The organism is Mediterraneibacter massiliensis (assembly GCF_001487105.1).
In the GTDB taxonomy this organism is placed as follows: domain Bacteria; phylum Bacillota; class Clostridia; order Lachnospirales; family Lachnospiraceae; genus Mediterraneibacter; species Mediterraneibacter massiliensis.
In genome coordinates this window covers 228638-286308 of the sequence record NZ_LN913001.1, presented here as the reverse complement: position 1 = coordinate 286308, position 57671 = coordinate 228638, and the positions used below count along the sequence as shown (strand labels likewise).

At 44.1% G+C, this 57671-nt stretch carries 50 protein-coding genes, 1 tRNA gene, 1 pseudogene and 1 other annotated feature (1 of these 53 cut by a window edge); of the genes and pseudogenes, 6 read left to right on the top strand and 46 right to left on the bottom strand.

Annotated elements, in window-relative coordinates:
- Positions 1-165 precede the first annotated feature (165 nt).
- From BN3282_RS05575 to BN3282_RS05520, 12 genes are all read right to left on the bottom strand, one after another.
- Complete coding sequence (locus BN3282_RS05575) at positions 166-1653, bottom strand: tagaturonate reductase (RefSeq protein WP_059067327.1); 1488 nt, start codon at positions 1651-1653, stop codon at positions 166-168.
- A 21-nt stretch (positions 1654-1674) separates the two neighbouring features.
- Positions 1675-2733 carry a zinc-binding alcohol dehydrogenase family protein gene (locus tag BN3282_RS05570; RefSeq protein WP_059067325.1) on the bottom strand — a complete coding sequence of 353 codons (1059 nt, stop codon included), beginning with the start codon at positions 2731-2733 and terminating at the stop codon, positions 1675-1677.
- 37 nt (positions 2734-2770) lie between these two features.
- On the bottom strand, positions 2771-4054 hold the full coding sequence (locus BN3282_RS05565) for a nickel pincer cofactor-dependent isomerase, group 22 (RefSeq protein ID WP_059067323.1): 1284 nt from the start codon (positions 4052-4054) through the stop codon (positions 2771-2773).
- A 300-nt stretch (positions 4055-4354) separates the two neighbouring features.
- Complete coding sequence (locus tag BN3282_RS05560) at positions 4355-5023, bottom strand: GntR family transcriptional regulator (RefSeq protein ID WP_059067321.1); 669 nt, start codon at positions 5021-5023, stop codon at positions 4355-4357.
- A gap of 211 nt (positions 5024-5234) precedes the next feature.
- Entirely contained in the window at positions 5235-6026 is a 792-nt protein-coding gene (locus tag BN3282_RS05555) for an MBL fold metallo-hydrolase (RefSeq protein WP_059067319.1), read from the bottom strand.
- Entirely contained in the window at positions 6027-7181 is a 1155-nt protein-coding gene (locus BN3282_RS05550; protein ID WP_059067317.1) for an MFS transporter, read from the bottom strand.
- A complete protein-coding gene (locus BN3282_RS05545) occupies positions 7181-8092 on the bottom strand; it encodes an amidohydrolase family protein (RefSeq protein WP_059067315.1) in 912 nt (303 codons plus the stop codon). The genes BN3282_RS05550 and BN3282_RS05545 overlap by 1 nt, the downstream gene beginning before the upstream one ends.
- Before the next feature lie 16 nt (positions 8093-8108).
- On the bottom strand, positions 8109-9119 hold the full coding sequence (locus BN3282_RS05540) for an ABC transporter permease (RefSeq protein ID WP_059067313.1): 1011 nt from the start codon (positions 9117-9119) through the stop codon (positions 8109-8111).
- Positions 9112-10623: a sugar ABC transporter ATP-binding protein gene (locus BN3282_RS05535; protein WP_059067311.1), complete on the bottom strand. Its 1512-nt coding sequence runs from the start codon at positions 10621-10623 to the stop codon at positions 9112-9114. Before BN3282_RS05535 ends, BN3282_RS05540 begins: the two co-directional genes overlap by 8 nt.
- Positions 10623-11636 (bottom strand): ABC transporter permease, encoded by a 1014-nt coding sequence (locus tag BN3282_RS05530; protein ID WP_059067309.1) that lies wholly within the window; start codon positions 11634-11636, stop codon positions 10623-10625. The genes BN3282_RS05535 and BN3282_RS05530 overlap by 1 nt, the downstream gene beginning before the upstream one ends.
- Before the next feature lie 66 nt (positions 11637-11702).
- Positions 11703-12719 carry a sugar ABC transporter substrate-binding protein gene (locus BN3282_RS05525; protein ID WP_059067307.1) on the bottom strand — a complete coding sequence of 339 codons (1017 nt, stop codon included), beginning with the start codon at positions 12717-12719 and terminating at the stop codon, positions 11703-11705.
- A gap of 319 nt (positions 12720-13038) precedes the next feature.
- Positions 13039-13728, bottom strand: coding sequence for a FadR/GntR family transcriptional regulator (locus tag BN3282_RS05520; RefSeq protein ID WP_059067305.1), 690 nt, complete (start codon positions 13726-13728; stop codon positions 13039-13041).
- 190 nt (positions 13729-13918) lie between these two features.
- On the opposite strand from BN3282_RS05520, the gene BN3282_RS05515 reads away from it, so the two are divergent.
- Together BN3282_RS05515 and BN3282_RS05510 are read left to right on the top strand one after the other, a co-directional pair.
- Positions 13919-14941 (top strand): zinc-binding alcohol dehydrogenase family protein, encoded by a 1023-nt coding sequence (locus BN3282_RS05515; protein WP_059067303.1) that lies wholly within the window; start codon positions 13919-13921, stop codon positions 14939-14941.
- A gap of 27 nt (positions 14942-14968) precedes the next feature.
- On the top strand, positions 14969-16234 hold the full coding sequence (locus BN3282_RS05510; RefSeq protein WP_059067301.1) for a nickel-dependent putative hexonate epimerase: 1266 nt from the start codon (positions 14969-14971) through the stop codon (positions 16232-16234).
- A gap of 32 nt (positions 16235-16266) precedes the next feature.
- Here BN3282_RS05510 and BN3282_RS05505 read toward each other — a convergent pair whose 3' ends face one another.
- The 16 genes from BN3282_RS05505 to BN3282_RS05430 all read right to left on the bottom strand — a co-directional run bounded on the left by BN3282_RS05505 (position 16267) and on the right by BN3282_RS05430 (position 34609).
- Entirely contained in the window at positions 16267-17622 is a 1356-nt protein-coding gene (locus tag BN3282_RS05505; protein WP_059067299.1) for an MATE family efflux transporter, read from the bottom strand.
- Positions 17623-17637: 15 nt separating this feature from the next.
- Entirely contained in the window at positions 17638-19074 is a 1437-nt protein-coding gene (locus BN3282_RS05500; RefSeq protein WP_059067298.1) for a M20/M25/M40 family metallo-hydrolase, read from the bottom strand.
- 39 nt (positions 19075-19113) lie between these two features.
- A complete protein-coding gene (locus BN3282_RS05495; RefSeq protein ID WP_059067296.1) occupies positions 19114-19782 on the bottom strand; it encodes a hypothetical protein in 669 nt (222 codons plus the stop codon).
- Position 19783: 1 nt separating this feature from the next.
- The gene (locus tag BN3282_RS05490; protein ID WP_059067294.1) at positions 19784-20509 is read right to left on the bottom strand and encodes a DUF5058 family protein; all 726 of its coding nucleotides are present in this window, start codon (positions 20507-20509) and stop codon (positions 19784-19786) included.
- 11 nt (positions 20510-20520) lie between these two features.
- Positions 20521-21297 (bottom strand): prolipoprotein diacylglyceryl transferase, encoded by a 777-nt coding sequence (locus BN3282_RS05485; protein ID WP_059067292.1) that lies wholly within the window; start codon positions 21295-21297, stop codon positions 20521-20523.
- Positions 21298-21373: 76 nt separating this feature from the next.
- Positions 21374-21622: a hypothetical protein gene (locus tag BN3282_RS05480; RefSeq protein WP_059067290.1), complete on the bottom strand. Its 249-nt coding sequence runs from the start codon at positions 21620-21622 to the stop codon at positions 21374-21376.
- Between the two features lie 53 nt (positions 21623-21675).
- A complete protein-coding gene (locus BN3282_RS05475) occupies positions 21676-22623 on the bottom strand; it encodes an alpha/beta fold hydrolase (RefSeq protein ID WP_059067288.1) in 948 nt (315 codons plus the stop codon).
- A 9-nt stretch (positions 22624-22632) separates the two neighbouring features.
- Positions 22633-24003, bottom strand: coding sequence for a citrate/2-methylcitrate synthase (locus tag BN3282_RS05470; protein WP_059067286.1), 1371 nt, complete (start codon positions 24001-24003; stop codon positions 22633-22635).
- A 113-nt stretch (positions 24004-24116) separates the two neighbouring features.
- The gene (gene rsmA / locus BN3282_RS05465; protein WP_059067284.1) at positions 24117-25013 is read right to left on the bottom strand and encodes a 16S rRNA (adenine(1518)-N(6)/adenine(1519)-N(6))-dimethyltransferase RsmA; all 897 of its coding nucleotides are present in this window, start codon (positions 25011-25013) and stop codon (positions 24117-24119) included.
- Between the two features lie 93 nt (positions 25014-25106).
- Positions 25107-25868 carry a TatD family hydrolase gene (locus BN3282_RS05460; protein WP_059067281.1) on the bottom strand — a complete coding sequence of 254 codons (762 nt, stop codon included), beginning with the start codon at positions 25866-25868 and terminating at the stop codon, positions 25107-25109.
- Positions 25869-25933: 65 nt separating this feature from the next.
- Complete coding sequence (locus tag BN3282_RS05455; protein ID WP_059067279.1) at positions 25934-28015, bottom strand: beta-propeller domain-containing protein; 2082 nt, start codon at positions 28013-28015, stop codon at positions 25934-25936.
- Positions 28016-28017: 2 nt separating this feature from the next.
- Complete coding sequence (locus BN3282_RS05450; protein ID WP_059067278.1) at positions 28018-28542, bottom strand: RNA polymerase sigma factor; 525 nt, start codon at positions 28540-28542, stop codon at positions 28018-28020.
- Positions 28543-29075: 533 nt separating this feature from the next.
- Positions 29076-29984: an Rpn family recombination-promoting nuclease/putative transposase gene (locus BN3282_RS05445; protein ID WP_059070297.1), complete on the bottom strand. Its 909-nt coding sequence runs from the start codon at positions 29982-29984 to the stop codon at positions 29076-29078.
- 1016 nt (positions 29985-31000) lie between these two features.
- Positions 31001-31993, bottom strand: a complete 993-nt coding sequence (locus tag BN3282_RS05440) for an ABC transporter permease (RefSeq protein WP_059067276.1) — start codon at positions 31991-31993, stop codon at positions 31001-31003.
- On the bottom strand, positions 31986-33083 hold the full coding sequence (locus BN3282_RS05435; protein WP_059067275.1) for an ABC transporter permease: 1098 nt from the start codon (positions 33081-33083) through the stop codon (positions 31986-31988). Before BN3282_RS05435 ends, BN3282_RS05440 begins: the two co-directional genes overlap by 8 nt.
- Entirely contained in the window at positions 33080-34609 is a 1530-nt protein-coding gene (locus BN3282_RS05430) for an ABC transporter ATP-binding protein (RefSeq protein WP_205408554.1), read from the bottom strand. Before BN3282_RS05430 ends, BN3282_RS05435 begins: the two co-directional genes overlap by 4 nt.
- Before the next feature lie 137 nt (positions 34610-34746).
- Between BN3282_RS05430 and BN3282_RS15605 the strand changes: the two genes are divergently transcribed.
- Positions 34747-34911 carry a cbb3-type cytochrome c oxidase N-terminal domain-containing protein gene (locus tag BN3282_RS15605; RefSeq protein WP_408606317.1) on the top strand — a complete coding sequence of 55 codons (165 nt, stop codon included), beginning with the start codon at positions 34747-34749 and terminating at the stop codon, positions 34909-34911.
- Between the two features lie 21 nt (positions 34912-34932).
- Here the strand turns inward: BN3282_RS15605 and BN3282_RS05425 are convergent.
- From BN3282_RS05425 to BN3282_RS05370, 14 genes and pseudogenes are all read right to left on the bottom strand, one after another.
- Positions 34933-35874 (bottom strand): annotated as a pseudogene (locus BN3282_RS05425) (BMP family ABC transporter substrate-binding protein); the annotation flags it as partial.
- Between the two features lie 310 nt (positions 35875-36184).
- The gene (locus BN3282_RS05420; protein WP_059067271.1) at positions 36185-36601 is read right to left on the bottom strand and encodes a stage V sporulation protein AB; all 417 of its coding nucleotides are present in this window, start codon (positions 36599-36601) and stop codon (positions 36185-36187) included.
- On the bottom strand, positions 36561-37223 hold the full coding sequence (locus tag BN3282_RS05415) for a stage V sporulation protein AA (protein ID WP_059067270.1): 663 nt from the start codon (positions 37221-37223) through the stop codon (positions 36561-36563). Before BN3282_RS05415 ends, BN3282_RS05420 begins: the two co-directional genes overlap by 41 nt.
- A complete protein-coding gene (locus BN3282_RS14995) occupies positions 37213-37371 on the bottom strand; it encodes a hypothetical protein (RefSeq protein WP_162858218.1) in 159 nt (52 codons plus the stop codon). The genes BN3282_RS05415 and BN3282_RS14995 overlap by 11 nt, the downstream gene beginning before the upstream one ends.
- 150 nt (positions 37372-37521) lie before the next feature.
- Complete coding sequence (gene sigF / locus BN3282_RS05410) at positions 37522-38241, bottom strand: RNA polymerase sporulation sigma factor SigF (protein WP_059067268.1); 720 nt, start codon at positions 38239-38241, stop codon at positions 37522-37524.
- The gene (gene spoIIAB, locus BN3282_RS05405) at positions 38220-38675 is read right to left on the bottom strand and encodes an anti-sigma F factor (RefSeq protein WP_059067266.1); all 456 of its coding nucleotides are present in this window, start codon (positions 38673-38675) and stop codon (positions 38220-38222) included. The genes sigF and spoIIAB overlap by 22 nt, the downstream gene beginning before the upstream one ends.
- Entirely contained in the window at positions 38672-38986 is a 315-nt protein-coding gene (locus BN3282_RS05400; protein WP_059067264.1) for an STAS domain-containing protein, read from the bottom strand. The genes spoIIAB and BN3282_RS05400 overlap by 4 nt, the downstream gene beginning before the upstream one ends.
- 86 nt (positions 38987-39072) lie before the next feature.
- Positions 39073-40425 carry a tetratricopeptide repeat protein gene (locus BN3282_RS05395; protein WP_059067262.1) on the bottom strand — a complete coding sequence of 451 codons (1353 nt, stop codon included), beginning with the start codon at positions 40423-40425 and terminating at the stop codon, positions 39073-39075.
- Positions 40426-40447: 22 nt separating this feature from the next.
- The gene (locus BN3282_RS15405) at positions 40448-40582 is read right to left on the bottom strand and encodes a hypothetical protein (RefSeq protein WP_267303972.1); all 135 of its coding nucleotides are present in this window, start codon (positions 40580-40582) and stop codon (positions 40448-40450) included.
- Between the two features lie 4 nt (positions 40583-40586).
- On the bottom strand, positions 40587-41864 hold the full coding sequence (locus BN3282_RS05390; RefSeq protein ID WP_059067260.1) for a bifunctional folylpolyglutamate synthase/dihydrofolate synthase: 1278 nt from the start codon (positions 41862-41864) through the stop codon (positions 40587-40589).
- A gap of 5 nt (positions 41865-41869) precedes the next feature.
- The gene (locus tag BN3282_RS05385; protein ID WP_059067258.1) at positions 41870-44080 is read right to left on the bottom strand and encodes an LTA synthase family protein; all 2211 of its coding nucleotides are present in this window, start codon (positions 44078-44080) and stop codon (positions 41870-41872) included.
- Positions 44081-44096: 16 nt separating this feature from the next.
- Positions 44097-46745 carry a valine--tRNA ligase gene (locus tag BN3282_RS05380; protein WP_059067256.1) on the bottom strand — a complete coding sequence of 883 codons (2649 nt, stop codon included), beginning with the start codon at positions 46743-46745 and terminating at the stop codon, positions 44097-44099.
- 75 nt (positions 46746-46820) lie between these two features.
- Positions 46821-47102: a binding site (T-box leader), on the bottom strand.
- Positions 47103-47218: 116 nt separating this feature from the next.
- The gene (locus BN3282_RS05375) at positions 47219-47992 is read right to left on the bottom strand and encodes a glucosaminidase domain-containing protein (protein ID WP_059067254.1); all 774 of its coding nucleotides are present in this window, start codon (positions 47990-47992) and stop codon (positions 47219-47221) included.
- A 413-nt stretch (positions 47993-48405) separates the two neighbouring features.
- Positions 48406-48477, bottom strand: a tRNA-Cys gene (locus BN3282_RS05370).
- Positions 48478-48815: 338 nt separating this feature from the next.
- Here BN3282_RS05370 and BN3282_RS05365 point away from each other — a divergent pair.
- Positions 48816-50552: an IS1634 family transposase gene (locus tag BN3282_RS05365; protein WP_059067253.1), complete on the top strand. Its 1737-nt coding sequence runs from the start codon at positions 48816-48818 to the stop codon at positions 50550-50552.
- A 229-nt stretch (positions 50553-50781) separates the two neighbouring features.
- On the opposite strand, the gene BN3282_RS05360 is transcribed toward BN3282_RS05365, so the two are convergent.
- From BN3282_RS05360 to BN3282_RS05350, 3 genes are all read right to left on the bottom strand, one after another.
- A complete protein-coding gene (locus BN3282_RS05360) occupies positions 50782-51441 on the bottom strand; it encodes a PepSY domain-containing protein (RefSeq protein WP_059070293.1) in 660 nt (219 codons plus the stop codon).
- 219 nt (positions 51442-51660) lie between these two features.
- Complete coding sequence (locus BN3282_RS05355) at positions 51661-53028, bottom strand: sensor histidine kinase (protein WP_059067251.1); 1368 nt, start codon at positions 53026-53028, stop codon at positions 51661-51663.
- Complete coding sequence (locus BN3282_RS05350; RefSeq protein WP_059067249.1) at positions 53025-53699, bottom strand: response regulator transcription factor; 675 nt, start codon at positions 53697-53699, stop codon at positions 53025-53027. The genes BN3282_RS05355 and BN3282_RS05350 overlap by 4 nt, the downstream gene beginning before the upstream one ends.
- 245 nt (positions 53700-53944) lie before the next feature.
- Here BN3282_RS05350 and BN3282_RS05345 point away from each other — a divergent pair, with 245 nt between their 5' ends.
- Together BN3282_RS05345 and BN3282_RS05340 are read left to right on the top strand one after the other, a co-directional pair.
- Positions 53945-55270 carry an MATE family efflux transporter gene (locus BN3282_RS05345; RefSeq protein ID WP_059067247.1) on the top strand — a complete coding sequence of 442 codons (1326 nt, stop codon included), beginning with the start codon at positions 53945-53947 and terminating at the stop codon, positions 55268-55270.
- Positions 55271-55347: 77 nt separating this feature from the next.
- The gene (locus tag BN3282_RS05340) at positions 55348-56616 is read left to right on the top strand and encodes a M18 family aminopeptidase (RefSeq protein ID WP_059067244.1); all 1269 of its coding nucleotides are present in this window, start codon (positions 55348-55350) and stop codon (positions 56614-56616) included.
- 27 nt (positions 56617-56643) lie between these two features.
- On the opposite strand, the gene BN3282_RS05335 is transcribed toward BN3282_RS05340, so the two are convergent.
- Positions 56644-57671, bottom strand: partial view of a [FeFe] hydrogenase, group A gene (locus BN3282_RS05335; RefSeq protein ID WP_059067242.1) — the 3' portion only. The gene runs 664 nt beyond the window's last position; the window shows 1028 of its 1692 coding nt (coding positions 665-1692); the start codon falls outside the window, past its right edge; its stop codon occupies positions 56644-56646.

The window sequence follows — 57671 nt, the reverse complement described above, 5'->3', positions numbered from 1 at the left end:
ACTATATGCAAAGCCTTTTCATCTTAGTATACAGCAGCGCAGATCCAACCTCTCTGATTGCATATATAAATCAATAAAAAAGTAACCGTCCCCAGTGTGGTGTTCTACCACAGCAAAGGATCACGGTTACTTTTTTGTCGTTGATCAGCTTTTCTTTTTTTCCTCTTACAGGCAAGAAGCGTATGCTGCTTCTGCGCCCTCTTCACGGATCTTCATGAGATTCTCTGTCACTTTTGCCTCCAGACCTTCGATCTTACTTAAGTCTTCTCCCCACATTTTTTCATTGGTGAGCACCGCATGTACCAGGTCTTCAGCGCTGTCTGCTCTGTGTTCATAGTAGAAGTCCAAAGCCCAGGCGTCATCCTGTACTTTATATGTGTTGCCCTTTGGACGTTTACAGATCAGCCCATCCTCTGTTCTCTCCTGGATGTCATTGCTGTAAAATGCGATATACGCTGCCAGACTCATAGTCAGGCATACCGGAAGGCTCTTTTTCTCTTTGATATATTCTGTAAAGGAAGGCATATTTCTTGCTCTCCACTTAGAAGTAGAGTTTAAGGATATGCTCATCAATTCATGATCTACAAAAGGATTGTTGAAACGATCTTCCACAGCGGAAGCAAATTCCATCAAATCTTTTTTATCTAACGGCAGTGTCGGGATGATCTCATCATACAGCATTTTATTCATGAAGCCTTTGATAGTTTCATTATGCATACAGTCTCTTACGATATCCTGGCCGGCAAGATAAGCGCCCAGCACAAATCCTGTATGCGCGCCATTCAAAATACGTACTTTTCTTTTCTTGTATGGAGTTACATCCGGAACAACATGGACATTTAATCCGGCCTTTTTAAATGGAAGGCGGTCTTCTAATTCTGCCGGTCCTTCAATGATCCATACGCCAAAGCATTCTCCGACATCTGTCAGTACGTCTGCATACCCATTTTCTTCTTCCATTTTCTTAACTTCTTCTGCGTCTTTGATTCTGCCCGGTACGATACGGTCAACTAACGTAGAACAGAAAATATTCTCTTCCTCGATCCACTTCTTAAACGCATTGCCCAGCTTCCAGTCATCAATATGACGCAGCACGCATTTTTCCAATTCTTTTCCATTATTATCGATCAATTCACAGCTCAGGATCACAAGACCTTTCTTGCCTGCTTTAAATCTTTCATACAAGAGCTTCGTCAATTTAGCCGGGAAGCTGTTCGGAGGACACTGCTCAAATGTGCTCTCCGGATCGTATACGATCCCTGCCTCTGTTGTATTCGATACGATATACTCCATCTCATCACTGCATGCCGCTTTGATGACAGCGTCAAAGTCTTCATATGGATTGATGCATCTGTTTACAAAGGAGATCACACGTTTCTGGTCTACCTTCTGTCCCTTTTCGCTTCCGCGCAGATATAAAGTATACAATCCTTCCTGCTCATTGATCAGATCTGTCAGTCCCTGGGGGATAGGCTGTACAAGTACACCTTTTCCTTTCCAGTCTGTCTTTTCATTTGCGCAGTCAAAGAAATAATCCACAAATGCTCTTAAAAAGTTTCCTTCTCCAAACTGCAGTACTTTCTCCGGCGCCTCTTTTTGTATATACCCCTGGTAACCGGATTTTTCCAATACTTGATAATTTAATTTTTCCATTTTCACAACTCCTCTTTTTATTTATTTTATATTTGTAAAATCAATGACAACTTTCAGCATATCGCCGCCGCTCTTATCGAAATCTGCAAACGCTTTTGCCGCCTCCTCAAAAGGATATACATTGGTGATCACTTTTTCCAGATCTGCCTTTCCTTCTTTTACTAGATCGATCAGTTCGATAAAATCTTTCTTCAAGGCGTTTCTGCTGCCAAAAACATTCAGTTCTTTTTTCTGTAAGAGTGTAAAGTTAAAGTCCAGATTCTTCTTGCCTACGCCGATCAGTACAACTTTTCCGCCAAATGCCGCCGCATCTACCGTATTCTGGAAAGTAGAAGGCAGACCTACGGCTTCGATACATACGTCAAAACCGTTCGGCTGTACGTTTCCATTCACTTCATATGTACCTGTGATCTCAGACACTGCCTCGGTAAAATGTTCAGGAGAATCATTTAAAATCGTCCCGGCGAAACCAAACTGTTCCTGCACATATGCCAGTTTCGGCGCCTGTACGTCGCTGATATATACCTCACCGCCTAATGCTTTGGCTGCAACTGCTGCCAACACACCTATTGTTCCGGAACCGACAACCAGTACCTTATCCCCTTTGTTGATACCTGCTCTCTGCACGCCGTGATAACTGATACAGAATGGCTCGATCGCCGCTAATACTTTTGGGGAAAGACCTTTTCCATCATAGACACGTTCGATCGGCATTGTGATGTATTCCTGAAAAGCGCCGTCTCTCTGACATCCCATTGTCTCATTGTTCATACATGCATTGACGATTCCTCGTTTGCAGCTATAGCATGTTGTACAGTTAAAATATGGATTGCAGGTTACGATCATCCCCGGCTTCAACCCTCTGTCATTGTCATCAATTTCAACGATCTCTGCGCTGAATTCGTGTCCCGGTATACGCGGGTAATCAAAGTATGCAAAAGTTCCTCTGTAAGAGCCCAGATCACTTCCACAGATTCCTCCGTATAATAATTTCAGCAAAACCTCTCCCGGTTTTCTGACCGGCTTTTCCACCTCGCAAATTTCTACTTCTCCTGGTGCGTTGATTCTGATTGCTTTCATTTTGGTTTTCCTCCTGACCTTTTATGCTTCTTATTTATTACCAGAGGTTGCCATCCTCATCAAAAGGCAGATACTCTGGCTGTGATTCGATTTCTATATTTTCATTTTTTACAGCTTCTTCATAATAAGATTCTGACAGCATGATATGCTCAATATGCAGACTATTAGGGATCCTTACAATGCGTGGAGATGCCTTATCTATTTCATTGCAGGTTCTTACACATACTTGTATTGCCTCTCTGTCGCTTTCCATGATGATCGGAATCCTGACTCCGCCTAATACTGTACAGGTAATTGCATTTGGATACATAGATGCCAAATCTAGTTTATCAAACACTCTTTTCGTAGTCGCACTGGAATACCCTAATCCAATCCCATTCCCATGTGTCTCCGGACTTAAGTCCAAAACACATACGCGCTGTGCTTGTATGCCGCCGGTAGCATACGGAGTACAAAATGTCCCGGTTATATTAGGATCCATACCATCCCCGCTAAAGTTTTTGCCAATCTGATCCACTACGAGCACATCGCAGCTATCTACAAGAATTCGAGGCATATTGGCAGCCGCCTCTTTTAACAGATCCGGCTCTTTTTCTTCAATTTCATCTGCATTTACTGCAACAATCTTGCACGTCTCGTCATAGGCATTTTCAATAGTCGGAACAGCAAATAAGATGGGCGCATTTTTTATGATTGCTTTTCCAAATAACGGAACATTTTTCGCCATATTTTTAAAGCCGGCTTCATGACAAACTTCTGCACCATGCTGTTTTCCCAATCCGATTGCCATCATCTTCATAATGCCGCTTTCATAAGGTCCCCGGAATGCGGTATGCGGTTTGATCCTGCATCCCAAGATAATGCCATCTGACTCGGCCGCATATTTGTCAATAAATACCTCCCTGCCATCTTCTGTCAGACCGATTTTCTTTACTTCCATAGAGGAACGAATCGGACACCCCATGTCTTCTTCTGTGATTCCATATCCTTCTAATATCGCTTTCTGTCCTTTTGCCGTAGCTCCTCCGTGGCTTCCCATGGCAGGTACAATAAAAGGTTCCGCACCTTTCTCCTTCACAAAATCCACAATACATTTTGTCGTCAGATCCACATTGGCAACACCTCTGCTCCCTGCCGTGATCGCGATGTGCATTCCCGGACGTATCTGTGACGAAAATTTTTCATCCGAAAGAAGCTCTTTAATAATGTTCGGAATTTCTTTCACATCTATACTGTTACGTAAAAACTTCTGCCTTACTTTGAACATTTTCGGCAGCTTTTGGTCACTCACTAAATCCGCCACAAATTGTCGTTCTCTCATGTTTCCTCCTATTGTACTCTCTATTGCATTATGTGTTGTATACATTATAGTACCTTTTAAGTTTTTTTGCAATTACTTTATAGAAAATAATTAATTTTTTATATTTTTATCCTTCTTTTTTATAGACTTTATGAATGCAAAATCTATCTGCAGCCATGATTTTTAGGTATATTTGAATATAAAAAAGCCAAAAATCTCCCTATATATGCCAAATATGTATAGTTTCAAACAACGCAGACACCCTATATAGGAGAGAAGGCATTGATCCACATACATGAATCAATGCCTTCTCTCCTATATCTACAGCAGCATATCGCCGCTTTCTATCATGGTCGCAAAGGATGCCCTTTTCGAGCAAACCAAATGTTCCCTCATCGCATCTGCCGCATCCGTCCATCTTTCTTCCAGACACGCTTCTATAATTTTAATATGCTCTCTTTGTGTCTCCTCAAGACGCTCTTTGCTTTTCACTCCAGACAAGATCCGCAGCCGCTGGTTCTGATAACTGATCCGTTCATACAGTGCTTTAAAATACTCATTTTCTGTCGCATTGATCATCTCCAGATGCATTTGGTCGTCAAGATCGTATATATCATCCTGCACTTCTTCTCCTTGACGTGTCTTTTTTCCCATTTCTCGGATCCGCTTCTCATAATATTGGAACCGTTCCTTAGCAATATCAATTGCATAATGCGCGATTGCATACGGCTCTATCAGCATGCGCGCTTCATACAGCGAATTAATCTCTCGGATAGAAAGCGAGGACACCATGATTCCCTTTTTAGGCAAGATCCTCACCAGATCTTCCTGCTCTAACCTGCTAAGAGCATCCCGGATCGGGGTTCTGCTTGCCCCAATCTCCTCTTTCAGCTTTTCTTCATTTAAAAGAAAATTGGGAGGATACTTGCACGTTATGATCTTATTTTTAATTATATTATATGCCTGCTGCTTCAAGGACTCTTTCTTCATCTCTTTACCGCCTATACTCCTTTATTTCTTCAACATCCATCATCCCATCAAAACACAAGTCCGGACGGGAGCACATCCGATACGTATTCGTCCGCACACAAAATGCCTTACTTATTATTATACCATATTATCCGCAAATGATACAGCCTTACTTTTTTGCTTTCTGTTCGCTATGCCTCTGCACTGTTTGGCCGATCGCCAAAAGATGCTGTTACATCTTCTTGACTCCTGCATCTTTGCTCCAGAGTATACCTTCCCCCTGGCACATAAAATAGAACGGACTGTCTTTTGCCTCCAAACGCATCTCTCTGTCAAACATATACGGTTCGCTTCCATGCCGGATAAATGTCCAAAAATGACTGGGGATCGTCAGTTTCGGCTTTACCAGATTCACCAGTTCCACCGCCTCCAGCGCATTCATATTCCCATATTCACCATTGATTGGCACGATCAGTACATCTATATCCTGCAAAGCAGCATATTTCATCCGTTCACACTGATAGGAAGTATCACCGGAAAAATAAAACACCTGTCCTTCTGTACGAATGAGCATTCCCACCGCATCCGGCGCATGATCTCCATGATCTGCAAACACGGCCTCTATCTCAAAGCCGCCACATATGTATCGTGTCCCCTCATCAAATCGCACTAACTGATCTTGTGCGATCCCCGCCTTACAGCACATATCATACGCCGTCTTAGGCGCCAGCAGCTTTGTATCTATATTTCTCTGCATCAGCTCCGGTATAATGTCCATATCCAGATGATCCTCATCATGATGGCTGATCACCAACACATCCGGATTCAATTCCTCCGGCTCTAACACAGGCATCATCAGCCGCTTTAAACCGCAGATCCGTTCTACCGCATCCGACAGATAGGGATCTACTGCCAAGATTTCATTTTTACTATTTTTCAGCAAAAACCCTGCTTGCCCTAACCAAAAAATACCCACTTGCCCTTCCGCCGGTGCGCATATTTTAACTTTATCCACAAAATGCATTTATCCCTTCTCCCTTCTGTAAAAAATAAGCGCCATAATCAGACCTGCCAACAGGCACACTGCCATGAAATAAAAAGCCGCCCGCTCTGTCCAGCCCGTTTCTATACTGCCCACGATCACCGGAAAACCGGTCATCCCTATGGCATAGACAGCCTGAAAAATACCCATGGCAGTAGAATAATATTGCCTCGGAATTCCTTTCATGCTTTCACTCGTCAGCGATGTAAATAAAAATCCCATTGCAAATGCCGCCAGAATCTGACAAAAATAAATTCCATAAATACTGCGCATATTCGGAACAAGTATACAGTACAGAGCCTGTATAAATAAACCAACCGGTACCATCTTCGCATGTCCGATCCGTATAAAAAGTTTTTTCCCGGACAGATAAGAAAAAGAAACCGCAAATACGATATAAATAATAGAAGCCGCACCTACCTGCCAACCTGCCGCTCCTAATTTCTTGACTGCCTGTGTTGTAAAAGACATGCAGGTAGCCATCTGAACCCCTTGCTGCAAAAGAGCCAGACAGGAGAAAAACAAAAGTCTGCGATTGACAAACAGCTGTAACAATTCTGCTTTCTGCGCCTTGATTCCGGTATTTTTCTTTTCATAGATCCCCATACTTAAAAGCGTCCCGACCATCCCGGCTGCCATGCTGAATATGCAGATCCATCGCATTCCTACATGCGCATACAGCATAGAACTGATCACAAATCCGATCAATACCCCTGTATTATTTGCCGCGATCACTTTCCCGGTCGCTGTCTGGATGCTCTCCTCATCATAAAACTCCATGTAAAAAACCATATAAGAGATCCAGGCAGAAGCCCCCAGACCCGAAAACAGATTGGCTGCCAGAAATCCCGCCGCATTTGGAAATAGCACCCTTATCAAGGATGCTATTCCTACGCAGCATATACCCAGCATAATAATCTTCTTATGCCCGCCGCCCATATCAGCCATCAGCCCTACGGGAATACGGAAAAATATCTGTACCAATCCGTATGCTCCGACGATCACTCCGATCATATGAGCAGAAACACCGATTTCAGACAGATATGTCGTCTGGTAGGGAATATACACATATTGCCCAAACCAGAATACACATACCAAGAATAAAATCAACTTCATCTGTACCTTTTTATCTTTCATCAAAAGGGATACACCTCTAACGCATTTTTATAGTAAACTTTTTCCAGTTCATCCTCTGTAAAGATATTACCCTCTGTAATGTACTCTGTCAACTTCTGATAAGAATTCTGGATCAATACGGATGGCACGTCCGTTCCCCACATCAATTTATCCACTCCTACGATATCCTTCGCAGATTTAATAAACGCAAGTCCTGTCGGGAAAGGATATGTTTCCGGCTGTACATTAAACGGCACCGCAGCCAGATCAAAATAGATATTCGGAAGAGCCAGTGTTTCCATGCTTTCCTTCAGATAATCCGTGTCCTTATCTGCGAGCGTAGGCGCCAGCAGATGGCAGACAACTACTTTCAGTCCCGGACACTCCAATGCGATCTTCCTTACGCCTTCCGGCTGGAAACTGCTCATTCCCGGACTTCCTATATCCAGGACAAGCACTTGTGCATTTTTTTCGCATTTTTTTGCCGTGGGCATAAATACCTCGGCAATATCAAATGTATGATGGTAGGACATGAATCCGCCGCCGGTACTTGTCTCAAATTTTATGATTGGAAACTGAAGTTCCTGAGTCAGCCTGTCATAAATCTGATCCGCATATCTTGCCATAGGGTCGAATGTACCTGCTCCTACAAACATATCCGGATATGCACGCATTGCTTCTGCCACATACTCATTGGCAAATCCATAGAAGCTTCCCTGCAGGAGCACAGCCTTTTCTACTCCGTTTTCTTTTAGGACTCTATGGCATGTTTCATAGGTAAATCCTTTATCTCCCAGACCTTCCGGGATCATCTCTATGATATCTCCATTTGCCCATCTGCCTTTGCCGTTCCCGATCGCAGTCAGCTCGCCTTCTCCTCGGAACCCCTGCAGATTTTCAAATACATGCACGTGTGCATCTATGATCTTCATAATCCCACCTCACTTTTTATTCTGCTGCTTTTGCTTTTTTCTTGAGCAAGCCGCCTTTTTGCAGACCACTCTTCTTGTATCTTACATGGGCATCCAAAGCAACCGCCGCTATGATAACAATACATTTGAAAATGCCATGGTAGTCAGATGCCACGCCCATCAGACGCAGACCATTTTGTACAACGCCTACCAGGAACGCTCCCCATATAGCTGCCAGGACAGAACCTTCACCGCCCATCAGAGACGCTCCGCCGACAACTAAAGCTGTCAGTACGAAGTTATCATATCCCTGTGCTGCCTTTGCGATTGCCTGACGGTTCATACTTGCCAACACGATTCCAGCAAGAGCTGCCGTGAAGCCGGACGCTACATAAGCAGCGATCGTTACCAGACGACTCCTTACACCGGAGAGCCGGCACGCTTCCGGATTGCCTCCTACTGCATACACATTTCGTCCAAACACCGTCTTATTTAATATAATGTATGACAGAACTGCCATGAGTGCCATAATATAAACAGAGAACGGAATCCCTAACAATCTGCCTCCTCCAAGAAATGCAAAGGATGCCGGTTTCATACAAGGGATAACATTGTTTCCAGTCAAAAGCTGGGCTATACCATATACAATATTCTGGGATGCCAGCGTGATCAAAAATGCCGGTACACCAAACTGTGTAACGATCAGCCCATGAACCAGCCCGACAGCACATCCAAGAAGCAGTCCGCCTGCCACACCAATAATAACCCCAGTTGTGGAATACTCATGTTTTACGATCTGCGTAACGGCAAGAGCTCCTGCCGCTGCTGCAACTGCGCCGACCGATAAGTCGATCCCCCCCAGCAGGATCGGGAAGATCGTTCCACAGACCATGATTCCGTAGACAGAAATCGACAACAGGATACTTTTCATATTTGCTCCCGTCAAGAACACACCCGGCTGAAGGATCGTAAGAACCAGCATGATAGCTACGAGAATCCACAATCTCTGGGATTTCCCAAACAGTTTTTTTGCCTTATCCTTATTCATCTTTTCCTGCCTCCTTCGTGAGAATTCCTGACTCTGCCATCAGAATGTCTTCCTGTGTGATCTTGCCGCTTGAGAATTCTGTAAATATCTCACCTTTTCTCATGACAATGATTCTCTGTGATACCCGCAGAAGTTCCTGCAGATCAGAGGATACCATGATAACAGATGTACCATGTGCAGCCAATTCTTCCAAAATCTTGTAGATTTCTTCTTTTGCGCCGATATCGATACCTGCCGTAGGCTCGTCGATGATCAGCAGCTTCAGATCACGGCTCAGCCATTTTGCAAGAACTGCCTTCTGCTGGTTTCCTCCGGAAAGATTCCCCACTGGGATCAGCGGATTATTCGGCTTGATATTCAATCGATCTACCATCTCTTTTCCCAGTTCTTTTTCTTTTCCGCTCTTTACAAATCCGCTGGCTGCCAATGTATCATAATTCGTCAGGGCTACATTCCGCTCAATAGACAAAAGCGGTGTAAACCCTTGATTTCTTCTGTCTTCCGGCACAAAGCCGAAACCGTTTTTGATACTGTCTGTGATTTTTCTTGCTAAGGGTTTGCCTTCAAATTCCACCGTACCGCTGTCGCACGGATCTGCTCCATAGATACAGCGCATCACTTCGGTTCTTCCGGCTCCGACCAGTCCGGCAAATCCGACGATCTCGCCTTCATGTATATCAAAACTGATGTTTTTAAAGATTCCTTTTTTCGTCAGATTATCTACTTTCAATCTGACCGGTTTATCTGACGTTGTCAGATTATTTGAGGCTGTTGCCTCACTCAATTCTTTTCCGATCATAAGACGGACTACTTCCGCCGGAATGATCTGTTCTTTTGTAAGTGTTGCAACTCTTGCGCCGTCCCGCAGAACAGTAAGCCTGTCGGACAGACGATATACTTCTTCCAGACGGTGCGAGATATAAATGACGCTTACTCCGTCTTTACGCAGCTGCTCGATGATCCCGAACAAAGCGTCCGATTCTTTTGTACTCAGAGAAGCCGTAGGTTCATCCATGATGATCAGTTTGGATTCTTCACTTAAGGCTTTCAGTATCTCGATGGTCTGTCTCTGTGCGATCGTCAATGTTTCTACGATTGCATCCGGTTTGATTCCAAAACCATATTTATTGATCAATTCGGAAACTCTTTTTCGCATCTTTCTGGCACTGACAAATCCGGCCTTGCTTTCTTCTTTGCCGAGCATCACATTCTGCATGACTGTCAATGTCGGGATCAGACTCAGTTCCTGATAGATAACGCCAATCCCTAATTTAGAAGCGTCGTTTCTGTTATTGATCTCCACCGGCTGTCCGTTCCAGTAGATCTGCCCTCCGTCCTTTGGATATATCCCTGTCAGGATCTTGATCAGAGTAGATTTACCGGCTCCATTTTCTCCCATGAGCGCATGTACTTCACCTGCTTCCACAGAAAAATCCACTTTCTTCAATACAGGAGATTCATTGAAGCTTTTCTCAATATCTTTCATTTCTAATAATGCTGACATTACGCTTCACCTCCTGCCATTTTTGCTGATTCTGTATCGTCTTCTCTTGCTTTCCTCTGGATACGTTTCTGCATGATATCATTATATACCGCATCAAAGATAATCATAATAACGATAACAACTCCCTTTACTACCAGTTGGGCAGCTGTCGGAAGGTTATACTTCAATATACCATTCTGCAATACTGCCATGAAAATAGCGCCTACCGCAGAGCCGAACACATCTCCTCGACCTCCCGCAAATGCGCATCCGCCGATAACTACTGCTGCAATGATATCAAATTCCAAACCCGTTCCTAAGTCTGTCGTCACACTTCCTACTCTTCCGATCTGGAAGATTGCTGCTACACCACACAGAAAACCGGTAAGGATAAATACCATCCAGCGGACCTTATCCGTATTGATACCGGATAATTCAGCTGATTTTCTGTTGGCGCCTGTAGCATACACATATGTACCGAATTTTGTCTTTTTTAAAATAATCTGTCCGATCACTGCCAAAAGCACAAAGGCTATTGTCACAAGATAAATTCCGTTGATGCTTCCTCCCATGATCAGGATGCCCGGGTCTTCGATCTTCTTATTGCTGATGACTCCGGCTTCCCGGATCGCAAAAACAAACACCATCGAACGGAACAGATACTGTGTAGATAAAGTTGCAATAAATTCTGGTACTCTTAATTTCGTTACAATAAAACCATTTAACACACCACATGCAAGTCCTGTTAAAATGGAAATTACCATTATCAGTCCTGCCGACAACTGATAATTATACAGCAGATTAGCACAAAGCATACCTGCAAAGCCTACGGCTGCGCCGGTCGATAGATCGATCCCCGCTGTAATGATAACAAATGTCACGCCGATGGCGATAATACCGGTAACCGCACATTCTCTTAAAATGTTCAGCATATTATCCGCCGTGAAAAATGAATCGCTGGTCAGCCCAAATACAAGCATGATGATCACCAACGATGCGACCGATATCAGACGCCGCATATTTTCCTGTCTCATAAGTATATTCCTCCTACCTTACAGCCGACTGCTAATCTGCTGTTATACTGCTTTTGCTCTAATGAATTACCAACGCATATCCTCTGTGATTTCAGCTACATTGTCTGCTGTTACTACAACCGGTGCCATCTTCACTACAGGTGTTTCGCTCAATGTACTTGCCAGACTTCCTGTTTCTATTGCATACATAGCAAACTGCGCACACGCAACGCCCTGTGTCTGTGCGTTTGTATAAACTGTTCCTGTACAGAGTCCCTGCTCGATGTACTCTAACATCTTAGATTCACCGTCAACACCCCATACCTGCATTTCTCTTCCTGCTGCTTTTACCGCTTCTGCTGCACCTTCAGCCATAGCGTCATTGTGGCAGAGAACTGCATCAATCTCAGAATATTTTGTAAGGAAGTCTGTCATAACTGTGTTGGCATTTTCTGTCAGCCATTCACCAGACTGTTCATCCAAAATTTCGATATTCGGATATGTTTCTTCCATAACTGCTTTAAAACCTTTATCGATATTCTCACCTTTTGTTGCTCCCGGTGTAGCAGAAATAATGACAACTTTTCCTTCTCCGCCAAGACTCTCGCCAATTGCTTCTGCAATCTTTTCACCTGCTTCAACATCAACTCCTGCTACCAAGCCTGCATGAGTAGTATCTGCATCCAAATTACATGTAATAACCGGAATACCGGCAGCTTCTGCTTTGTCTACAGAAGAAGCAAGTCCTGCCGCATCCGTTGCCTGCAGAATGATTGCATCATACTTCTGATTGATCAATTCATCCATGATCTGTACTTCTGTATCAACAGATGCCTCTCCATCATATACGTCAAATGTTACATTTGAGAAGTTGTTCAGATAAGATTCCATACCTTCTGCCCATGCAGCTGCACAAGAATCACCGATTACGTTTGGCAAAAATGCAATTTTGATATCATCAGCATAAGCATCTTTTCCTGCTGCCTTTTCAGCTTTATCGGAACTTCCGCCTGCCTCATTATCTGTCTTTACACTTCCACATCCTACGGCTGTTGCTGCAACCATAGCTCCCACTAAAAACAATGACACGATTTTCTTTTTCATAACGTTCTCCTTTTCTTTTTACTGACATTGTATAATACATCTTTGCATGCGTATATGTATTACTTATTGTATACAATAGCACTCTTTGTATATTTTGTCAATAATACTCCGTTGTTTTTTTTGATTTTTTATCACTTTTTCCATCAGTCACTTTTTCATCTGTCCATTTTGTTATGATTTTCTGTCCATTTCGCACTATGCATACGGATTTTCGTTACTATTTTACTGTTTTTATAGACGAAAGCTTCTGCCAGCACGCTCTCACTAAAAAACCGCAGGTTTTCCTTCTTATTTCTTTCAGAAAACCTGCGGTCTGTATTTAATGTTTCACCAGATATTCTTTATTGTACAGCATATGTGCCAGCATCGCCTCTCTCGCTTTCTGCGGATTTCTCTGGGCAATCGCATCTGCCACCATCCGGTGTGTTCGGACTGTCTGTTCTGTCAGTCCCGCATTGGTCACTTCGACCAGTTCTTTTATTGCAGAATGGATCACCGGCAGAACATTCAGCACAACCTGATTCTTACTGCTTTTGGCGATCAGCTTATGGAAGTCCATATCTTCCTCCTCAAAAGATTCTCCGCTGCAGATCTTTACTTCTACCGCCTGACATGCAGCCAGGATTTTTTCAATATCGCTCTCGGTTGCTCTTTTTGCAGCCAGCGCCGCGATCTCCGGTTCTATCATACTCCGCACTTCCAGAAGATCTTTTGTCAGCTTCTTCTTATTCTTCATAAATTCCAATCCCAGTGGGTCGGAGACAAGCCCCGGCTTCTCAGCGACAAAAGTGCCAAGTCCACGTCGTATCTCCACAACATTTCTGGATACGAGGATCTTGATCGCCTCCCGGATCGTTCCTCTTCCCACATGCAAAGATTGGGCAAGCTGAAATTCATTCGGCAATTTCTCTCCCTTTTTGTATTCATTGTCTGCTATCAGACCGGCGATCTGCCCTGCTACCAGTTCCGGCAAAGACTTATCAGTTCCTTGTATTGTTTCCAGACCCATATTTCCACTCCTGATTCATTCTATTTCCATATCCAACCAGCTGAACGTCCATATACACGTCTCTTCCGGCAGCTATATTGTACAGATATTCTACCACAGTATCCTGCATTTTGCAATTGACACGTATGACGTCGTATGTTATATTGTGTTCAATGAAATATATTTGTTGTATTTAACAGGAGGAAATGCCATGAAAGCCATTAAAGTTATTGAACCATTTAAAGTAGAGATTGTAGATGTACCGAAACCGGAGATTGAAAATCCAGATGATGTCATCGTACGCATTACTTCAGGAGGTATATGCGGTTCTGATATTGGCATATGGAATGGAACCAACTCGTTGGCTACATATCCACGTCTGATCGGGCATGAATTCGGCGGAATCGTGGAGTCTGTAGGCTCTGCTGTCGAACATATCAAACCAGGAGATCAGGTCGCCGTGGATCCTGTCATCAGCTGTGGACACTGCTATGCCTGCCGTATCGGCAGACACAATGTATGCCGGGATCTGGAAGTCATGGGTGTACACAGAGACGGAGGTTTTGCAGAATATGTAAAAGCGCCGGCACAGAACATACATCTTTTCCACAAAAAGTTCGATGAATCTTTACTTGGTCTGGTAGAGCCTTTTACGATCGGTGTAGAAATCAATAATCGCGGACAGATCAAAGAAGGCGACAAAGTCCTGATCATGGGATCCGGTCCGATCGGTATCTGCGCTATGCAGGTTGCAAAACGCAACGGCGCACAGGTCATCATGACAGATCTGGTCAAAGAGCGTTTGGAAAAAGCAAAGGCTATGGGTGCTGATGAGATCGTCCTTGTTTCTGAAGAAGACTTAGAAGAACGCTTGGATCAGTTTACTGATGGGGAAGGCATTCCTGTCGTAGTCGATACAGTATGTATCCCCTCTTCTTTTGAGCAGTCTGTACAGTTAGCATGCCCTGCCGGACGTGTCGTATGTATTGGACTGAAGGATAAACCGTCGAATATCTGTATGGCGGAGATTACAAAGAAAGAATTAACTATTGTAGGTTCTCGTCTGAACAATCACTGCTTTGATGAAGTCATCGAAGGATTCGAAGACGGCAGTCTCCATCCGGAAGATCTGATGACAAAGGCATATAATTATAAAGATATCATGGATGCGTTGACTATGATCAAAGAACATCCACAAGATGTCTTAAAAATCGTATTGAAATTCGAAGACTGAGCTGCATAAACCTAAGGGGAGGAACACATGAAAGAAATCTACGTTACACAGGAAAATGGTATTTCACCTGCGGAAACAACGCATTCCATCGAACAACTTCTGGCACAATATCCGGATGTTCGAAAAGTACTCATCATCCCCCCGGATTTCACCCGCTGTTACTCGTATGCGGGTGAGATCACCCAGATCCTATATAAAAAACTGTCCCCGCAGGCACAGGTACAGGTCATGCCTGCGCTGGGCACACATATGGAGATGGATGCCCAGGAGAAGGAAAAGATGTTTCACGGGGTCATCCCGGATTCTGCTTTTCTCGTGCATCACTGGCAGACGGATACGATTTCCATCGGTACAGTACCTAAATCTGTGGTAGAGGAAATCTCCGGCGGGCTTTACTCTACCGATATCGAAGTGGAAGTAAACGAAAAATTGATCCATGGCGGCTATGATCTGATCCTGTCCGTAGGGCAAGTCGTTCCGCATGAAGTAGTCGGTATGGCAAATTACAGTAAGAATATTTTCGTCGGGATCGGCGGACGCCAGATGATCAACAAATCTCACATGCTCAGCGCCATCTGCGGGATGGAGCAGGCATTGGGTGTTGCCGACTCTCCTGCAAGGAAGGTATTTGACTATGCCCAGGAACATTTTCTGACAGAGCTTCCGCTCGTCTATATCCAGACAGTCACTACTTTGGATCCGCAGGAACACGTATCTTTAAAAGGTCTGTACATCGGTTCTTCCCGGAAGCCTTTTGAACATGCCTGTGCGCTGGCCGATAAGTTAAACATCACCCATATCGGACGACCGGCCAAAAAAGTCGTCACCTATCTGGATCCTTATGAATTAAAAACGACCTGGGTGGGAAATAAAGGCATCTATCGTACCCGGATGGCAGTGGCCGATGGAGGAGAGCTCATTGTACTGGCACCGGGCGTAAAAGCGTTCGGAGAAAACAAAGAAATGGATGAGATGATCCGTACTTACGGATATAAGGGACGTGACTATATACTGGATCTGTTTAACAAAGGGATATTCCAGGATCGTATCATGGCAGCGGCTCATCTGATCCAGGGTTCTGCTGACGGCCGTTTTCATGTTACATACTGCACAAGATCTGACAATTTGAGTAAAGAAGAAATCCACAACGTCGGCTATGACTGGATGGAATATGAACAGGCTATTAAAACTTATGACCCTCATACGTTGAAAGAAGGATGGAACACACTAAAAGACGGCGAAGAGATCTATTTTGTGAAAACGCCTGCTCTCGGACTGTGGAAAGTGGATTAACCTCCACTTTTCCACAGTTTTTTCTTGCTGTATCAACTCTGCGCAGGCGGAGACTTCTGCAGCGCAGAAGTCTTTCTTAGTTTTATATAATACAGCCATCCTGCCATATCTGCCAGTGCCCATCCGATTGGAACAGACCACCAGATACCGGTCACTCCTAAAGCCGTAGACGACAAGAGATAGGCAAGCGCCACCCGTGTACCAAGTGATATGACCGTCAGTACGACCGACATTCCCGGTCTTCTCACAGCTCTGTAATATCCATAGAATAAGAACAAATATCCTATCCCAATATAAAAAGCTCCTTCTATATGCAGATACTGCACTCCCACCGCCAGGATCTTTGTCCTGTCCGCCTCAATAAAAAGAGACAACAGCGGTTTTGCCAACAGCCAGACTGCCGCCGAGATCACTATACAAAAACCTGACACAAGATATACTGCCTTTCTGCACCCTTCCCGGATCCTTTCCGGTTTTCCTGCCCCATAATTTTGCGCCACAAAGGTAGAAAATGCATTGCCGAAATCTTGTACCGGCATGTACGCAAAAGAGTCGATCTTCACCGCCGCCGCAAAGGCTGCCATCACCCCCGGTCCGAAACTGTTCACCAGTCCCTGTACCATCAAAATTCCCAGATTCATCACCGATTGCTGTACGGATGTCAAAAAAGAAAACTGAAAAATTTCTATGATTAGTTTTTTCTTTATCTGTAAATGTTTTCTCTTTATCCGAAATTCTTTCCGTCTAAACCATGTATACAATGTGATGCCAATCCCTGATACAAACTGGGACAGCACTGTCGCAAATGCCGCGCCGCCCACCCCTGCATGGAGACCGAGCACAAACCCAAAATCCAGGATCACATTCAAGAGAGCACAGACGGCAAGAAATACAAGAGGGATAAACGATTCCCCTGCTGCCCGCAAAAGACAGGCAAAATAATTATATAAAAAAGTGGCGCCGATCCCGGCAAAAATGATCAGCAGATACTCTCTCATCATCTTATATACAGCTTCCGGAACCCGCAAAAACCAAAGTATTCCGTCGATTCCTAAAAAGACTGCAATATTTAGTATGATCGTCAGACTTCCGATCAAAAGAAAGGAGACCGCTATGCTTTTCTTCAGCGTCTCCTCATCCCGTTCCCCATAACGTATAGAAAACAGCGCGCCGCTCCCCATACATAATCCCAGAATGATCGAGGTAAGAAATGTCATGAGAGTATACGCAGAGCCTACTGCCGCCAGTGCATTTGCACCTATGAAACGTCCGACGATCAATGTATCCGCAATATTATAGCACTGCTGTAAAAGATTCCCTGCCATTAAAGGCAGGGAAAAGAGCAGCATTTTTTTCGCCACGGAACCTTCTGTTAAATTTACTTTCATGTATCTTTCACTTTCCTAACACATTTTCATCAGCCGCACAAAAAATTCTACCGTTTTTACTAGCGTCTTGACCGGCACCCGTTCATTATTCCCATGGATCATTCCACGTTCCTCTTTTGAAAGCTTCATCGCCGAAAACTTGTATACCCGGTCTGTAATCCGGCAGTAATGCCAGGAATCGCTGCATGCCATCATCAAATAGGGAGAGACGATCGCCTCTGTCCATGTATCTGCGACCGCCTGGCAGAGACGTTTGTACTCCGCACATTCTGTATCAGATTCTCTGGAAGGATTTCTTCCCTCATATACCGATACCTCGATATGGGGATTGTGTATGGTCTTTTCCAGATACTCCCTCGCTGACTCTACCGTGTCCTTTCCCAAAAGCCGCAGATTCATGCCTATGGAAGCTGAAGGAGGAATAACGTTAAATGCCTTTCCTCCCTCCATCTTCGTCATCGCGCAGGTCGTCCGCACCATCGCATTTAATTCTCCGCCGGAAGCACGGCACACTTTGTCGAACAGACCTTCCAGGCACCACAGATTCGCGAATAAGATCTTATAGGCAAAACTCGAATGTCTGCCCAACGTGTCTAGCATTTCACGGACTGGTTTTGTGATCTGCCTTGGGAACGGATGATTTTCTACATCTGTCACTGCCTGCGCCAGCTCTCCTACGATCGTATGTACCGGAGGCATAGAAGCATGTCCTCCATTGCTCTTTGCTTTGAATTCAATATTTGTCAGACCCTTTTCCGCTATCCCGATCAAAGCGCACTCTCTGTCTACTCCCGGAAATACATTCTCCACCACTGCGCCGCCTTCGTCTACGACTAATGCCGGCCGGATACCTCTTTCCTCCAGAAGGTCTACGATCGCCGGGCAGGAGGGTCCATTGATCTCTTCCTGTCCTGAAAAGGCAAAATAGATATCATGTTCTGGTACAAACCCTTCTGTAATCAGTTTTTCTGCCGCTTCCATGATCCCACAGAAAGTTCCCTTTGTATCCAGTGTCCCTCGCCCCCAGATCACGCCGTCCTCCACGATTCCTTCAAACGCAGGCTTTTCCCATAGCGACTCTTCTGCAGGCACCACATCATAGTGGGACATTAAAACGACCGGCTCCTTTTCTGTTTTTCCCTTCCAGTGATACAGCATGCCGTTCTCCCCTACGAACTCCCGTGTACATGCGTCGTGTACACTTGGATATAAACGAGGGAGCAGATTCTGAAATTTTACAAATTCGTCTTGATCTATCAGACTCTCCTCATTGTAAGAAACTGTCTTACAACGTATCATTTCCACCATGTCGTCTACGATTTTCTTTTCATCTAATGTAACCGGACTGCCGGAAGCCTTCACTTCCCCCTTTGGCACAAACATCACCGCGCGCAGCAATACTATGCCCAAAAATAACGCGATAACAGCCAGTACTATCCATACTATGATCATATAATCCTCTCCTCCTATAAAGATCATTTCTACGAACTTTTACAGTTTTCCCTTCTTATACAAAATTCTCGCCGCACCGATCGCGATCAACGCTCCTACTGGAACCAGCACCCCTACCGAACTGGAAAGTGACGGGACCAGAAGGAATAACACGATCATAAATAGAAGCGGGGCAATAGAGATTTTCCAGTTCTTGCTCACGTAGACAACCGCAAGACCTCCGAATAACGCCGGAAGTATATTGTCAAATGCCGGTTTTAATACCGGAGAATTCAAGATCGGTGTCAAAGGCACGAGCAAGGCTACTCCTGCGGCTATAATCACTGTCGTCACGATAGAAGAAGTCGCCACGGCGATCGTAGAAATCACCTCTCCTTCCTCTGTACCCGGCTTAACTTTCGCGTTTTCCATCGCTGTCAGCGCTGCCGGTACTTTCAAATTCGTAAGGTTGCCTGTTACAAAGGCGAGATAGGAGCCTGCGGTTCCCAGCATAGGCACAAAGGTTATGACTTCGATCAGCCCCACTGTCCAAAAGATGGGAGCCACACCCAAAAGCCCTTTTAATACCGGCATGATTCCCGGCCATGCATCATAATAAATACAAGTCACTGTCGGATAGGCAAAGATCATACCCAGTGCTAACAATATCCATATGCGTCCGTACATATGTGTCATATCATCATAGGTCTTTCCTTTTTTCCCCATCATATCAACCTCCTATCAGCGGCGTAATACATACCGCAAAAACCATAGCGCCCAGCATACTGATCGGCAAAGCATAGTTCTCCAGCCACTTCATGTGACACTTCTTCACGAGGATCCCACAGATTCCCATTAAAAATGCAGAAAACAAGAGAACAAAGATCGGTATCCAGCCTTTTAACCCTTCGCGTATATCTGCGAATACCATTCCCAGAAATGCCGAGATCATACCCAGAAATAACGCTGTCATAACAATGTCTCCCCACTTGCTGTCCTTATTTTTAAGCTTTACCAGACCTCCCTGGATCTTTTTGATAAAAAGCGGTACCCAGATAAGACCCGGAAAGATTCCCAGCGTCATGACCCAGGCAATAGCCGTATAAACTTTTGGATCCGTGATCGTCGTAGAGAGCGCGCCTATCCCTAAGGCATTTGCCGTCGTCGTGGCCGCCGGCAGTTCATACGTAATAGCTCCGATCACACTCAGACGGAGCCAGGGAAGCGGCAGACCTAAAAACTTCGACAATGTAATGATCCCCAGAAGGATGGATACCGCCGGGGCAAAAGTAAACACCGCCGTCGACAGCATCATTTTCCGCACCTGCTTCATATCCATGTTAAGTGCTTTTCCTCTGCGGTATGCCCGCACAAGAAAAAAGACCGACTGCGCTATAACAAAAACGATAACCGCTCCTGCCAACACAAATAAAAATGTACTGTTTGCGTCAAACATAAAAAACCTCCTCATAAATTCTTTGTACTTTTTTTCCTTTTTCTGATGATATAACACAAAAGTGCCGTCCCAAAGACAAACATACTGATCCACTGGGAAGTGGAAAACCCATGTATGATCCCCCGCTCCGCATCGTCATAACGAAAATACTCCAGCACAAAACGCACCGGCGCGTAGAGCATCAGATATAACAGCAAACTATTTCTGGTCTTTCTTTGCTTCCTGCATATATATACGATCAGGATCACTGCTATCACCAGATTGCACATTGCCTCTGTCATCTGTACCGGAAAGAGCGCTATATGATTTGGCGCGATCAGCGACTCCGTGTAAGTGATCGCTCCCATCCCTGTATACGGTCTTCCATAGCAGCAGCCCACAGCGCTGCACCCCATTCTTCCAAAGGCATGCACGATCGGGATACAGGGAATTCCAATGGAAGCATATTCCAGCACCTGTATATGGAAGATCTTCCAACAAAAGAATACGCCGATCAGCCCCCCGATCAGCCCTCCGTAAAACACAAAACCGCCTGACAGCCATATGGAGAGATACGCCCTGTCTGTCAGCCTGGAAAAATCAATATCTTTCCAGGAGACAACAAGATATAAGAGCTTAGCCCCCAAAAGCCCGCCCAGTGCCGCACAGGCGGCGAGCGCTATAAAATCATCATATTTCTTATGAAACCGGCGTACCAGTATGCAGCCGACAAGCGCTGCCACGAGCACACCTGTCCCAATACAAAGACCATAATACGGTATTGTAAACTTTCCGATCTGAAATCCCATCTCCCACCACTCCTATGCGCTGAAAAAGAGGAATGCATAAGCACTCCTCTTCTCACTCATTCCCTTTACGTTAATATTATGCTAAAGCTGCGATTCCGCCAACACATGCTGCACACGCAATATACATGAGCAGACAGAGTACCGTACCGATAATGGAACATACGAAACCAGCTGTCGCCATGCCTTTTTTCGCCGGATCTTTCTTCCCCTGTACTCCCAGGATGATGCCAACGATACCGATCACGCCGCCAACAAGTCCGAAGCTTCCAAAGAATACTCCGATCACAATAGAAACAATACCTAAAACTAATGATGCTACTGCCATTTTCTTCCTCCGTAAATATTTTATGTTTTTTTCATAAAAATATTATATATGTTTCATTTTCTATTGTCAATCTTTATATTTTTATTCTCCAGCCACTCCCAAATGTCTTTATATACCTGTATGCGGTCTGTCTCGTTGAGAAGCTCATGTCTGTCCCCAGCATACAATCGCAGCATGATGTCCTGTATCCCGGCCGCTTTATATTGTTCGTATATTTTCCGCACTCCTTTCCCGCAGTTTCCCACAGGATCTTCTGCTCCTGCCAGGATCAGGATAGGCAGGTTCTTAGGGATCATAAAAATGCTCTCTTTCTTCTGCATGCTTAACATCCCGCTGAACATATGATAATATGCATTTACGGTAAATATAAAGGAACATAAGGGATCAGACACATAGGCCTCCAGACGTTTCTCGTCACTGGTGATCCAATCCGCTCTTGTCTTTGCCGGTTTAAAGCGTTTGTTGTAGGACCCGATCGCTATCTTGTCTATCAGACGGCTCCGGTAGTGCCAGCCTCGGCACGCCGCTATGATACGGCACAAGCGCTTTGCACATTTCAAAAGCCCTCTGTTTTTGTCTGCCACGGCTCCCATCAGTATAGCTCCGCTTAATCCATTTCCATACATCTGGATATACTGCCTGAGAAGACTGGAGCCCATACTGTGTCCCATCATATAGTAGGGCACACCGGGATATTTTTTGCTCGTGCGCAGACGAAGGGTATGCATATCTCCCAAAACGCACGCATTTCCGTATTTCTCATTAAAAAATCCATATTCCGACTTACTCTGTATCGATTTTCCATGGCCAAGATGATCGTTCCCCACCACATAAAAACCCTCTTTACACAAAAACTGGGCGAACTCATCATAACGGTCGATATATTCTACCATGCCGTGACTAAGCTGCAGGACTGCTTTTACACTGCCTTCTGGCTTCCATTCTATTGTGTGGATCTCTGTATTTCCATCCTTTGAGGGGAAATAAAACTCATCTTTCATGTTTACTCACTACCTGTCATCTAAATTTATGTACTCACGGTACGGTGCAAGCGGCTTATAAGCTGGACGGATGATCTTATCTACATTTTTCAGTTCTTCTAGTCTGTGTGCACTCCAGCCGACAATACGAGCCGTTGCAAAGATTGGTGTATAAAGTGCCGGCGGCAGATCCAGCATGCGGTATACCAGCCCGCTGTAAAAGTCTACATTGGCATTTACACCTTTATACATTCTGCGCTTTTCTCCTATGATCTCCGGCGCCATATGTTCCACAGTTTCATACAACGCATACTCTTCTTCATGTCCTTTTTCTTTTGCAAGCTGCTTTACAAACTTTTTGAATATGTCTGCTCTCGGGTCTGATATAGAATAAACGGCGTGTCCCATTCCATAGATCAGTCCCTTATGGTCAAACACTTTTTTATCCAGAAGGTCTACAAGATACTGCCGTATCTGTTCCTTGTCAGACCAGTCTGTCAGCGTCGCTTTCATGTCCTCAAACATCTGCGTAACTTTGATGTTCGCACCGCCATGTTTCGGTCCCTTCAAAGAAGCCATTGCCGCAGCGATGGTCGAATACGTATCTGTTCCTGAGGAGGTCACCACATGGGTCGTAAACGTAGAGTTATTACCACCGCCGTGATCCATATGGAGTACAAGCGCCATGTCCAGGATCTTTGCCTCTAGCTTCGTATAACTCCGGTTCTCTCTTAACATCATCAGAATATTTTCCGCTGTAGAAAGCTCCGGTTTAGGTGCATAAATATACAAATCTTCGCCTCGTTTATAGTTATACGCGTGATACCCATACACCATAAGCATGGGGAACTGGCTTATCAGATTCAGACACTGTCTTAAAACGTTGGGGATACTTGTATCGTCTGCCTTTTTATCATAAGAGTATAATTGCAAGATACTTCTTGTGATGCTGTTCATCATATCGCGGCTCGGCGCTTTCATAATGACATCCCTCACAAAATTCGGCGGCAGGGTCCTTCTCTGTGCGATCATCTCCTGGAATTCCGCCAGCTGCTGCTTATTTGGAAGATCGCCAAATAACAAAAGGTATGCCGTCTCTTCAAAACCAGGATGCTGCGCATCCAAAAACCCCTTTACCAGATCCTTGATATTATACCCTCTGTAATAGAGATTTCCTTCACAGGGAACGCTTACTCCGTTTACGATCTTCGATGCACATACATCCGAAATATTCGTCAAACCGGCCAGGACACCTTTTCCGTTGAGATCACGCAGACCTCGTTTCACCTCATACTTTGTGTATAGCTCTTTGTCGATCTCATTGTTCTTTTCACATTTAAGGGCAAGTTCTTCGATCTTGGGGGTAATAGCAAAAAAAATACTGTCAATATCTTTGTTCATATGCCCTGCCTCCTTACTCATTCTAGTTTTCATATGTGCTTATTATACTAAAAATCAGCATTTTATACAATCAAATGTCTATTAAATATTTATGAACTATGCCGAATAAATCCTCACTTTTCACCATTTTCTCTATCCGCCAGTGCATCTGCCAACGCCGCAAATTGTTCCAATGTCAAGGCTTCCCCTCTCACATTACCGTCTATCTGCAGCCGGGCAAGCGCCTGCTCCACCTCTCCCTTCGCAAAAGACAGCTGTGTACAATTCTTCAGACCATTGACAAGGGTCTTTCTTCTCTGATTGAAAGAAGCACGGATGATCTGGAACAAAAGTCCGGCATCTTTTACCTTTACAGGCGGCTCTTCGTATCTTTCCAAACGGATGACTGCTGACCCCACCTTGGGACGAGGCATAAAGCAATTGGGCGGAACATTGGCCGCCAGATATGGCTTCGCATAATACTGCACTGCCAAAGAAAGAGCTCCGTAGTCCTTTGTACCAGGTCCTGCCTGCATCCTCTGCGCCACCTCTTTCTGCACCATGACCGTAACACTTTTCAGCGGCACCTGACTCTCAAACAGCCCCATAATAATCGGCGTCGTTATATAATATGGAAGGTTTGCGACAACTTTTATCGGCTTTCCTCCATTCTCCTTGGCCACAAGCTCTGCAATATCTACTTTCAGCACATCCTCATTGATAATGGTCACATTGTCATACCCGGACAATGTATCCTGTAAAATAGGTATCAGCGCCTTGTCTATCTCGATCGCCGCTACTTTTTTCGCCGTGCATGCCAAATACTGCGTCATTGTCCCGATTCCCGGACCGATCTCCAAGACAAAATCTTCCTCTGTGATACCGGCACAGTCTATGATCTTTTCCAGTACACGAGGATCTATCAAAAAGTTCTGCCCATATTTTTTTTGAAATACAAAACTATATTTCTTAAGCACCGCAATAGTGTTCTGCGGATCTCCCAGCGTAGGAGCTTTTCTGTTTTCTTTCATATTTTATGATCCTTTCTGTTGTCCGTATATTCAAACGCTTCCCTTTACGTGCGTTGTACAAAAGCACTGTGCCTGCTGCCGTTTCCACAATTTTTATAACCGGTACAGTTGTTTTGCGTTTTTCTCGGTCTGTGCGATGACTTCCTCCACAAAGATCCCTTTTAATTCCGCAATCTCCTGTGCGATATATGGAAGATACAGGGAAGAATTTCTCTTACCCCGATACGGTACGGGAGCCAGATAAGGACAGTCCGTCTCGAGTACGATAGACGTAAGCGGGATCTCCTGTACGACTTGCTTTAATTTCTTTGCATTTTTAAAAGTGACGACACCACCGACCCCGATATAGTATCCCATCTTTACATATTCCTTCGCCATTTCCGGGGAATAAGAATAACAATGGATCACTGCGTCAAGATCCATTCCATGTGCTTTCATGATCTCCATTGTATCCGCCGCCGCTTCACGGCTGTGTATGATGACCGGCTTTTGCAGCCTTTTGGCAAGCTCAAGCTGACGGATAAACCAGTATTTCTGCTGCCTGCGGCTCTCCCTGTCCCAATAATAATCTAACCCGATCTCTCCGACAGCCACTATTTTATCTCTTTGCAGCAGTTTTTCCATATAATAGAAATTTTCTTCATTTAACTGTCCTACTTCATCCGGATGGACGCCGATCGCGCCATAAAGAAAAGAATAGGTATCTGTCAATGAAATGATCTTCTCCCAGGATGCTGTATCCGAACTCGCATTGACGATCCCGCCGATACCTGCCGCCTCCATGGAAGCTAAAATATGCTCTCTGTCATCATCAAACTGCGCATCATCATAATGTGCATGTGTATCAAAAATCATAGATATTCCTCCACATAATAAAGCAGGTTCCCATCCAGAGAACCTGCCCCGAATTGCAGTTCCAATTATAACACAATATCATCGATCTTATCAAATGTATCCATGGTGTACGCCTCTACTATATTGCCCGCCACCAGATAAAAAGTCTCTCCAACATAAAGTCCTCTGATTTCTGCGTAACTCATCATTTCTCTTGAAAAACGCACGGTAAAACCATTCTCATTGTCATAAGAAAGAACATAATATATCTGTGTCTGCCCATAAGCGGTAAAACCGATCAGATTCTTTTCTTCACTTATGAGCGCTGCTCTGTAATCGTAGGTTATATCTGTAGAATACGTATCTTCCAGAATATATTTCTGTACTTCTTCTACATCTGAAGGATCTGAAATATCAAACATAGAAACCTTTACGCCATTTGTCACCGTTCCTGTCTCATCTACATCCATGCCGATCCCTAAAAGCTTCCCTTCGCCAAAAGGATGCAGATATTCTGAAAATCCCGGTATCTTCAGCGCTCCGATGATCTTAGGTTCTGCCGGGTCTGACAGATCTGCCGAAAAAAGAGGATCCGTTTGCCGGTATGTCACAAAATATCCCGTGTCCCCTATAAATCTGGCAGAATAAATCTGTTCACCCTCTGCCAGATCATGGATCTCTCCTGTTATCTCCAGATCTGCATTCAGTACGTAGAGGGAATTGCTGTCTTTTATCTCCGTTCCCGGTTCCTCTGCCACACTGCTCTTTAACAGCGGGACTGCTTGATCACCTGTCTGGCTTACCGTCGTTGCCAGCCGTAAGTTCCCTTTATATTCATCAATGCTAAAAGAATCGTGCAGTATACCATCTAACTTTATCTGTCCTTTTGCTTCCAGCATGCCGTCTTTATATCCGATCTTACGAATACAAGTCTGGGTCACTTCCGTTTCCTCGCCGCTGTAATCGTCTTCACATATATAGATATTCTCGCCGCTCACATAGTACAGTCCTGCATTTCCGAATACCGCTGCACTGTCTGTCTTCTTTGAAGGTTCTGCAACAGCAAAGGAAGAGATCACTGTGTACTGGCTTCCTCTTTGATATTGTGGAAGAAAGATCCTGCTGCTTTCCAAAGTTTTCCCCTGTACTTCAGGGATATAACTTTCTATCGCATTTCTGTCTTCCGGCAGATCCGCATAAAAATGACTCAGCAGATACACGTAACCGTCTTTCACCCGCATGGTATAGAATACGCCGCTCTGTGTAAAGGTATCTACAAGTTCCGGCCTGGATGGTTCAGCAACATTATAAACTGCGATTCCTGTATAGTTATATACATCTCCAAGATACGCCACATCCTTGCTGATTTCTCCTGCTCCGCTGTCTTCGTCTTCTTGCGCTTCCTTCTCGTACACAGTCTCTGTATACGCCACCAGAAGAGAATCACCCTCTATATATAATTCATATATCTGCTTTTCCTCCTCTAGATGTATAGAGGCAAGTTGTTCCATCTCTTTGCCTGCAATACTCACGATCTGTATATTCTGTCCGTTCTGTATATAAAGGTTCTTCCCGTCTGTCTTTACGACATCCCCTTCACCTACTCCCATCTCACGTACATTTGTATCTGTATATCCGTCGGAAGCCGGCGCTGTCTCCCCGACACCATATGACTGTACTCCTGCATCTGACGCACTCTCTGCCTCCGCACTTTCATTCATACTTTTTGCCAGCTCTCCTGCCTGCTGCCTCGCCTGTACTTCCTGCGCTTTTACTTCCGCCTGCAGATATGCGTAAATATCCTCATATCCATCTGCAGATGCAATCTTAGTTGGCACACTTGCTTCGGAAGATCTGACCTGCCGTTTTGTTCTGTCTGTCTTGGTTATGTTTCCCGCTGTCTCCTTCATCCATCCGTTTTGTACGGCAGCTGTTCCGACTGCGAAACAAATGCAGGCTGCTGCTGCCGCTGTATAAATTCCCCTTCTCCTTCTTTGCTTTCTGCGCTGCTTTCCTCTCTGACTTTGTTCCAACATCTTCTCCACCGCATCCGGCTGCAAAGATTCTGGGATTTCTATCTTCTTGGCATCTTCTGTGATCTTCTCTGTTATACGCTGTTCTTCTGTTCGGGCACCCTTGTTTTCATCCATGTTTTCATCCAATCCCATTTCTACTCCCCTTTCTGCTCTAATACACATCGCATTTTTTCTAAAGCGCGGTTCTTTTTTGAGCGCACTGTCGCCGACCCAAGCTGCAGTATCTCACCGATCTCTTTGCTTTTATACCCGCCAAATACAGAAAACGACACGATCATTCTTTCTTCTTCATTCAATGTACCAAACGCCGCCCGTACATCCAGATTTTGTGCGTGATCCGCTTCCGGCTGCGCCAGTTCTTCGGTCAGTTCATCTCCTTTTTCCCGTCCACGGAATTTTTTTCTGCACTGATTGGCCAGTATCGTAAATATCCAGCTTCGAAATGCTGTTTCGGATTTTAATTTCGTTATATTCTCATACGCTGCCATAACCGTCTCACTCACTGCATCTTCCGCATCCTGTGGATGTCTCAGCGTATACAAGGCGAATTTGTATAGCTCCGTATAAATCTGTGCATATAACGCTGAAAACGCCTTTACATCTCCTCTTTTGGCCTTTCGTATCAACGCTAACTCCCGCTTCTCATCCTCCTTCTTCATGTGCCGCCTCCTTCCTTTCTGTATATTAGAGTAAAATATAAATGGTTTTGTTGCATGATTATATATAAATTTAACTGACAAAAGAATGGTCACACGATAACTGCATATTACAACGCTCGTCAGGGCTTTGCCGAAATTCCTCGCTTTTGCAACATACAGTTATCGCGCTTACGTTCTTCCGCATTCAAGTTTATATTCAAAACGGAAAAAACTATAGAAGATACACAAAGAAACACTGTGTCAGAACACAGGGCAGGGCCCATTTATCTGACACAGTGTTTCTTTGCTGTCTCTTTCAATTAGAAGTTTCATTCCACTATCAGAAGGAAATAAATACTTCTGTTTGGAAGTCCGCAGCAGTGTGAAGTCAATTTTTTAAAACAGAAACATGAACTTAAGCGGCGAAAGTGTATGCATGAAATGTATGTTTTGCGTGAGCGAGGAATTTCGGCAAAGCCCTGAGGAGCGATGCAAAACATACATTTCATGCGCCCTTTTGCCATTTGACTGCATATTTCTTTTGTCAGTTAAATTTATATTTTATTTTTCTGTAATTTCTGTACAGTTTCTATATCTGTTTCCAACATCTCTGCTATCTCTTCAACGGAATATCCTTTTTGGCCTTTCTTTTCTATTAATTCCTGAAGTGTTTTCAGTTCTCCCCGCGCCATCCCCTCTTTCAATCCAGAAGCGTGACCTTTTGAGATTCCTTCTTTCAATCCGGAAACATGGCCTTCGCGTATTCCTTCCTCGCGTGCCTTATTCTGTTCCATGATCTTTTCTTCCCATGCCTGCATATACTTCACTCCGATCTTTTCACTGGATTTGATTGCCCGGATGCGCTTCTGGATATTATGGATTCGCTCGCTGGCGCAGGTTCTGCTCACTTCTTCTGTGGTGTGCTCCATATATTTGAGGAGTTCCACCAGTTCTTCCGACACCCCTTCGGTATTCGTTCCATGGGTATTGAGGAAGATACGGACAGCGTCATCTTTTAACGAAAGTTCCGGTACTTCCTCGCACTGCATACGGAAGGTATAGCGGTACAATCCGTATCCGAACAGGTCAAAGGGACAGATCAGGATGATATACACGGGATTTAACTTCTGAAAGCCCACCTCCCCCGGAGCCAACAGATTCGAGTCGATCAGCGCCTGATAGAAGCGGCTCCGTTTCGGAAGATTTCCCGTGTTCTCTTTTTGGACTTCTGTATTATATACCGTGTCCTCTTCATCCATGGCCCATACATCCAGCCGCACATAACGGTTTAAAGGATGGGAGCGCTGTTCCTTTTCCGTCTGGGGCAGCAGTTTTAATACAACCTCTCTCCCTAAGATGATCTCCAGTATATCCCGCATGGTATCCGGGTCGTCCGCCGCCTGCGCGAATAAAAAACGATCCAGCAGGTTCAAATCCTTCAATGGCTTTTGTTTTAGTTTCATCTGTACTTTTCTCCTTTCATTATAGGGAAAAGCCTGCCGGTTTACAACACTTTTCCCTAAATTGCCTGTGACATAAAATTTTCCCGGCACAAATATGTGATTTTGTTTCTTTGGGTAAATGTTTGTGAATATCCCGGATAAAGATCCGGATATATCGACGATCCGGCAACCGGATAAAACAGAATGATCTGTACAGAGCAGATCATCAGACTGTGCTTTTGGAAAAACACAAGACTCTTTCTTATAGATGCGCATCTAAAAAGATAGTTTTACCTTAACACAACAGAAGATAAACTACAATAAAATAAATATAAATTTAACGGAGCAACAAGCAGTGCGAAAAGGAACAGATCATGTCATGTGTCATACTTGTATGCAAACAGGGTATGATCTGTTCCTTTTCATTCGGCGACTGCCGATAGCGAAATGAAGCGGAGGCGGAATTGAGCTAACACTGCGGAAGTATCCAAAAGAAATATGCAGTCAAATGGCAAAAGGGCGCATGAAATGTGTATTTTGCATCGCTCGTCAGGGCTGCGCCTAAATTCCTCGCTCACGCAAAACACAGATTTCATGCATACACTTTCGCCGCTTAAGTTCATGTTTCTGTTTAAAAAATCGACTTCACGCTGCTGCGCATTTCCGCCAGAAGGCAAAAACACTTCTGTTTGGAAGTCTGTAGCAACGTGAGGTCGTCTTTTTTTCTGAAATTTAATTGAGGAATCTGCCTTCTGATAGTAGAGTGAAACTTCTGATTGGAAGAGACAGCGAAGAAACACTATGTCAGATAAGCAGGGCATTGACAGGAGCGTTCCGAATACAGTTCGCCTGGTTCTTAGCGCAGTACATCTGCGTGTTCCAATGGACACGTCGATGTTCTGTGCTTAGAACCACTCGAACGGATGAGGTAAAGCGGGTCCTGTCCTGTGTTCTGACATAGTGTTTCTTTGCGTACCTTCTATATAAATTTTACCTTTTTTCTATAAGGCAGTTCGTCAATTAAATTTATATTCCTCTTATCTTTCTTCTCTAAAGTAATTATTTCCGCAGCTTTTTGGCTGTGCGTGTTCTTTGCTTTGTCGCATGCTTGTAGCGATCAGGACAACGATCGTCGCTACATAAGGCAGCATGTCATAGATCTGCGCAGGCAGTCCCGGAATGTTTACGTACATACGCATAATCGTCAGCCCGCCGAAAATGAGAGCCACAAGAATTCCTCTTGCCGGACTCCATGTCGCAAAGATAACCAAAGCAACCGCAAGCCAGCCGTAGCCGCTGACGCACCCATGCACCCACACACCAGATGTCGTGACCATGCTCATATACATACCCCCGATCCCGCAGATCCCTCCGCCTATGATCGTAGCGATATATTTATATTTTGTGATGGAGATTCCTGCCGCATCCGCAGTCGCCGGATCTTCTCCCACTGCCCGCAAATTCAATCCAATCCTCGATTTGTTGAAGATCCATCCTAAAATGATCGCAGCTGCGATAGCAAAATATACGACCCAGTTATATTGAAAGAACAATTTCCCAAGAACCGGTATATCCGATAATACCGGAATATGCAGTTTGGAAAATGCATTCTTCGTCACCTCTGATACAGCCACATAGCCACCGGCTTTCTGTCCGATATATTCGCCAAAGAAATTCCCAAAACCCGTGCCAAATATCGTCAGCGTCAGACCGGTCACATTCTGGTTCGCCCGCAGAGAAATCGTAAGAAATGCGTAAATAGACGCCCCCAAAGCCCCTGCGAGAAAAGAAACGAGCAGTGCGATCAAAGCAGATAGGACACCGTTGGGGTTTCCTCCGGCCTTCACCACCCCCTGTTCGTAGTAATAGGAACCGGCAAGTCCGGTGATCGCTCCCATGAACATCATACCTTCTACGCCAAGATTCAAATTTCCTGCCTTTTCTGTCAGTATCTCTCCCAAAGCGCCTAAAAGAAGTGGAGTACCCGCAAGTACTGCCGCGATAAACAAACTATTCAATGTACTAAGCATGTGTTTCCTCCTTTCCTCTGCGAATCAATCTATAAGAAATGAAAAACTCACATCCCAGCATGAAAAACAAAATAATACCGATCAGCAGATCAGACGCTGACGCCGGAATTTTGAAGTTCGTCTGTATGGTATTCGCTCCTCTTTCAAGCATGGCAATGAATACAGATACGACAAGCATGCCAAATGGATTCATTTTTGCCAGCCAGGCAACTGTAATGGCAGTAAATCCTACGCCTCCGGCAGTACTCTCCGTGATCGTGTAATCGGCGCCTGCAAACTGCAGCATACCCACCAGACCACACAGCGCACCGGAAAGAAACATCGTGCGGATAAATACTTTGCTTACATTAATCCCTGCATACCGTGCTGTATTATTACTTTCTCCGACAACAGCGATCTCATATCCCTGTTTTGTCTTATTGAAATAAACATATGCCGCAGCAACCAGGAGTAAGGCAAGGATCCAACCCCAATGGACACCGAATACTTTTGTCAGCCTTGCCCCCGGAACGAGCATACCAATCTTCGGATAACTGCTCCCTTCTGCTTTCCATGGGCCATTCATCAGGTATTTAACAAAAGCAAGTGCTATGTAGTTCAGCATCAAGGTAAAGAGTGTCTCATTTGTCCCCCATTTCGCCTTACAGACAGCCGGAAGCAGACCGTAAATACCTCCTGCCACGATCGCCGCCAGCATCATAAGAAGCACTAAAGGCAGTTTCGGAAAGATATGGGCCGTAAACAATCCAAACGCCCCTGCAGCCACCGCTCCTACCAATATCTGTCCTTCTCCTCCTATATTCCAGAACTTCATCTTAAAAGCAAAAGAAATTCCAATAGCTGTGATCAAAAGTGGTACCGCAATCTTGATCGTCTCATGTATGACAGTACGGGAACCCCATGCTCCTTTTACCATGGAAGCATAAACGGAAAACGGATTGTGTCCCAGAGCCAATATCAAAAGTCCTCCTGTCACAAGGGAAAGAATAAAAGCAATTCCACGAATCCCCCAGGTCTTCTGCTGGGACAGTGTATCTCTTTTCACCATACGGATAAGAGGTTCTTTTCTTTGTCCTGTGCCTGCACTCATGCGCCCACCTCCTTTTCTTTTGCTGTTTCTGTATGTATCATCATAAGCCCTATCTCTTCTTTCGTAACTTCACGAGGATCGACGATCCCACTGACTTTTCCGCCGCACATGACCATGATCCGGTCAGAAAGCTGCATCAGTACATCCAGATCTTCGCCTATAAAGATGACTGCCACACCCTTTTTCTTTTGCTCATTCAACAGATCGTAAATACGATAGGAGGAGTTGATATCCAGTCCCCGCACAGGATATGCCACGATCAGCACGGATGGATTGCATGCAATTTCTCTTCCCAGGAGCACCTTCTGCACATTTCCCCCTGACAGTCGTCCCACAGGAGTTTCCACCCCCGGCGTAACGATCTCCAGATCTCCGATCAGTTTCTTTGCCAGCTCACGCGGTGCTTTTCGGTCTACGAACATCCCTTTTTTACTCTTATAACTACGCAGCAGACAATTATCCGTCATATCCATGTTGGCGACCAGACCCATTCCCAGCCTGTCCTCCGGCACAAACGCCATAGAAATCCCTTTTTTCACGATCTCATCCGGTTTCAGCCCGAGTATCCTCTCTTTGACTTCTCCGTCATCATTGCTGCCGTTGTAGAGAACGGAACCACCTATTGAAGGATACAGTCCTGCGATCACCTCACATAGTTCTTTCTGTCCGCTTCCCGCAATACCTGCCACTCCCAGGATTTCTCCTCCATATGCATTAAAAGAGACATTATCCAGCGCTTTTACGCCATCTCCGTTCAGACAAGTCAGATCGATTACCTGGAGCCGCTCCGGTCCTCGTTCTGTCCGTGCCCGCTCAATCTCCAGACTGATCGGACGCCCCACCATCATTTCTGTAAGCTGTGCCTGATCCGTCTCTGCCGTATCCACCACTCCGATATATTCTCCTTTTCGCAAGATAGCGACACGATCCGAGATTGCCAGCACTTCCTGCAGCTTATGCGTTATAATGATGATAGATTTTCCATCTTCTTTCATATTTTTCAGCACTGCAAACAGCTTATCCGTCTCCTGCGGCGTCAGAACAGCCGTGGGCTCGTCTAAGATAAGGATATCTGCCCCTCTGTACAGGACTTTTAGTATTTCTACTGTTTGTTTCTCAGACACAGACATATTGTAGACTTTTTTCGCCGGTTCCATTTCAAATCCGTAACGATCCGCAAGCTGCGCTACTTTTTGATTCACTTCTTTCCTGTTTACCACGGCTTTTCCTTCCAGTCCCAGGACAATATTCTCTGCCGCTGTCAGGACATCTACCAGTTTAAAGTGCTGATGGATCATTCCAATTCCAAGAGAAAATGCATCTCTGGGCGAACGGATCATAACTGCCTTTCCATTTACATGGATCTCTCCATGGTCAGGGAAGTAAATTCCTGAAAGCATATTCATCAAAGTCGTCTTGCCGCTTCCATTTTCTCCTAGGAGCGCCAGGATCTCTCCTTTTTTTAGCTCCAGATTTACATCCTTATTGGCGATCACTTTTCCAAATGTCTTTGTAACGCCATGCATTTTTACAGCATATTCTATCGTCTCACCCAATTCTTCACCCTCCTTTAGATTCTCTTATGTATACCGGTGTTCAGCCTCCATATACAAATGGAAAGGTGCCGAAAAACCGGCACCCTTCCTACCTAAATCGTTAGCATGTGCGCAGACTATTCCACCACATTACATCCGTCAATGATATACAGCCAAGATGGTGCGGACTGTTCTTCCTGCTCATGATAATATTCGCCTTCTTTTACTTCATATTCTTCGCCATCCGGAGTCACGCCTTTAAGTGGACCTGCAAATACATGAAGTTCGCCTGATTCAATAGCAGCAGCCGCTTTATCGATTGCTTCCTGCGTGCCTTCTGCCGCGATCTTCTCATTTAACGGAGAAAGATAAACAGCACCGTCTTTATATCCTTTACACCAGTCTAACGGAATTTCTTTTCCATCGATCACTGCCTGTACTGCTTCTGTTACATAGATACCCCAGTCAATACGTGGAGAGATCAAAGAAGCATCCGGAGCTGCCTCGATCATATCATTGTTATATCCAACCTGCCATACGCCGTTTTCCTCTGCCGTTGTAGCCGGAGCCGTAGAGTCAGAATGCTGTGAGACAACGTCACATCCGCGCTCGATCAACGCTTTTGCCACCTGAGATTCTACAGTTGGGTCATTCCATGAGTTCGTATACATGATATCCATTGTCACATCCGGATTTACACTTTTTGCTCCAAGATAGAACGCTGTATATCCGCTGATCACCTCTGCAAACGGGAAAGCAGCAACATAGCCAAGTTTATTGCTTTCTGTCTTCATGCCTGCTGCGATTCCTGCCAGATAACGTCCTTCATAAATAGACGCAAAATAATTGTGGAAATTGTCCAGTCCTGCTTCTTTTGCCTGAAGGCCTGTTGCGTGGCAGAACTCTATATCTGGATATTCTGCTGCGACTTCTTTCACATAATCCTCATACCCAAAGCTTGTTGCGAAAATAATGTTGCATCCTGCGTCAACCAATTCGCGCAGAGCTGTATCACATTCTGCGCCTTCCGGTACATTGTATTTATTTACGATCTGCTCATCTGAAAGACCTAATTCCTTCTGCATTTCCTGTGTACCAAGATCGTGATTATACGTATATCCCATATCACTTGGATCAGAAATATGCACAAATCCTACTTTAATATCTTCCTTTGCGATCCCTTCTGATTTCTCTGTTTTTTTAGCATCATCAGAACCGCCTGACTCTGCTGCCGGTGCTCCGCAGCCTGCTAACATGCCGATAACCATGACTGCACTAAGGACTGCACTTAATACTTTCTTTTTCATATGCTCTTTTCCTCCTTTATAAATCTTTTCCATAGGGCTTCCCACAGAAAAAAAACAGCTATCCGAATGTTGTACTGCATTGTGGATAGCCTTATGTTTACGCCTAAAATTGTACACCCAAATATTCCAGAAGTCAATAGTCCAAGTTCACTGTGACAGTTCTTTCCAAGTTCACTGTGACAGTTCTGTCCCTTTCTTCTTTTCGCACAGAGCTAGAAAGCATAGGATCGTAGGTATCTGTACAATATAAGGAAAATATCTACCATCTCATAGAAAAGAACAGACAAGCTCCCAGGCCTTTGCCAATCGCCATACCTGCTATAAATAATGGGATGTATCTTACGATCTTCACCCGCCGTATAAAGACCGGAAATACATTCAATATTTCCGCCAGCGCCATCGCCCAACATCCCACAAAAATTCCGGCCATAAGCCCGAATACCGGAAGCAGCCATTTCATATACGGGATTTCTATCTGAAAAATCAAAAACAGGTTCCCAAGTATCCCGCCAAAAGCAACACTGTCCTCATACAGAAGTATTTTATCCGCCGTGTGCGTACGATCTGCAAAATCCGCGACGACTCCCAATTCTATGATAAAAGAAAAAAGCCCTCCGGCTACCACGATACCTGCGCTAAGACCGATGACCGCCAAAAGGATCTGACTGCCCCACATCCAATTCTTCCTCCTTTCTGGACGCATCTTCTATCAAGGTCGTCTGTATGTCATTTTCATAAAGACGCATCTGTATTTCCATCGGCGTCGGATCTACCATAAAACGTTTTCTGCCAATGTGGTTGAAAAATATCAGGATCCCTATCGTGATCCCGACGGAATATGACACTTCCAGAATCGTAAATCCATCTGTGGTTTTTCCGGTTGCCAGCTCGTAGATCTGCCCAAACAATTTTGATACATTCACATCATTATTAAACGCCATGATGGAAAATGCGGCGCCGCTAAATGTAATGAGTACTACCATGGCTGTCTTTGCGATATGCCAAAAAAAAGCCGGTGTTTTCTGCTCCTCATAGGTCACAATAATATCCTGCTCACCTAAATTTTGTATCTCCAGTCCGGGATATGCTTCATGGATACAGGCAATGATCTTTAATATAGAAATAACAAACCGCTGTCTGCCCTGTTTGCGGATCTTCAAAATCCGCAAAGCTTTCACTTTTGGAAGCCACGTTTTGTTGCTGCATTCAAAAGAAAGGATATCCCCTAATGTGACGTCCTGTTTGCTCACCTCTACATTTCTATCTCCTTTGATATAGAGAATCTGATCAGACGACATACTCCCACACCTCCGTCTCCCGGATCAGAACTCCTTCACTGCTGTTCTTTCGTTCTGCACTGTTATAATAATAGACTGCTCCCACCACGACCGCTGTCAATACAACAGCAAGCAGACATAACCAAACCTTTTTGTTTCCCTGTCCCATTTCGCCACCTATCCTTTCCTTTTCCCCGTCCTGTATCTGATACAGGATCTACAGGTAGTATCTGATATCTGTCCCGGATTATACATCCTCGCAGCGCATTTTTGTGGTACAGGATATATTTTTTGTTTCTCTTCATACATATTTTCTATTTTACTGTCTGCTCGATCTTCGCAAATGTTCCATGATCTTTTTCTCCATTCTGGACACCTGTACTTGTGAGATCCCCAATATTTTCCCAACCTCCGCCTGGGTCTTATCTGCGAAATACCGCAGATAGATTAGTTGTCTCTCTTGACTTTCAAGCGTTTCTAGCAGCTGTTTTAAAAGCATGGTATCTAGTATTTTTTCCTCTTTCTGTTCCTTTTCTTCCAGCTTGTCCAAAAGCCGTATTTCACTTCCTTCTTTCTGATAGACCGTTCGGTAAAGGGATTCCACCTCACAGCCTGCTTCCATCGCCTGCACGATCTCTTCTTTTTCCACCTGCATTTTATCCGCAAGTTCTTCCAAAGTAGGCTCTCTTCCAAGCTGAACTGTCAATTCTTCTCTCACCTGAAAGCTTTTATAGGACAGTTCCTTTAGAGAACGGCTTACTTTGATCATTCCATCATCTCTCAGGAATCTTTTAATTTCTCCCGAGATCATAGGCACGGCATAGGTAGAAAATTTTACATCGTAAGACAGATCGAACTTGTCGATAGCCTTTAAAAGTCCGATACTGCCTATCTGAAACAGATCTTCTGTCTCCGTACCTCTGCCATAAAATCGTTTCACCACACACCAGACCAGTCCGATATTTTCCTCTACCAGCCTTTCTCTCGCGTTCTTATCCCCATCGTGAGATTTTTTGATCAGAGCGATTGTGTGATCCATGACTCCCTTCCTTTTCCAATTGTTTTTTTCATTTTCACCCTTGTTCCTTTCCCGACTTCTGAAGCCACTTCTACACTGTCCATAAAAGCCTCCATAAAAGCAAATCCCATGCCGGAACGTTCGGCTTCCGACTTTGTCGTATACATAGGCTGCATAGCCTCTTCCACGTTTTCTATACCCCTGCCTTTATCCTCCACTGTGATACAAATCTGCTTTTCCTCTATCCTGCATACGATAGAGATTTTATGTATCTCATTCTCATACCCATGGATGATTGCATTTGTCACAGCTTCTGAAACAGCCGTTTTTACGTCTGCGACTTCCTCTACGGTAGGATTTAACTGCGTCATAAAAGACGCCACCGCCACACGGGCAAACCCTTCATTTGACGAACGGCTGTCAAAGATGATCTCCATTTCATTTGTGTTTTTCATATTTTTTCCTCCTCATATATCTGCATGATTTTTGTCATCCCTGATAATGTCAGTATCTTCTGGATCCTTTTATTGGCATGCACCGCCCAGATTTCTCCTCCGATCAGGCAGATCGTTTTATATCTTCCCATGATGATGCCGATTCCCGAACTATCCATAAAATCTGTATCTGCAAAGTCGAAAATGATATATTTAATATGATCCTTTTCTATAATTCTGTCCGCTTCTTTTTTCATAGACTCTGCATTGTGGTGATCTACCTCCTTGGGCAGATAAATCGTCAGGCAGTTTTCCTGCACTTGATACTTCATAATCCTACTCCTCCTATAAGCTGCATAAAAAAAGAAAGATATGCCTTGCTGCACATCCTTCTCTTTCGTACTTTTGTTACATGTATCTATTCTTCTGTATTTTGGTTTTCAGACGCCTGCTGACTGGAAATCGTATCCAGATTCGTCTGCGCCTGCGCCGCTTTCTCTGTATCCGGGAACAATTCGATCAGACGCTTCAGATAGATGATCGCATTGTCATTATCGCCGTTTCCCATATAAGCAAGCCCCAGATTCAAAAGCGCTCCCCCGTCATCATAGGATTCATTCATTTTTACGACTGCACTCAACTGTGTGACCGCATTCTCGTAATTAGCGACTTCCAGAGATTCATTTCCCGCGCTGTATTTGATATCGCACGCTGTCGGATATATATTTCCCGTCATTTCATCGAACCTCGCCTGGGCGCCTTCTCCTAAAACATCCCTGTTCACATTGATCAGCGTATCTGCGATCACATCCTCTGAATAACTGCCGGAATCATACTGTGAAGATGCTGCCAGCAGATTTTCATAGCTTTCCTTTGTCTGTTCAGCTGTCTGGACGTCCTTTTCTGCATTTTCTCCGGAGATCCTATAATTGTCTAATGTTTTCTGCAGCGCGCTCGCCTGAGATTCCAGCGAATGGATCTTCTCACTGTATTCCAGTATCTCCTTATTATGCGCAGCAGTTTTCGATTGATTTACTGCAGGTGCGACCAAAAACCACACGATCGCTGCTCCGATCGCCGCTCCTACTAATATGTTCATAACCGTAAAATGTCCTGCCAATTCCCTGACGGCTGAATTTTTGGGCTGTATGATCGTTTCATTTCCCAGATGATACTCGACTGCTTCTCCTTTTTTGCTTTTTTCTTTTTTTCTGCTCTTTTTGCCTTTCACTGTCATCAGCTCATGGATGTACCGCAGTGTCATCTCGTTCGTTGTATCCAGCTTCCGTGCTGTTTTCAGTATCTGCCTCGCCTTCGCATACTGCTCTGTATGCAGATAAAGCAGCGCAAGCAACTGATACGCCTTTAAAAAAGAAGGATGATCAAGGATCACCTTTTTAAGCTGGATCACTGCCAGATCCTCTCCGTTTTGCGCGCAATATGCCAGACACTGATTATATTTTTTCACCGCCTGGTTGATCGTCTCCAGCCTGCTGGCCGAATTTTGTACCTTATTGATAAAATAATTGGCTATATTATCATGGGGCTTTAAATTCTTGCTGATAATCCACTCTACCAGCCCTTCTGCTACTTCTCCCCTTCCATAATACACAAGACCTAAAAGATTGCGTGCCGCGATATTCCCCCTGTTATACTGCAGACTTCTGCGCAGAGAAACAACAGCGCCGGACATATCCCGTATCTGTGCTTTCTTGAGACCGTCATTATACCAGTAATTCGACTGATATATGATCTTCTTCGTATAATCCATTTATACTCACCATAATCTTTCTTTACTTCGTCTGATCCATCACTTCTCTTAAAAGGTCCGTCATGTCCGACAGATCCTCCTGGTAGACAGCCCCTTCAATATCTTCGACTTCCAGACTTGGCTTGAATTTCTTTAGTTCTTCTTCATAATCCAACATACACTTAGACCTCCTGCATCAACGCTTTTATCTCACCGGCCAGATAAAGTGAGCCCAGACAATAGACGGTATGTCCTTTGCGGTGTACTCTTAAATAAGAAATCGCTTCCTCGATCGTCTCCTTCATAATGACCGGCCTGTCCGTATATTTCCTAAAAATATCCCTTAGTACCTCCGGACGGACTGCCCGTGTGTTATTGATCGCTGTTACCATATAGAAATCAGACGGCACTTCTGCGCAGAGGATATGTATCATTTCTTCATACGCTTTCTCCTGTACGGCAGAAAACAAAATGATCTTCTTCTCTGTTTTGGGCACACTTGCCGCGAAACCTTCTACTGCGCTTGTGTTATGTGCCCCATCAATATAAAAGTCCGGAAAGATTTCCTCCATCCTGCCTGCACGGCGCAGCGCGGCAAGTGCCTTCCTCCACCTGTCAGGATGCCCTTCGGCGCCAAACAAAAAGCGCATAGCCTCCAACGCAAGCATAGCATTCTCCACCTGATAAATCCCGATATTTCCAAGATTCCATGTGGTATTTCCATAATACGCATTTGAACAGGAAAAAGCAATATATTTCCCTGTAATTGCAAGAATTTCGTACGCACTTTTCCCTATTTTTTTACATGGACAGCCCATTTTTTTCGCATGTTTTTCAATAACTATATTGCTTTCTGTCTTTCCTTCCGCAAAAAAGACCGGAACACCTGGTTTTATGATCCCCGCCTTTTCCGCCGCAATCTGTCCCAATGTATTCCCCAGATATTCCATATGATCCATGCCAATAGAAGTAAGCACTGTCAAAACTGGATGTTTTACTACATTCGTCGCATCTAGTCTGCCTCCAAGCCCTGTCTCTGTGACCGCATACTCGACGCCTGCTTTGGCAAAGGCAAGAGCCGCCATTCCAAACAAAAATTCGAAAAATGTCGGATGGGGCGCCCCTTTTTCTTCCATCTGTCTGACCGTTCTTAATACTTCTTCAAAAACTGCCGCAAATTCCTCATCTGTTATTTCGCAGCCGTTTATCACGATCCTCTCGTTCATCTTTATAAGATGTGGAGAGGTGAACAGACCCACTGTTTTTCCCTCGCTTAGAAGCATAGCGTTTACATAAGCACATACAGATCCTTTTCCGTTTGTCCCAGCCACATGGATCACTTTCATCTTTTCCTGTGGGTCACCCAGTTCCGCAAGAAATTGTTCTGTATGCAGCAGTGTATTTTTCTTTGTAAATTTCGGTATGTCTAAAATATACCCTATTGCTTCCTCATATGTCATTGTATCTATTCCGTTTCCTTATCTACAAACGCATTTCTTCCTGTCTCTACAGCATCCTCTGCTTTCGGAAGTTCTGTAAGTTTTCCATCCTGATATTTATATTCTGCCGATTCCCTGAAAATCGTATTGCTGGAGCCGACTTGATCTACTTTGATAATATCACCAGCTTCTAGTTCAGAGTCTTTTAGGTCAATTCTTGTATTATTCAGGAAAATACCGTCTTGCTTTTCATCATTGATATAAATCTTACTTTGTTTTGTAAAGTTCTCTCCATATATACTGTACGTTCCGTCCAGCTGCTCCACGATCTCTGTGATCGACGCATCTTTGACGCCCATTACCATATGCCCTTCTGTGATCGGACAGCCGCTGTCTTCATATACATATTGTTCTCCGTAAAGCAAGTCATACTGCAAAAGTTCCAGATCTGCCAAATAATTTTTCGTCTGTCGTCTCTCCTGATGGTAATTAAACACAGTGCCGGAATGGATATCCAGACGTTCGAACACCTCTGCCATGATCTGATATGCCGCCAGATTCATGTCTTGCTTCTCCAGCCCGATGTTATCCCAAATGACATAATTTGTATTGTACAGATATTTGCCTTTTAAATCTTTTGCCTCCAGTCCCATAGTCGGCAGATGATCTCCATAGAAGACCACTACAGTAGGCTCATCTCGTTCTTCTATTGCCTGAATGAGTTCGCCCGCAAACGCATCCATCTCATACACCATATTTACATAGTACTCCCAAGCATTGCGTTCGCCTTCATCTTCCACACCGCTGACGACGATCTCCGGATCCTCGATCTTTTTCTCTGTCGGATATTCTCCATGTCCCTGCACACTGATCGTAAAGACAAAATCCTGCCCCTCTGTCGTATCCATGGACTCCATGATATTGGGCACAAGAATATCGTCTGTCGCCCATCCGTTTGGAGTCGTCTGCAGTATATTCATAAATTCCTTGCTCGTAAAATGATCAAATCCCATATGGTTGAACACCTGCGCGCGACTGTAGAAATTACCGCCGTTATTATGCAGCGCCTCCGCCCCATATCCGAGATCTGTCAGAGCCGTGGCAGCACTCTCCAATGTCTTTGTCTTTGCGTACGTCTTATATGGATATTCTCCCGGTCCAAAGAAACGCATGCTCATTCCTGTGAGTACTTCAAATTCTGTATTTGCTGTTCCAGCTCCCACCGACGGCGCTTTAAAATATCCGCTGGAATATTCACTAAACATTTTTCTTAAATTGGGGATAGGATCTTCTGAAAACTGCAGCCACTCTACTTCTGTGGGATCAAAGAAAGATTCCAGCTGCACAAACAAAATATTCGGCAGTTGTTCCTCACTTCTGCCAGTCTCACTCTTTGTAATCTCTCCATGCTCACTGATCTTTTGCATGTTTTCTTCACTATAACCGGAGGGTTTTGAAATACCCGTGTTAAAAATACTTGCCGTGAAGCAATAAGGAAATCCATAATCCTCATAGGCAAAAGCAATATTGCCAAAATAATTAGAAACCACTCTTTTGTCGATCGCGAGATTCGTCAGAAGCACATAGGCGCCAAGCCAAAATACAACGCCTACTAGAGCTAATAGACGATGCATCTTCCCCGTATACTGGCCGCCTCTCCTCCACATGGAAATAATCCAGAGCACGACCGCCCCAATCCCCACGATCAAAAGAATCAGCTCAAATGTATTAAAATAATTTCCCGTCAATGACAGTGCGTCGGACAGTACTTTAAGATCCTGTGCATTAAACGGCGTCACTCTTTTTAAAAGCAAATATCCATTGCAGGTCCCCAGAAACAGCCAGAATACACTTAAAAGTATCCGGGCAAACAGACGCCTTCTGACCAGATATACAATAGAAAAGGTAGCAAATATCAGAAACGCATTGAAAAAGAATACCTTCGGTGAACCCGTGAAGTATTCCCACGCCTCAAAAAACGAGTGCCTGGATATAACTTCGATAAAAAAGTTCAAAATACATGCCAGCACATAGTGGAGCGGCAGGGAAAATCTATCCATCATTTTATAAACCGGCTGCATTTTCTTTGCGAATTTACCGTTTCTGCGTTCCTCCAGTATTTTCTGCCGCCGTTCTCTGCGTTCTTTCCAGTGCCTTTTTATATCTTCTTTTTTCAGACTTTTGATTTTTTCAAAAAATCCTTTCACATCCGGCTTCTTGATTTGAATGCGTTTCATGTATGACCTCTTTTCTCTACTTCTTTAATCCTGCCATTCTCTCCTGTACCTGGGTAAGCATCTGTGTGTATTTTTCCAGTTTCTTACGCTCTTCTTCTACCTTCGCCTGAGGCGCCTTGTTTACAAATTTTTCATTTGAAAGCATGCCTTGGGCTCTTTTAATTTCTTTTTTCAGCTTTTCTTCTTCTTTTTCCAGACGTTCTCTCTCCTGCTCAAAGTCCACCAGATCTTCCAATGGTAAATACGTGACTGCGTCCGGCACAACGACCGAAACGGCATCGTCAGAAAGAGCCGGTTTTTCTCCTGCTATAAATATCTCCGCTGCGTTCATAAGCGGTTTTACCGCATCTGTAAGGGATCCAAAGCCTTCTTGCAGCTTCGCATCTTCTGTGACAATATATACTTTTGTCTTTCTGCTGTTCTCTACGTTCATCTCCGCGCGGATATTTCTGATCCCCCGCACGATCTCCTTCATATGCCCGACAACACGCTCTGCTTCTCTGTAAACTCTCTCCTCTGTATAAACCGGCCAAGAAGACATCATCAGAGATTCTTCTTCCGGCACGAGTGCCTCATAGATCTCCTCTGTCACAAACGGCATGAACGGATGCAGCATCTTCAGCGCCTGTCCCAGGACCGTCTTCAGTGTCCAAAGTGCCGCGTTCGCAGCTTCCGGATCTTCTTCTTTATGATAGATGCGGAACTTCGCCATCTCGATATACCAGTCGCAGAATTCATCCCAGATGAAATCATAGACTTTCTGTACTGCGATCCCCAACTCAAATTTATCCATATTCTCTGTCACGTCTTTTGCCAGGGTATTGACAGAGGACAATATCCATTTATCTGCCAGCGTAAGAGCAGACTCCTCTGGTTTTTTCAGATTTTCATTTTCTATATTCATCAAGATAAACCGAGATGCATTCCATACTTTATTCGCAAAGTTTCTGCTCGCCTCTACTCTCTCTGTATAGAAACGCATATCGTTTCCGGGCGCATTCCCCGTAACCAATGTCAGACGCAGTGCGTCAGCGCCGTATTGATCGATGATTTCCAGCGGATCGATTCCATTGCCAAGGGATTTACTCATCTTTCTCCCCTGGGAATCTCTGACAAGTCCATGGATCAGTACCGTGTGGAACGGAGATTTTCCAGTATGAGCATACCCTGAAAATACCATACGGATCACCCAGAAAAAGATAATGTCATAACCAGTCACCAGCACATCTGTCGGATAGAAATAATCCAGATCCTCTGTTTTATCCGGCCAGCCAAGAGTAGAAAACGGCCATAACGCGGAAGAAAACCATGTATCCAGCGTGTCTTCATCCTGTGTAAAGTGTGTACATCCACAATGCGGACATTTCTCCGGCATTTCTCTTGCCACTACAAATTCTCCGCAGTCATCACAATAATATGCCGGGATTCTGTGTCCCCACCAGATTTGTCTGGAAATACACCAATCTTTGATATTTTCCAACCAATGCAGATAGATTTTGTCAAAACGTTCCGGAACAAATTTCAACTCCCCGTTCTTCAATGCGTCTATCGCAGGTTTTGCCAATTCGTCCATCTTTACAAACCACTGCTGTTTGATAAGTGGTTCCACGGTTGTGCCACAGCGGTCATGTGTCCCTACATTATGAGAATGAGGTTCGATCTTTACAAGATACCCCTGCTCTTTTAGATCCTTTACAATCGCTTTTCGCGCTTCATAACGTTCCATGCCGGCATATTTCCCGCCCTTTTCATTGATCGTGGCGTCATCATTCATAATGTTGATCTCTTCCAGACCGTGGCGCTTGCCGACTTCAAAATCATTCGGGTCATGAGCCGGTGTGATCTTCACAGCTCCTGTTCCGAACTCTTTATCTACATAGTAGTCTGCCACGATCGGTATCTCTTTATTTACAAGCGGCAGCAGAACTTTCTTTCCTACTATATCTTTATATCTCTCGTCATCCGGGTGTACCGCGATCGCTGTATCACCTAGCATCGTTTCCGGTCGGGTGGTAGCGATCTCCAGGAAACGTTCTGTCCCTACGATCGGATATTTAATATGCCAGAAGTGGCCTTCCTGCTCCTCATGCTCTACTTCTGCATCCGAAAGAGAAGTCTTGCATTTCGGACACCAGTTAATAATTCTGGAGCCTTTATAAATATATCCTTTTTCATACAGACTGATAAATACCTCTTCTACCGCCTTAGAGCAGCCTTCGTCCATTGTAAAACGTTCTCTGTCCCAATCGCAGGAGATTCCCAGCTTCTTCAGCTGATTCTCGATCGTCCCCGCATATTCTTCTTTCCACTGCCAGGTCCTCTCTAAAAAACCTTCCCTGCCTAGTTCTTTCTTATCGATCCCTTCTTCTTTTAACTGGTTCGTCACCTTTACTTCTGTAGAGATTGCCGCATGGTCTGTTCCCGGTATCCAGAGTGCATTATACCCTTCCATCCTTTTGTATCTGATCAAAATGTCCTGCAGTGTGTTGTCCAACGCATGCCCCATATGAAGTTTACCTGTAATATTCGGGGGCGGCATTACAGTTGTAAACGGTTTTCTGCTCCTGTCTGCCTCTGCATGAAAGTATTTATTCTCACACCATCTTTCATACAGCTTTTCCTCAATCTCTTTTGGGTTATAAGTTTTTGCCAATTCTCTGCTCATGACTTCCTCCTTATGATCCTCTCATTCCTTCACATAAATTTCACATTTAAAAATAAGAAAAGCCCTTTACATATCGTAAAGGGCGAAAAGTTCCGCGGTACCACCTTAATTCATATGAATCTCCTTTGTACATCCATACTCTCTTAGTCCTGTAACGCAGACTGTCACGTGATTTCCTACTGTTTCTTCTATATGTTATACTGCTATATAGATTTTCATGTTGCTGCATAGTTCTTTTCAGAAATCCAGTTCAGAAGCTACTTTCCGCTATCCTTTTTTCCAAAACTGCCTTCCAGCCTCCGGGCAGTTCTCTCTGTCTGGAAGTAATACCGTACTCCTCTTCCTCAATACCTTTATATTTTAACAAATTGTTAAATAATAATTAACTAATGCCTATCATATCTTTCCGGGGCTGATTTGTCAAGATTTTTAGATAATCTTTAGAATTTCGAATCTTTAAAATTTCCCCAAAATCAGTTTTCCATATTTTTCATTTTATTGATCATATCTACAATATCATACCCGTAATTTTCTCCGGTTGCCCATCCTGCTCCTTCCGGATTTTCTTTCTGCCCAAGCCATTCCACATAAGGCGCCGAGCCCTTCTTTACATATTCATACCGATCGTCTACACATGCCTGTGCCAGTGCGTCTGCCGTAGCGTACGCTTTCAAATGCTGTATCTGAGCGCGTATTCCTGTCCTTACATCCGGATAGGAGTTCCCCGGCACACCGCCCCCCGTTGTCCCGATCCCCGCAAAATTAAACTGTTCTATAGAAGCGTCTCCTCCATACTGAAGCCATCCTGTCTCCTTCATGGTCTGTACAAATGCCACCTCCGGACGCACGCCTTCTGCAGAAGCTTCCTCATAATACATCTGACAAAAAGCTTCTATACTTTGTGCTCCCCCTTTGCCAAGCGCCTCTGCCGGATATTCTTCGCCTGACTGCTCAAAAAAGGACACCATCTGCTTTACCGTGACCGTACTCTCTCCCATGATCGGATATTGCCCGTCTGCGATCACCTCTTCGGCTGTCTCCTTCTTCTCTTTCTGCTCTTTTCCCGCTCCTTCTTCGTCTTCTGCTCCCTGTCCGTTCTCTTCTTTTGCTTCAATACTAGCGGACTTTCCTTGCGCATCCTTTGTAAAAACTCCGCGCGCTCCTGCCAGACCAAGTGTCAGGACCAACAGCAAGGCAAGTCCTGCTTCCAGCCAGAATTTCAGTTTTTCCCTATTCTTTTCGTCCATATATCTCTTACACCCCACCGGTATACAAACTCACTGCTGCCGTTACTTTTCAAATCATCTCAGAGTTTTTTATTATATACTATATTCCAAAGACAATCCAGCCATGCAAGAAAGAAATATACCTTATCTGGCAAACCTCGCCTGCCTGGCCGCTTAAGTTTATGTTTCTGTTTAAAAAAATCCACTTCGCGCTGCTACTGAATTCCAAACAGAAGTATTTATTTCTTTCCGTGGGTATGGAGGAAGATACAGACAGCGTCATCTGACGCCTGTGCTAATAAAAATAATCCGGCAACTGGATAAAACAGCATAATCTGTACAGAACAGATTATCAGACTGTGTTTAAGAAAAACATAAAACTCTTTCTATAGATGCACATCTAAAGAGATACTCTTACTTTACTGCAACAAAAGAGGCGCAGACCGGATTTGAACCGGTGAATCAGGGTGTTGCAGACCCACGCCTTACCGCTTGGCTACTGCGCCTTGAATAGATTGTTTATACTGCATATACTATTCATACAGCTTTTAAATTATACCGCAATTTTTGCTTTTCGTCAAATTTCTGACTTTGTTTTCTATAATTTTTTCTATCATAAAAAGTGGTTCGGTCATGTGTCTTCTTTGTACATAACTGAACCACTTCCCTACTTCTCTATCGTCTTTCTTCACGGGAGTTTGACACATCATTTTTATAACTTTCCTTAGAAACCCTTTATTTAAGCCATTTAAGGCTTATTTTTTTGTCAAATTTTATGATTTTATACGTGCTATTTTGTACTATTTGTGGTATAATAAAGAAAAAGGGTTGGAGGAATTATCAGATGTACGTTTCTATTACCGGAAATAAAGGAAATCAAGATGTTTATATCAAACAATCTTATCGAAAAGATAACGGAAAAACCTCTTCTCGTATTTATAAAAAACTGGGAAAATATAATGCTCTTTTAGAACACTTTTCAGGCAATGAACAAGATTTAATGGACTGGGCAAAAAAGGAAGCCGAAAAAGAAACTCTTGCTTATAATCAACAAAAAGAAAAAGTCTCTCTATCCTTATCGCCACTTGCTCGCATTCCTCTCGATGAAGAACGCGTATTTAATATCGGATATTTATTTTTACAGAAGATATGCAGCGAACTAAGAATGCATAACATTTGCAGAAACATACGTAATCACCATAAGTTTGCCTATGATTTCCACGCAATCCTCACAGATTTGATTTATGCAAGAATACTGGCTCCTTCCAGTAAACTCAGCAGTTATAAGTACTGTCATTCTTTATTAGAACCTCCAAAGTATTCCCTCCAGGATCTTTATCGTGCTTTATCCGTTCTTGCTGAGGAGTCTGACTTTATTCAGGAGGAATTGTACAAGAATTCTAACTTTGTCCATCCACGTAATTCTAAGATTTTATATTATGATTGCACGAACTATTATTTCGAAATTGAAGCGGAAGATGGCATGAAAAAATACGGAAAAAGTAAAGAGCATCGTCCAAATCCAATCGTAACCATGGGGCTTTTTATGGATGCAGATGGTATTCCTTTGGCATTTGATATATTTCCTGGAAATCAAAACGAGCAGCTTACACTAAAACCAATCGAACAGAAAGTAATCAAAGATTTTAATTGCAGTGAATTTATCTTTTGTTCAGATGCTGGTTTAGCCGGAAAAAAGAATCGTTTTCTGAACAGTTTTGGTAACCGTTCTTATGTAATCACTTATTCTTTGAAAAAAATGAAAAAAGAAGAACGTGATTTCGCACTCCTGCCAACTCAATTTAAGGTTCCGGGTTCCAACAAACTAATCGACCTGCGGACGCTTGATGAATCAGATCCAGAGGTATACAACACTATTTATTATAAAGAATATCCCCTTGTAACAGGCGATATGGATGAAACAGTCATTATTACCTATTCTCCTAAATATAAAGCTTATCAAAGTAAGATTCGTAATGCTCAGATCGATCGAGCAAAAAAAAGGATACTGTCTTCTGATAAAAACAGAAAAGGAAAGGGGCCAAATGATCCGACTCGTTTCATCCAAAAAACAGCGATTACAGACGATGGCGAAATAGCTCAAAAAAATATTTATCAATTAGATGAATCTAAGATCCTAGAAGAATCTATGTATGATGGTTTTTATGCAGTTATTACAAATCTCGAGGGAGATGTCAGGGAAATCATTCATATCAACAAACAACGATGGGAAATAGAAGAAAACTTCAGAATCATGAAGTCAGAATTCGAGGCAAGGCCTGTGTTTGTCAGACGTGAGGATCGTATCAAAGCACATTTCCTGACTTGTTTCATCAGCTTATTGGTTTATCGATTATTAGAAAAGAAACTTGGCGAACAGTTTACCTGTAATCAGATTTTAGAGACATTAAGAAATATGAATGTTACACTTTTATCCAAAGACATTGGTTACATTCCATCTTATAAACGGACAAAGTTAACAGACAATCTACATAACTCTTTTGGATTCCGTACGGATTACGAATTCATGCGTAAATCTACAATGAGGACAATTATAAAAGAAACAAAAGCGAAAAAATAGTATAAACAGAAAAATAGCACATATCGATGCAAACAAGGAAACGGCTACACCCACATGTTTACTGGGTTTGTAGCCGCTTTTTCATTTTTTAACTGTCAAAGATGGGATTATACCGCAATTTTTGCTTTTCGTCAAATTTCTGACTTTGTTTTCTATAATTTTTTCTATCATAAAAAGTGGTTCGGTCATGTGTCTTCTTTGTACATAACTGAACCACTTCCCTACTTCTCTATCGTCTTTCTTCACTCCACTCTAAGATCGTCCCCGTATTTGCATCAATCTCGAATTCATACTCTCTTTGCTCGTGGATAATATCTCCTTCGTATTTGTACTTTCCATCGTCATAATCCAGTTCAATCCGAACATCTGCTTCTGTTGCTCCAGACACACGTTCTAAAGCAATCTGGATTGCCTGTTCCTGGCTTATATCCACATTGGCAGAATAACTGCCGGATGCCTGCCCTGCATTGCCGCCGTTTCCTGCATTTCCGTTCTCTCCAGATCCACCGGCATTATCTGTCTGTCCAGACTGACCTTCGCTTCCCGCCTGGTCTGACGTTCCTTCGGCTGAACCACCTTCTTTATTATACGGTATCGTTTGTATCGTTTCCGTATCCACGCTCACAATGTCCCCATCTCTTGCATCGATCTCATAATCGTATTCCTTTCCATTTACATCAAACTGTATCTCATATATTTTTCTTCCGTCATCTCTGTCTGTTGATACTCTTAATCTGGTCGTATCTTCCTCCTTGACGCCGGCATCTGCCAACGCAACATCCAGCGCCTCTTCTTTTCCAATATCTCTGCCGCCTCCCAAGCCACATCCTGTAAGCATTCCTAAAATTGTTATCGAAACCATAGCTGCTGCCATATATTTTTTTATCATATTGCATTTCTCCTTTTCTTTTTTCTGCTTTTTCTTTATCTTGATAGCAGTATACCCCGGAAAGATTAAAAAAAGATTAAATTGCACTGCTATATTTACAATATTTTTTGCTTTTACTCTATCTTTATTAAATTTTTTATAGCTAAGACCAAAAAACATTTCTAATTATCTTATAAAAATATCTATAAAGGCATCACAGGCAAAAGAAAGCTTTCTGATTCAAGCAGGAAAACAAAAGATGAAGCTGCTTCCTTTATCCTTTTCACTCTTGACTTCTATTCGTCCGCCGTGTGCCTGCACGATCCACTTTACCATAGACAGACCCAGACCAGAATGGCTGCTGTCTGTCCGGGATACATCCGCCCGGTAGAACCGTTCCCATATATGAGGCAGAGCTTCCGCAGCTATTCCGATCCCGTTATCCTCTACAGTTCCGATGATCTCTCCACCTCTCTCTTTCAAAGATACTTTTACCCATCCCTTTTCTTTGCTGTAATACACCGCATTTGAAAGTAAATTCACCAGCAGGCGAATGTAGAAACTTTCATCTGCTTCCATATAGATATGCGGAGCAATATCCGTATAAAAGGTTATATCTTTCCCTTTTTCCTGTGCCAGCATCTGCTGTTCTTCTACTGTCATCTCCGTGAGTTCACTGATATTGATCCTTTCTTTCTGAATCGTTTGTCTGCCTTCATCTATACGAGACAACAAGAGAAGATTCGAGATCATTCCTGCCATCTGGCGTGCTTTTCTCTCTATCAGCTGTATCTGTTCTCTCTGTTTCCCGGACATTTCTTCATCTGCCAGACAGGTCTCACATTGTGCCAGAATGACGCTGACAGGAGTACGCAGCTCATGAGAGACATCAGACGTGAACTGCTTTTCTCTTTGGAATACCTCCTCCAACTGTCCAAGCATCTGGTCAAACGTATATGCCAAAGAATAAATCTCATCTCTGCAGCAAGTCTGTTCTTCCGTCAATTCTACTCTTCTGGACAAATCCGCATCCGCCTGTATTCCCTGTACGGTTTCTGTAATCTTCTTGACCGGAAGCAGCGTCCGCCTTGTAAATCGATACCCTATGAATGCTTCCACTATGACCAGAACCGGTAAGATGATAAAGGCAAGCCGCATTGTGATACGAAAGCTTTCTTCCGCGTCACTGACCGAAGTGACACCTCTGATCATAATTTCTGTTTCTTCTTCCAGACGGTAAGACAAGTCATATACATACCATTCCTTATCTTTTTGTCGTATTTTACGCACTTCTCCGTCAGAAAATTCGGGCTGCCCATCAAAACCATACGGAATTTTACCAAACAAGAAATAACCGTCCCTTTTATATACGGAAAGATAGATTCCATTTTCTGCCGAATAAAGATCCGAATCTGCTTCCAGTATTCCATCTTCCAATTCAATATCTTCCACGCTTTCCTGTACCCGTCTCTCTAACTGATTCTGCGCAGAAGTAAGGACCTCTCTGCTGCTTATGGAAATCAAGATTCCTAAAGCAGTACAGGTCACCAGAATGGTGAAAAATGTATATACAATGGTCAGTTTTACTTTCAATGACAGTCTCTTCATTCTTTCTCCTTCAATGTATAACCCGCGCCGTGCACCGTGTGGATCAGCTTTTTTTCAAATCCTTCATCTATCTTTTTGCGCAGATACCGGATATATACGTCTATCACATTGGAACTGCCTGCATAATCATAATTCCAAAGATGCTGTTCTAACTTTTCTCTGGACAGGACAATCCCTTTATTCTGAATCATATATCTTAACAAGGAAAACTCTTTGCCCGATAAAGGGATTTCCTTTCCGTCTCTTAGAACCTGGTGGGTATCGACATGTACTTCCAATCCTCCGACTCTGTAGCAGGAGCCTTCTGACTTTTCCGGTCTGCGCAGCAGTACACGGATCCTGGCCAGTAGTTCTTCAAACGCAAACGGTTTCACCAAATAGTCATTGGCTCCGGCATCCAGACCTTTCACCCTATCTTCTATACTATCCTTTGCGGTAAGCAAAAGTACCGGCACACTTTTATTTTTCTTTCGCAATTGCTTCAAGACAGACAGGCCGTCTTTCTTTGGCATCATAATATCCAGTATAAGCGCGTCATATTCCGCCCCCGCAATATAATCCAGCGCTTCCTCCCCATCAAAACAAGCATCTACGCTGTAATGCTCTTCTTTTAAACGGGAAGCCAGGAGCTGGTTTAAATCTCTCTCATCCTCTGCTATCAATATCCGCATCTGTATCACCTCTTTTTCCAGTATACTCTAGTTTCTCTTTACCTGACAAGTATGCCTTCGCACACCAGTTTCAACACGCTTATTCTAGCCTCTTTAGATTAAAATAAGATGAAAAAATATACTTGAGATAAGAATTTTTCTATGGTATTCTTAGTATCGTTACTTTTTGACAAAACAAATATAAATCTTTACCGTCAGAAACGGTCACACCTAGATCAGACATTCCAGGCAGGAGGATTTGCTGTATGCATACAAATGAATTTATTACAAAACCGGTACGTCAGGTATTTCTCTATTATTTGTTCCCATCCATCTGCGGAACCATGGTAACCTCTATCTATGTGCTGGCAGACACGATTATCATAGGACAACGACTGGGAGCGGTCGGACTTGCCGCTTTGAATATCGCGCTCCCAGTTTACAATATTTTCTTCGGCATGGGATTGCTCTGCGGTGTGGGCGGTTCTGTTCTGATGTCTATTTCCCGTGGGAAAGGCAAAAAAGAAGAAGGAGACGCCTTTTTTAGCACTGCTTTGCTCTTTACATTTATCCTGTGGATCCTCTCCCTGGTCTTCTGTTCTATTTTTATGGAAGACATCGCCTGGCTGCTTGGCGCTACAGAAGAGACGTTTCCCTATATCATGGACTACATCCCTTATATTATATGGGGAATGGGGGTATTCTTTTTTTCTTCCTTCCTGCAGACATTTGTGCGCAACGACGGCGCTCCAAAACTCGCCATGAACGCAGTCATCTCCGGCGGGATCACCAATATACTTTTAGACTATCTCTTTGTCTTTCCGCTTGACATGGGAATGAAGGGCGCAGCTCTTGCCACAGTCATCGGATCTTCTCTGACTGTACTCATACTGTGCACCCATTTTTTCTCAAGAAAAAATCAACTGAAATTTACACCGCGGGCTTTTTCTCTTGTTTTTCTTGGAAAAGTGCTCGCCAATGGTTTCACCAGTTTTGTCATCGAGATTGCCTCCGGTTTTACCATCTTTATTTTCAACTGGCAGCTCCTGCATTATCTGGGAAATACAGGCGTCAGTGTATATGGGATTATCAGTAACACAGCCATCGTCGTCACCTGTCTGTATAAAGGCGTAGAGCAGGCGGCACAGCCGATTCTGTCCAGCAATCACGGAGCAGGGCTTACCGACCGGATCTTAAAGATCCAGTCTCTCTCCATATGGACTTCCCTGCTCGTCTGTATGCTGCCTCTCCTTCCCGGGCTTCTCGCTCCCAATCTGTTTACCTATATTTTCTTAAGCCCCACAGAAGAAATCCTTGCCCTGGCGGCGCCTGCCATACGGATCTATTTCATCGGTTTTCTCTTTTTAGGTGTCAATATGGTCTTTATCTGTTATTTCCAGTCTGTGGCAAAGGCTGCACATTCTCTTGCCCTGTGCCTGCTGCGAGGATGTATCCTAGTCGTCGCCTTTGTTTATCTGCTCCCGCTTATATGTGGAAGCAATGGCATCTGGATCGCTTTTCCGGCAGCGGAATTCCTGACCATGCTTGTAGGGATCCGGTTGTACAGAAAAGATATACTTACACTTCCATAGGGCTTGACAGCGATTGGGAGGCAAGCCTAAGATAAGTGTATATCTCATCAAAATATCTGAATCAGGAGGTCAGCAACATGTATCAGAAGACTGCCGAAGAACTTCTTAAATTTTTATCTAAAAGCCCTACCAGTTTTCATGCTGTTTTTACAATGAAGGAAATGCTCTTTCAGGAAGGATACCAAGAATTAAAAGAGACACAAAAATGGGATTTGAAAAAGGGCGGACGCTATCTCGTCACAAGAAATGAATCTTCCCTGATCGCCTTTTCCATTCCAGAAAGAGAAATAGACGGCTATCGCATCATGACAAGCCACAGTGATTCTCCTTCTTTTAAAATAAAGGAAAATCCAGAGATTCTCACAGAAGACAGATATGTAAAATTAAATGTAGAACGCTATGGGGGCATGCTCTGTGCTCCCTGGTTTGACCGTCCACTTTCTGTGGCAGGCAGAGTGGTCGTCAAAAAAAACGGCGTATTTCTCTCCCGCCTCGTCAATATAGACAGAGACCTGGTCCTGATTCCTAACCTTGCCATTCACATGGACCGTACGGCCAATGACGGCTACAAATATAATATACAAAAAGATCTCCTCCCTCTCTATGGCACAGTCACTGCAAAAGGCACGTTTTTTCAACAGATCGCCGATGCCGCCGGTGTCACCCCAGCTGAAATCTTGGGACACGACCTTTTCTTATATAATCGACAGGAAGGAACGATCTGGGGCGCAGACAATGAATTTATCTCTGCCGGACGCTTAGACGATCTGCAGTGCGCCTTTGCTTCTCTTAAAGGATTTCTACAGGGGAAAAAAGAAAACTCCCTCGCTGTCCACTGTGTACTGGACAACGAGGAAGTAGGAAGTCAGACGAAACAAGGCGCGGCTTCTACCTTTCTCTATGACACCCTAACCCGGATCAATAGTTCTCTTGGGTTTACCCGGGAAGACTACCTTATACAGCTTGCTAAGAGTTTTATGATCTCCGCTGACAATGCACATGCCGTGCATCCAAATCATATGGATAAGGCAGACCCGACAAACCGCCCTTATTTAAATGAAGGCATTGTCATCAAATATAATGCGAACCAAAAATACTGTACAGACGGAATCTCCTCTGCCATGTTTAAAGATATCTGCCGGGAAGCCGACGTTCCTGTACAGACTTTTGTCAACCGTTCCGACATGGCAGGAGGTTCCACACTGGGCAATATTTCCAATACCCAGGTAGCGTTAAATACCGTGGACATCGGACTGCCGCAGCTTGCCATGCATTCCCCGTACGAAACATCCGGTATAAAAGATACCGCTTACCTGATCAAAGCGGCAGCGGTATTCTTTCACTAGGCTGTATATACTTCCATATTTTTGCTTCTATTGCTGCATCTCGTTATGCAGCAATTTGTGTTCTTTCCCTTTCAAAATTCCTTCATACACGGTTGCTACGATCGGATTTTCATTAGACAATTTGATCTGCGCCGTACTGTCGATCTTATACATGCCTTCCATTCTCGCCTTCTTCGTCCTCGGTCCGATCGGCACGGGCTGTCCGCCTCCAGCGATACAGCCTCTCTTGCATGCCATGACTTCTACAAAGTCATACTGCACTTCACCGGCTTTCATCTTATCCAGAACTTCTGAAGCACACTGCAGGCCATTCACGACCGCTATATGCACCTCTCTGCCGCCCAACTGCACTGTCGCTTCTTTGATACCCTCCGCCCCGCGGACTCCGGTAAAGCTGATTGCTTCTAAGTCTTCCGCACGGTTGCTGTTCACCAGACGTCTTAACACAGCTTCTGTCACACCGCCGGTCACTCCAAAGATCGCGCCTGCGCCGGACGCAAGCCCGAACGGCATATCCAATGCCTCTGGTTTCACCTGTGCGAGATCGATCCCTGCTGCCTGTATCATTCTCGTAATTTCCGTAGTCGTCAGTACATAATCTACATTCTGTACACCGTCTGTAAAGTGTTCCGGTCTGGTGATCTCTGCTTTTTTCGCTGTACAAGGCATGATGGATACCACCATGGTCTTTCTTGGATCCTGCTCTGCTTTCATCTTGGCTTCTTCCTTGAGCAAAGCGCCGAACATCTCCTGCGGAGAACGGCAGGAAGAAATATTTTTCCTAAATTCAGGATATTTCTTCTCGCAGAATTTTACCCATGCAGGACAGCAAGAGGTAAACAACGGCAGATTATCGCCGGATTCCAGGCGTTCTACTAATTCCTTCGATTCCTCCATGACCGTCAGATCGGCGCCAAAATTCGTGTCATACACCTCGTCAAATCCGATCCTGCGCAGAGCGGCAACAAGACGCCCCAATGTATTTTCACCTTTTTTGATTCCAAATTTATCTCCGACTGCCACACGCACTGCCGGCGCGATCTGTGCCACGACAC

Bases quoted from the DNA above. Each gene is read 5' to 3' on its own strand.
- BN3282_RS05575 (WP_059067327.1), bottom strand. From the start codon at position 1,653: ATGGAAAAATTAAATTATCAAGTATTGGAAAAATCCGGTTACCAGGGG.
- BN3282_RS05415 (WP_059067270.1), bottom strand. From the start codon at position 37,223: ATGTCGTCTGATCAGATTCTCTATATCAAAGGAGATAGAAATGTAGAG.
- BN3282_RS05495 (WP_059067296.1), bottom strand. From the start codon at position 19,782: ATGATGGGGAAAAAAGGAAAGACCTATGATGATATGACACATATGTAC.
- BN3282_RS14995 (WP_162858218.1), bottom strand. From the start codon at position 37,371: ATGGGACAGGGAAACAAAAAGGTTTGGTTATGTCTGCTTGCTGTTGTA.
- BN3282_RS05505 (WP_059067299.1), bottom strand. From the start codon at position 17,622: ATGAAAGTAAATTTAACAGAAGGTTCCGTGGCGAAAAAAATGCTGCTC.
- BN3282_RS05340 (WP_059067244.1), top strand. From the start codon at position 55,348: ATGTATCAGAAGACTGCCGAAGAACTTCTTAAATTTTTATCTAAAAGC.
- BN3282_RS15405 (WP_267303972.1), bottom strand. From the start codon at position 40,582: ATGTTGGATTATGAAGAAGAACTAAAGAAATTCAAGCCAAGTCTGGAA.
- BN3282_RS05475 (WP_059067288.1), bottom strand. From the start codon at position 22,623: ATGAAAGATGAGTTTTATTTCCCCTCAAAGGATGGAAATACAGAGATC.
- BN3282_RS05420 (WP_059067271.1), bottom strand. From the start codon at position 36,601: ATGTGGGGCAGTCAGATCCTTTTGGCGGTCATCGGTCTTAGCGCAGGT.
- BN3282_RS05565 (WP_059067323.1), bottom strand. From the start codon at position 4,054: ATGAGAGAACGACAATTTGTGGCGGATTTAGTGAGTGACCAAAAGCTG.
- BN3282_RS05450 (WP_059067278.1), bottom strand. From the start codon at position 28,542: ATGAAGAAGGAGGATGAGAAGCGGGAGTTAGCGTTGATACGAAAGGCC.
- BN3282_RS05445 (WP_059070297.1), bottom strand. From the start codon at position 29,984: ATGAAACTAAAACAAAAGCCATTGAAGGATTTGAACCTGCTGGATCGT.
- BN3282_RS05380 (WP_059067256.1), bottom strand. From the start codon at position 46,745: ATGAGCAGAGAATTGGCAAAAACTTATAACCCAAAAGAGATTGAGGAA.
- BN3282_RS05480 (WP_059067290.1), bottom strand. From the start codon at position 21,622: ATGGCAGTAGCATCATTAGTTTTAGGTATTGTTTCTATTGTGATCGGA.
- BN3282_RS05545 (WP_059067315.1), bottom strand. From the start codon at position 8,092: ATGAAGATCATAGATGCACACGTGCATGTATTTGAAAATCTGCAGGGG.
- BN3282_RS05550 (WP_059067317.1), bottom strand. From the start codon at position 7,181: ATGAAAGATAAAAAGGTACAGATGAAGTTGATTTTATTCTTGGTATGT.
- BN3282_RS05535 (WP_059067311.1), bottom strand. From the start codon at position 10,623: ATGTCAGCATTATTAGAAATGAAAGATATTGAGAAAAGCTTCAATGAA.
- BN3282_RS05485 (WP_059067292.1), bottom strand. From the start codon at position 21,297: ATGGGATTTCAGATCGGAAAGTTTACAATACCGTATTATGGTCTTTGT.
- BN3282_RS05430 (WP_205408554.1), bottom strand. From the start codon at position 34,609: ATGCATGGCGTTACAAAGACATTTGGAAAAGTGATCGCCAATAAGGAT.
- BN3282_RS05490 (WP_059067294.1), bottom strand. From the start codon at position 20,509: ATGTTTGACGCAAACAGTACATTTTTATTTGTGTTGGCAGGAGCGGTT.
- BN3282_RS05510 (WP_059067301.1), top strand. From the start codon at position 14,969: ATGAAAGAAATCTACGTTACACAGGAAAATGGTATTTCACCTGCGGAA.
- BN3282_RS05360 (WP_059070293.1), bottom strand. From the start codon at position 51,441: ATGATAAAAAAATATATGGCAGCAGCTATGGTTTCGATAACAATTTTA.
- BN3282_RS05345 (WP_059067247.1), top strand. From the start codon at position 53,945: ATGCATACAAATGAATTTATTACAAAACCGGTACGTCAGGTATTTCTC.
- BN3282_RS05530 (WP_059067309.1), bottom strand. From the start codon at position 11,636: ATGAGACAGGAAAATATGCGGCGTCTGATATCGGTCGCATCGTTGGTG.
- sigF (WP_059067268.1), bottom strand. From the start codon at position 38,241: ATGGATCACACAATCGCTCTGATCAAAAAATCTCACGATGGGGATAAG.
- BN3282_RS05390 (WP_059067260.1), bottom strand. From the start codon at position 41,864: ATGACATATGAGGAAGCAATAGGGTATATTTTAGACATACCGAAATTT.
- BN3282_RS05455 (WP_059067279.1), bottom strand. From the start codon at position 28,015: ATGGGATTGGATGAAAACATGGATGAAAACAAGGGTGCCCGAACAGAA.
- BN3282_RS05400 (WP_059067264.1), bottom strand. From the start codon at position 38,986: ATGAAGTATCAAGTGCAGGAAAACTGCCTGACGATTTATCTGCCCAAG.
- BN3282_RS05555 (WP_059067319.1), bottom strand. From the start codon at position 6,026: ATGCATTTTGTGGATAAAGTTAAAATATGCGCACCGGCGGAAGGGCAA.
- BN3282_RS05440 (WP_059067276.1), bottom strand. From the start codon at position 31,993: ATGCTTAGTACATTGAATAGTTTGTTTATCGCGGCAGTACTTGCGGGT.
- spoIIAB (WP_059067266.1), bottom strand. From the start codon at position 38,675: ATGAAAAACACAAATGAAATGGAGATCATCTTTGACAGCCGTTCGTCA.
- BN3282_RS05350 (WP_059067249.1), bottom strand. From the start codon at position 53,699: ATGCGGATATTGATAGCAGAGGATGAGAGAGATTTAAACCAGCTCCTG.
- BN3282_RS05395 (WP_059067262.1), bottom strand. From the start codon at position 40,425: ATGGATTATACGAAGAAGATCATATATCAGTCGAATTACTGGTATAAT.
- BN3282_RS05515 (WP_059067303.1), top strand. From the start codon at position 13,919: ATGAAAGCCATTAAAGTTATTGAACCATTTAAAGTAGAGATTGTAGAT.
- BN3282_RS05470 (WP_059067286.1), bottom strand. From the start codon at position 24,003: ATGAACAAAGATATTGACAGTATTTTTTTTGCTATTACCCCCAAGATC.
- BN3282_RS05520 (WP_059067305.1), bottom strand. From the start codon at position 13,728: ATGGGTCTGGAAACAATACAAGGAACTGATAAGTCTTTGCCGGAACTG.
- BN3282_RS05560 (WP_059067321.1), bottom strand. From the start codon at position 5,023: ATGAAGAAAGAGTCCTTGAAGCAGCAGGCATATAATATAATTAAAAAT.
- BN3282_RS05525 (WP_059067307.1), bottom strand. From the start codon at position 12,719: ATGAAAAAGAAAATCGTGTCATTGTTTTTAGTGGGAGCTATGGTTGCA.
- rsmA (WP_059067284.1), bottom strand. From the start codon at position 25,013: ATGAAAGAAAACAGAAAAGCTCCTACGCTGGGAGATCCGCAGAACACT.
- BN3282_RS05435 (WP_059067275.1), bottom strand. From the start codon at position 33,083: ATGAGTGCAGGCACAGGACAAAGAAAAGAACCTCTTATCCGTATGGTG.
- BN3282_RS05385 (WP_059067258.1), bottom strand. From the start codon at position 44,080: ATGAAACGCATTCAAATCAAGAAGCCGGATGTGAAAGGATTTTTTGAA.
- BN3282_RS05375 (WP_059067254.1), bottom strand. From the start codon at position 47,992: ATGGACGAAAAGAATAGGGAAAAACTGAAATTCTGGCTGGAAGCAGGA.
- BN3282_RS05500 (WP_059067298.1), bottom strand. From the start codon at position 19,074: ATGATCATAGTATGGATAGTACTGGCTGTTATCGCGTTATTTTTGGGC.
- BN3282_RS05460 (WP_059067281.1), bottom strand. From the start codon at position 25,868: ATGATTTTTGATACACATGCACATTATGATGATGCGCAGTTTGATGAT.
- BN3282_RS05355 (WP_059067251.1), bottom strand. From the start codon at position 53,028: ATGAAGAGACTGTCATTGAAAGTAAAACTGACCATTGTATATACATTT.
- BN3282_RS05570 (WP_059067325.1), bottom strand. From the start codon at position 2,733: ATGAAAGCAATCAGAATCAACGCACCAGGAGAAGTAGAAATTTGCGAG.
- BN3282_RS05365 (WP_059067253.1), top strand. From the start codon at position 48,816: ATGTACGTTTCTATTACCGGAAATAAAGGAAATCAAGATGTTTATATC.
- BN3282_RS05540 (WP_059067313.1), bottom strand. From the start codon at position 9,119: ATGAATAAGGATAAGGCAAAAAAACTGTTTGGGAAATCCCAGAGATTG.